Raw genomic sequence first — 47,655 nt, forward strand, 5'->3', positions numbered from 1 at the left:
TATTTAGCTACATTATGGGCAGGCGATACGCCTTTAGAGGATTATAGAATCTCACCTATGAATGGGGATATAGAAGGTCTAGGTCACATTACGATTGTGATTGGTACCAAAGAAACATTGTATCCAGATGCACTCAAACTCTCTCATATGCTCAACGAAAAAGGCATTGCACATGACTTTATACAAGGCTATAATCTGTTTCATGTTTATCCTATTTTTCCGTTACCAGAACGCGAGCGTTTCTTAAAGCAACTTCAAAACATCATAAAAAAATAACCCTATGCTAAATTATTTTCGCTAGGGTTTGTTTGGAATATAACAGCGAATTCATTTATCAATATGTTTGATAATTTGAATTCGCTGTTTTGTTATCTATATGTTCATTTTGATGCTTACTCTTGTCATTTGTATCTACATTTTTATAATTTGTTGTTGTATATGAATGAGATTTTGATGAAGCTTCTTCATTTTTTAGAGAAGTATTGACGGCTTCATCGCTATTACGAGTTTTATTGTTGATCTTCGTATGATCTGTATCTAATACAGAATTAGTCATGTCTTTCCCTTGTAAACTCCCAATTAGAATGAATGATAAGTATAAAGTTGTCACAATTAAGATAATCGCCAAATAAATACCGATAGCGAATTTAACTGACTTTTCCATTCTTCTCCTCCTAAGGTCTGAGTAACTACACTCTTAATGTAACATTTAATTTTTAAGATAGTGTAAATTCCTAGTAAAAAATATATGACTTAATTAGACGTTGGCACAAATACGTCTAACTATGGATATTACTAATAATGTAAGCTTATCTGTTAAATCAGGAATCGCATCTTTACATTCCTTTACAAATTTTTAATCTTTGGTTAAAAGAATTAAAACTGAATCAACAACCAAATGATAGGCTACTACTAGTAAGTAGTAGATTAAGCATTTTTGACTAAGAATTTTAAGCTAATATTTAAAACATATTGACTTTTAATTAATGGTTTTTATAGACTTTATAGTGATGGAAACGTTTGAATAATTTGTATTTATCTAAATTTTATATAAATGTAATTATACATGTATTGTTCCATTCACAATTCAATATACATAGAAAAGAGAGGGATTATAGCGTGATTCTCATAATAGTATGTGTCGTGTTGATTCTATGGCTAGGCATTAAGGAGAAAAATCGCCATGCGAATCGACTTAAGAAAATCCCTATACGAATCAACATTAATGGTATTCGAGGTAAATCAACCATAACTCGAATGGCATATAGTGTGCTTAGAGAAGACCACTATAGAGTCATAGGGAAGACAACAGGAACTGACGCAAGAATGATGTACTGGTTTACCCAAAAAGAGTACCCAGTGATTAGAAAACCTCAAGGCGCCAACATTGGTGAGCAACGTGATATCATCCGTAAAGTTGTTAAACAAAAAGCGAATGCACTTGTTAACGAATGTATGGCTGTTAATCCAGATTATCAAATTACTTTCCAAAAGGACTTAGTTAAAGCGAATATTGGCGTTATTGTCAATGTTATGGAAGACCACATGGATGTGCTAGGTCCAACATTACAAGATGTTGCCCAATCATTTACAGCAACGATTCCATATAAAGGTAAATTAGTTGTAATGAAAGATGAATTTACAGAATTTTTCGCTAAAGAAGCTAAAAAGCGTAAAACTGAATTAATCGTGGTGGACAAAGAGCAAATACCAGAGTCTTACTTAAGAAAGTTTGATTATTTAGTCTTTCCAGATAATGTAGCCATTGTGTTAGGCATTGCTCAAGCAGTAGGCATTGATAGTGAGACAGCCTTAGAAGGTATGTTAAATGCGCCAGCAGATCCAGGAGCAGTGAGGATTAAATACTTCCATGCTAATAATACTAAAAATGTATTTGTTAATGCATTTGCTGCCAACGAACCACAATCCACTAAGGCCATTTTAAATAAAGTGGAATCATACAATTATCCATATACGAAAAAAGTGGTCATTTTAAATTGTCGTTCTGACAGAATCGATAGAACACAACTATTTGTTGATAATTTCTTAGAAGATATTGATTACGATACGTTGATTTGTACCGGAAAAAGTACTCAGATGGTGTCAGATTTAATGCATCGTTTACCAGACAAGAGATATTTGAACTTTGAAGGACAAGATTTTACAGAAATTGAAAAAGCTATTATGAAAGAATCTGACAATGCACTTGTCTTTTGTGTAGGTAATATCCACGGCCCAGGTGGAAGAATAGCGGAATTCATAGAAGGGATAGAATAAAATGATAGGTTCAGAATTATATTTCTCCTTATTTGTAGGTGTCGTTCTCAGTCTTATTTTTGCTGAGAAATTTGGTATTAACCCTGCAGGACTGGTTGTACCAGGTTATTTAGCTTTAATTTTTGATCAACCCATCATGCTTTTATCAGTACTTATAATTAGTTGTTTAACATTCTTCATTGTAAATAACGGTATTAGTAAATGGGTTATTTTATATGGTAGAAGAAAGTTCGCAGCCATGATTCTAACAGGTATGGTATTGAAGTTTATATTTGATTTGATTTATCCATTGACCCCATTTGAAATGGTCGAAGTTTCCGGTATTGGGGTAGTAATTCCTGGTATCATCGCTAACACAATTCAAAAACAAGGTGTTGTAATAACATTATCATCTACAATGTTATTAACATGTATTACATATGTCATCTTGTTCTTATACAGTTTTATTAATTAATCAAGAACAAGGAGCGCGTAATAACAATGAAAAAGAAAAAACGATTAACGCCAAGCGAATGGTTGCTCAAACAATCTAAACGGCATAAGCGTAGAAATACATTGTATACAGCCATCGTCCTACTTATCGCTTTAGTATTAATAGTCTTCGCTATTCGCGCGGTCAAAGTAGTACCAGTTAAGAGTGATGCGAAAGATCCAAGTAGTATCCGAATGACATATTTAGGCAATATTACATTAAATAAACATATTCGACAAAATAATCTCAATAGTGTCTTTGCTGGTTTACAAGATCCGTTAAAAAATAGTGATTTCTCAACAGCATCGCTTTTAGTTAATGACTTTTCAAATGATCCTAAGAAAGAAATTGAAAAGAATTTAGAAAATATCATGTTCTTAAAGAAGCAGAATATTAAAAGTGTCAATTTAATTAACCAAACTACCGACAACATTACTGCTAGAGACTTAATGGAGAAAGTAGAATCACAAGCGGGATACAACTTTTTAACTGGTAATGGTTCAAATCCTATAAACAGTAAAACAATTCAACAAAATATTAAAGGTAAGAAAATTGCGAATGTATCCTTTACAGATGTTGAATCTAATTATGCAGAGCCACTTAAAAATACGACGTCTATTAGTTTAGATCCAGATATTTTTTATCCGTTAATCAAAAAGTTAAAAGAGAACAATGATTATGTCGTTGTTAATGTAGACTGGGGTATCCCTAATGAAAGAAATGTTACTGACCGTCAAAGAGAATATGCACATGCGTTATCAAAAGCAGGTGCTGATGTAATTATCGGTCACAATTCAGTCATTCAAAAAGTTGAAAAATATAACAATACACCCATTTTTTATAGCCTAGGAAATACAACATCAGACGATTTCCTATCCAAAAACCAAAAAGGTATGGTTGTTCAAGATGATTGGAAAGGTAAAAAACATAAGTTCCATCTTACACCAATACAATCTAAAGACGGTAAAATCTCACAAGATGATATGAATAAGATGGACCATAAACGTTTCCATAATAATATTAAAGATCAGTCAATCAATCTTAAAAAAGCTGACGATGGAGGTTATACATTTGAATATTAAAAAGCATTGGCTACCCATTACTGTCATTATTATAGTCGTCATCATTTTCCTACTCGTCATATTTGCAAGAGCGAATGAAGGTTTAGATAGTTATGAACAACAAGAACTGAAAAATGGAGAACAGCAATATCTTTCAAAAGGGGCCAGTTAGGAATGAACATATACAATAAAGCAACCTTGACTGTCATTTTAATTATTACCATTATTATTTCGTTCGTCTTTTACTATTTCACCTCAGATGAAAAGGTAGATAAAGATAAGCTATATGAAAATAAAATAGCTAATCATAAAAAGCCAGGAACTAAAAATTATGGGGTTGCATCCAATAATGCAATTGCTACTAAAATAGGTGAAAAGGTAATAGAAGATGGCGGTAATGCTACAGACGCAGCATTTGCAGTGTCATATGCATTAGCAGTGACAGAGCCACACTCATCTGGATTGGGTGGCGGTGGCGCAACACTAACTTACGATGGTAAAGATGGCCAAGTACCAAACTTATACGAATATAAAACCTATTCTTCTTATAACTTTAAACAAGGTGATAAAATCGGTACCCCTGGTTTTGTAAGAGGGATGCATGATATGCATGAAAAAGAAGGTAAGATGGATGAGAAGAAACTTTTTGATTACGTTATTCCACTTGCCGAAGATGGATTTGAAGTCGATTCAGAGTTAGAGCGTAGCTTGAAAATATATGGTTCTAAAATTGATCGTAATTCTCCATTCTTTAAAGGTAAACAAACATTGCGTGAAGGCGATGTAGTGAAACAAGAAAAACTTGCTAATACATTGAAAAAAATACGCGATAAAGGTCCTGATTATTTCTATAAAGATGTAGGTAAAAGCGTATCTAAACAATTAGATAATAAACTAACTGAAAAGGACTTTACGACATTTAAGACTGAAAAGAAAGAACCTGTAAGTACAGATTATTTAGGTAACAAAGTTTATTCGGCATCAAATCCACTAGGTGGAACATTAACATTACAAGGTCTGAAAATTGACGAAAAAGAAAATCAAGATACTGCTGATCGAAATAGCTATATTAAAGGTATCTTGGAATCACGTGATGTTATGTATAGTAACCGCGATATTGTCAATGGTACAGAACCAAGTAGTGAAGAACATTTATCTGATGAATACTTACTTGGCGAACTCAATAAAGTCAATGTAGGTACTGCAGCTGAAGGTGGTAGTGATTTCAACCCTATTCAAACAGATAACACAAGTACAACACACTTTGTTGTGATTGATAAACAAGGTAAAGTTGCAAGTACAACAAATACGTTATCAAGTTACTTTGGTTCAGGTGACTTTATGAAAGAAGGCTTTTATATGAATAACTCATTAGGCGACTTCTCTAAATCACCATCGAGTCCAAACTATGGTGACAAACATAAAGCACCACGCTCATTTATTTCACCATCTATCATCGTTGGTACAGACTTCTATATGGGTATCGGTACACCAGGTGGTAATAAGATTCCAACGATGTTAAATGAAGTCATAGTCGATTATTTAAGAGGTGACGGTACGTTACAAGAAGCAGTAGATAAACCACGTTTCTATAATGATGGTGGTACGATTTACTATGAAAACGCAATAGACGATAAAGATTTAGAGATCTTCAAGAGTTTGGGATATGGAGTGAAAGAAAAACGTAACGATCCAAACTTTGGTAGTGTGCAAGGCGCTGTGTATGATAAGAAAAACAAAAAAGTAGATGTCGGATCTGACGTTGGTAACAGATAAGGCAATATCATTAAAAGACGTGAGGCAAAGGCCTCACGTCTTTTTAATGTTAACTATTTTCTCCATTACGAACACGGTCAATAATATTTTGGATTTGTTGTTGTATTTCATCATCATTTTCTACAAAATAAGCGACCGGACCTTCTTTGATAGAAACCCATGGTACGAGTACATCAAAGTTTAAGGATTTGATCAATTCAAGACTTTGAATCGATCTTTTTCTATCACTGGAACCTAATATAACAGTACGCCATGTGTCACCTTCAAAACATAGGAAGTCGCCAGTAAATAAATAACGATGCTCACCGTTATCCCATAGAAAAATCGTCGTGCCAGGGGTGTGTCCTGGTGTAGGAATCACTTCTAAATCGTCATATAACATTTGGCGTTCATTAAAATATTCGTGAATTGTTATTGAACTTGTGAGGGCCTTAGCATCATCTTGGTGTATGACATATGGTATATCAAGTTGATTAGGACCACCTAAAGATTCATGATCATGATTCATTAAAACTTTAGCAGCGCCTCCCAATTTTTTTATGTCTGGTTGTACGTCTTTTAAATGACCAGAGTGATAGATGATGATATTTTCACCATCACGTTCTAAAATAAATGATTTGAATTCAAAACGAGGATCAAACGGTAATTGAGTTGTTGGTGTCGCATAAAGTCCTTGGGCAATTTGATGTAATTGAGAATAAGATTGTGATTGATTATCTTTATATTGATTGGTCATCATGTTTCATTCCTTTAAGTATTTAATATTTACAACACTACCCTGTAAATATAGAAATAATCATAAAAAGGATAAAATAGACAGTATGAAAGGTGTATATTAAGATAGTGATGAGTAATGAAATAAGGTAGTAATAAGACCGACATATGTTGATGAATATCATAATGGACAAATGATCATAGATAAAGGAAGTGTGCCATTTGAAAGAAGTCGTATTAGGTATCGATTTAGGAACAAGTTCAATCAAAGTAATAGCTGTTAATCAACAAGGGGACGTTATTGAATCTAAAAATGCATCATTATCATTAATCCAAGAGCAAAGTGGATATAGTGAGCAAGATCCTGAAGCTTGGTTCCAAGCCACTAAAAAAGCAATTATAGCATTAATGTCATCGTCTAAAATGAAAGATTATGACGTCAAAGGTATATCATTTTCAGGACAAATGCATGGTTTAGTCATTGTTGATAAAGATGGACATGTCTTGCGTAATGCAATTCTGTGGAATGACACTAGAAACTCTGAACAATGTCGACAAATCATAGACAAATTTGGTCATAGAGTTAATGAAAATCCAGTTTTAGAAGGATTTACTTTACCTAAAATGCTTTGGGTACAACAACATGAGCCTAACATATGGAAAAATGTAGATTACTTTATGTTACCGAAAGATTATTTGCGTTATCGTCTTACAGGTAACATACACATGGAATATAGTGATGCAGCAAGTACATTATTATTGAGTCCAAAGACAAATCAATGGACTAAAGATTTGGGAGATACATTTGAAATGGGGGATATTTATCCGTCACTTGTCGCTTCACATGCTTTTACAGGAAGCATTTTGCCTTCGATTGCTGAGGAGCTTGGTTTAAATGAAGATGTAGCCACATTTGCAGGTGGTGGTGATAATGCTTGTGGAGCAATAGGAGCCGGTGTGATACATGATAAAGAGACTTTATGTAGTATTGGCACATCAGGTGTGATATTAAATGTCGAACATCAAAGTGTGACAGAATATGATGATAACCTCCATTTCTTTAATCATGCGATACCAGAAACATACTATGCGATGGGTGTAACTTTAGCAGCTGGATATAGCTTAAATTGGTTAAAACATACCTTTTTTGAAGAAGAAAGTTTTGATCAACTAATACAGTTGGCAAGTCAATCTACGATAGGCGCGAACGGCTTACTATTTGCACCATACTTAGCAGGTGAGCGTACACCTCACGGAGATGCATCGATTCGAGGTAGTTTTATAGGGATAAGTGGGCAACATACGAAAGCTGATTTCGTTAGAGCAGTGATTGAAGGTATTACGTATTCATTATATGATTCTATACAACTGATTCGACAAGCAGGCAATGAGATTAATACCGTCATTTCTATTGGGGGCGGTGCGAAAAGTGATTTTTGGTTGCAACTACAAGCAGATGTTTTTAATACATCAGTTAAGAAACTAAAACATGAAGAAGGGCCTAGCATGGGTGCAGCTATCATTGCTGCATACGGTCTAGGTTGGTATCAATCATTTGAAGATTGCGTTAATGATTTTATTAAAGTAGAAAATATATTTAAACCTAATATGGATAAGCATAAACAATACGAATATTATCATAATATTTATAAAGACATTTACACACATACTAAAGATATTACGGCTAAACTTATTAAATAAATGTGAGGTAGATTGGAACAAATAGAAGGCTTCCAATCTACTATTTTTTTATACTAAAGGAGCGTGTTGTCTAATTATTAGAAAAATATGAAATTTTATATTGACAAAATTAATTTAAAATCGTTTAATATACATATAAAAATACTTCGTTTTATTTTAAAACTACATTATTCCTCGAAAATCGTATCAATCAACTTAAATAGACTCCTTTTTATCACTTACAACTTCAGTATTATAATTGCTTTACACCACTCAATTTTTAACTCAGTAACAATTTTCTATCCACATTAAAAAATTATTCTTTCTGCTCAAGCTATTTAATAAACATTCACATCTTTAAATTTAAATCTAAAATTTTTAAATACCATTCCAACAACCACTATCCTTAAACTTCTACAAAAGGATCCTTAATTTGCCAGAGAGGAGCATCCGAATATGACATATGATATAAATAGGGGAAGAGGACCTCCATATGATGACAATCTTGAAATAGTTAAGGGATTACAGTAATTGAATAAACTCAAAAACATTAAAGCAGATAGATGTAAAAACACACTAAAATAATTAACATTCATATTTATGGGTTTCTTACACAAATTTATAGTAAGAAACCCTAAAAAATTGTGAGCGATTTGTTACAAAATGAGTGTATAAGCGTTAGAATAGATAGGTCGTCAAAATGTTTGAGAGAATATAGTTAAAAAGAGTAAGTTTACATTTTAGAGATTTTTCATATAGAATGCAACGAACAAGGGAAATTACTTATAAAATGTATATTTGCATTTTAAATATGAATAATACAATTAATTCGTGAAACATTTCACAATTTAGTCTTATTTAAATCTTTTTAATTATTGAAATCGCTTTCTTAAGGGTGTACGATAACTATGGCCTAAAAATAAAAAAGTGAGGTTTTGGGGAAATGAATATTATCTTAGGAGTGGGTACACTTGTACTAGTACTTATCATCATGACGCTATTCTTAAAATTTGCACCTTACGGTAAACAAGGATTACAAGCTTTATCGGGGGCTGCTTGTGCAACGTTTTTACCTCAAGCGTTTTTAAGTTATGCAATTGGTGGCGTATTCCACATCAAATTTTTACAAGAAATCGGTGATTTAGCAGGTAGTTTAAGTGGTATAGCAGTAGGGATACTTACTTGTTTAAACTTAGGCGTATCTCCAGTGTTTGCAGTTATCGTTGGTTTAGTACTACATGATTTTAAACTATTACCAGCATTTATTGCAGCGTATATTGTAGCTTTTGGAATTAAATTAATAGAGAAAAAAGTTCCAGAAGGACTAGATTTAATTGTTGTTATTTTATTGGCTCCAGCAATTACATTTGGTTTAGCAAGCGTGATTACACCAGGAGTTATGGCGACACTTAAACAAATTGGTAGTGCGGTTACTTCAGTTGGCGACAATAACCCTTATGCACTAGCAATCATCTTAGGACTAGTTATACCAGTAACAGGTATGACACCATTAAGTTCAATGGTATTAACAAGCTTATTAGGTTTAACAGGAGTACCAATGGCAATCGGTGCAATGACATGTATGGGAAGTTCATTCGTCAATTATGTCTTATTTAGTCGATTACACATTGGTGGTAAATCTAAAGCATTTGCAGTAGGTATCGAACCATTAACACAAATTGATTTAATTGCTCAATATCCAGTACAACTATATGGAACGAATGCATTAATTGGAATGGTAAATGCTTGTATCGTAACATTTATGGGCGTAGTGATCGGCGTAAAAGGTATGGCCACACCAATTGCCGGCGCGATTGTCTTATTCGGATTTAATGAACCAATGAAAGCAATTATTACAATTGTCATTGTTGCTATTGTAAGTATCATATTGGCATTCATCATGAGTACAATTATCAAGAAATTTAACTTAATGAACTTAAGTTTAAATGTACCGAGCAGAAAGAACCAAGTTAAGGAGAGTGTTTAATGATGGCTAAAAGCTATGATTATCAAAGTGCATTCGATATTATTGGTCCAGTAATGATGGGACCGTCAAGTTCTCATACAGCTGGAGCAGTAAAAATCGGTAACTCAGCAAGAGCTGTTTTAGGTGATGTGCCTAAAAGTTTAGAAATTCGTTATTATGAATCATTTGCTAAAACACATCAAGGACACGGAACAGACGTCGCTGTAGTTGGTGGTGCAATGGGCTACAGTACATTTGATAACAGAATTAAATCAGCATTAGACATCGCTAAAGACGAAGGCATCGCTGTTGAAATTATTGAAGATGAAGGTGAAAGTATTGGACAACATCCAAACTGTGCCTACATTAAAGCTGATGATGCAAATGGACGTCATATCGAAGTCATTGGTATTTCAATTGGTGGCGGAACAATCAAACTAAAAGGTATCCATGTGAATGGACTGGAAGTAGAAATGAACCATGGTTTACCTATTTTAGAAGTCGATGGTCCAGCCGATAAAGCACAAATCAACCATTTGATTAATGACTTAAACGATATGGAAATTGAATATAAAGATGAATTAACACAATTTAATGATGATAAAAGTTTAGTGGTTCTACCATTAAATAAATCAATCAAAGAATCAGCATTAGACAAAATTAGAGAAAAATACAGTGATTTTAACGTTTCCTATATTAATTAAGGGGGATTCAAGATGTTTGATTCAATTAGAGAAACAATAGATTATGCAGTAGAAAAAGATATGGCATTTGCAGATATCATGATCCAAGAAGAAATGGAACTTAAAGGTCTTACACGTGATGAAGTACGTGCCAACATGAAACAAAACTTAGATGTTATGAGAGATGCTGTTGTTAAAGGTACTACGGGCGAAGGTGTAGAAAGTGTAACTGGCTATACAGGACATGACGCAGCAAAACTTCGTGACTATAATGAAAATAATCATGCGCTATCGGGACATGAAATGATTGAAGCGGTTAAAGGTGCAGTTGCTACAAATGAAGTTAACGCAGCAATGGGTATTATTTGTGCCACTCCAACAGCTGGTTCCTCAGGTACTATCCCAGGCGTATTATTCAAATTAGAAAAAACACATGACATTACAGAAGATCAAATGATTGATTTCTTATTCACAGCAGCATTATTCGGAAGAGTCGTAGCCAATAATGCAAGTGTGGCTGGTGCAACAGGTGGTTGCCAAGCTGAGGTTGGTTCAGCATCAGCAATGGCAGCAGCTGCAGCAGTATCCATCTTCGGTGGATCTCCGGAAGCTTCAGGTCACGCTATGGCTTTAGCAATTAGTAACTTATTAGGTCTAGTATGTGACCCAGTTGCAGGTTTAGTTGAAATTCCATGTGTGATGCGTAATGCAATTGGTTCAGGCAATGCATTAATTTCAGCAGACCTTGCATTAGCGGGTGTAGAAAGTAGAATTCCTGTTGATGAAGTTATCAGTGCTATGGATAAAATCGGTAGAAACTTACCAGCATCCTTACGTGAAACTGGTTTAGGTGGTCTAGCAGGTACACCAACTGGTGAAGAAATTAAACGTAAAATCTTTGGTGAAGCCGAAGATATGGTGAAAAATAAATAATATTGTGTATGATTAAAAGCACTTAAGAGTATAAGCTCTTGAGTGCTTTTTTCATATAATAGAGTTAATGAGCAGGAAATTAATAAATTTATTTTTCTAAAAATTAAAAAAATTCATCGCAAAAGTTCAGCCCTATCACTAAAATAATTTAAAAGGGGCTGATGCAATACTAAGATTAACATTAATTTTTATAGCATTCATCATTAACACAACGATAACGTATTTGTGGACGACAGAGGGAACTTGGGTGAATTTATTATTCAAATCATTATCGCTAAGTATGATCATTGTGTTCATGTTTTACTATATTCGTTTTGTTATTGAAAACAGAGGTAATCAATGAGATTAAGTCATGGAAGTCAATTCCTACTTAATCTCTTTTTATATTGTATAAATCGAGTTGATAAAAAGTAAGATCGAGCCATTGGTCAAATTTATACCCAGCATATTTGATTGTGCCAGAGTGACTGAAGCCAAATTTTTCATGCAATTTAATACTGCCTGTATTAGATGCATCTATACCTGCTATCAATGTACGAAAGTTATTATCTTTAGCTTCTTCAATCAGTTTAATTAATAATTGTGACGCAATACCATGATGCCTATATTTAGGATGGACATAAATTGAATGTTCGATGGTATATAAATAAGCTGGCCAATCTCTAAACTGACCATATGTCGCAAATCCCTGAACGATATCATCTTTTTCAAATACAAAAATAGGGTCACCATTTTGTTGTTTATGATTAAACCATGCTTGTCTTTCTTCAATATTAGTTGGCTGATACGTATATACTGCAGTCGTATTAATAATAGCATCATTATAGATGTCTAGAATAGAAGTTAAATCTGATTGTTGTGCTTGTCTTATCATGTGCTTCACCTCACTCATTATTAGATACTAATTTATAACTAAAAACAAGACATACATAATGATAACCTAATCATTATCTTTAATGGATTTTACATCATTCAATGAATTCAATACTTTCTTCAAAGATTATGTAATATGAATATTTAATGATATACTGATATCAAAATATAGAAATAGCTAAATCTGAAATGATATTCATTGTATTTAACTAAAGGAGTAACATATATGAAGAAATGGACCAATAGATTACTGACTATAGTTGGTGTTGTATTAATATTAGTAGCAATTTACTTATTTGCTAAACCTCATATCGATAATTATCTACATGAAAAGGATAATAACGATAAAATCGAAAATTATGATAAAAAAGAAAGTAAGGATAGTAATCAATCTAAGGATAAAGCACCTGAAATCCCTAAAGATAAATCAAAGATGGCAGGCTATATTAAAGTGCCAGATGCAGAAATTGAAGAACCTGTTTACCCTGGACCTGCAACACCAGAACAATTAAATCGTGGTGTAAGTTTTGCTGAAGGTAACGAATCTTTAACAGATCAAAACATTTCAATAGCAGGCCATACATTTACGGATCGCCCACATTATCAGTTTACGAATTTAAAAGCTGCTAAAAAAGGAAGTAAAGTCTACTTCAAAGTAGGCAATGAGACTCGAAAATATAAAATGACTAGTATTCGTAATGTCGATCCATCTGATGTTAAAGTTTTAAACGAACATAAAGGTGAGAAAAATCAATTAACATTAATTACTTGTGATGATTATAATAAAGATACTGGCGTTTGGGAGAAACGTAAAATATTTGTAGCTAAACAAATTAATTAAGCCAATTAGTATAAACTGGGACATCAACAAATGGTGTCTCAGTTTTTTGTTATTTTTTGTCTGTGAAAGAAATTTCAAAGTTTGAATATAGTTTCAGGTTGTACCGTGATTCTTCATCACTAATGAATAGTTGTCTATAATGAACGTAAAGATTGGATGAGGGGGATTACACGTGATTAAGGCAATTGCAGTCGATATGGATGGGACATTTTTAGACTCAAATAAACAATATGATCATGAAAGATTCGAACGTGTATTTAAAGCGTTGAAGGAACAAGGCATTGAATTTATAGCTGCGAGTGGAAACCAATATGCTAAATTGAAGTCGATATTTGGGAAAAGAGATATGTTCTTTATCTCAGAAAATGGCGCTGTTATTTATAAAGGCGATGCGTTATATCAATATCGCAGTTTTAATCATCAAGATTATCAAGATGTGATTGATTATTTACATAAAGATAGACAGATTAATCAAATGGTAATCTGTGGATTAGAAAGTGCTTATATTTTAGAGGATACACCAGAAGCATTTAAAGAAGATACACGATTCTACTATCATCAATTAAATGAAATTACGCAGTTAGAAGATTTACCTGAAGATGAATTTGTAAAAATCGCGTTAAATATTAATAGGCAAACACATCCGCATTTAGATGATGAACTAAAAGCACGTTTTCCAAATACAATTAAGTTAGTATCGAGTGGACATGATAGTATCGATATCATTATGCCCAATATGACAAAGGGGCAAGCATTGGCCAGACTATTGGATGTATGGGAAATGCAACCCTCAGAACTGATGGCATTTGGCGATGCGAATAATGACAAGGATATGTTAGAGTTGGCTAAATATAGTTATGTGATGAAAAATAGTCAGGATAAAACGTTGTTTGATATAGCTTATGATGTCGCGCCAAGTAATGATGACCAAGGGGTATTAACTACAATTGAAAATGTAGTACTTAATCTTAAATAATCAAAGACGCGTTGTGTTGATCATCGGTTTGGATCACTACAACGCGTCTTTGATATGTGATTTTAGTTTAATCGTGTGTCACAAGTGCCTGTATTAATAACAGATAGTGATGCGTTTAAACCGCCTTCAACAAGGTTTTGTACAGCTTCATCAGAGAAGAATGCAATGTGAGGCGTAACTAAAATATTTTCATTGTCGATGAGTTCTAATAATGTGTCATCTTCAATTTTTTTATTTGTCCAATCAAATGTGAAATAAGGCGCTTCAAATTCATAAGTATCAATAGCTGCACCGTATAATGGGCCGTGATTAACAGCATCGATCAAATCAGGTGTGTTGATCACAGCACCACGAGCGGCATTTACAAGTACTGCGCCTTCTTTGACTTTAGAAAACATTACTTTGTCGAACAAGTGATAACTTTCTTTATTAGCTGGTACATGTAATGAAATAATATCAGCACCATTAATAGCTTCTTCAACAGATGATTGATATTCAATGAAGTCTAATGATTCATTTGGATAAGCATCATATCCCACAACTTTAGCTCCAAAACCAGCATAAATTTTAGCCGTTGCCGCACCGATTCGACCAGTACCAATAATGGCTACAGTCATATTTTTAACTGGACGTGACATAATAGGCGCCGCCCAAGTGAAATTATGATCTTGTACGCGCTTTTCAATTGCAGGGAATTTACGTACTAATTGTAATGCGATAGATACAGTATACTCTGCAATCGTTTCAGGTGAATAGCTAGGCACGTTTGAAATAATGATATCGTGCTTTTTAGCCAATTCTAAATCGTACATATCAAAGCCAGCAGTACGTTGTGCAATTTGCTTAATACCATATGCTTCTAGTTTTGGATAAACTTCTTCTTCAAGTTTACCGAATTGCATTGTAGTAACGCCATCATAATCTTTAAGTTGATCAACCGTTTCTTTACTTAATAACTCAGGTGACGTAGTGACTTCAATATTATTTTTTTTACCCCAGTTTAACGCCATATCCTTTTCGTATTCTCTCGTACCGAAAAACATAATTTTTGTCATCATTGTTTACCCCATTTCTAAAATATAAGAAAAATAAAAATAACTAATAATATAAAATAATAAGTAATACTGTAACTTACAACCACATTATATTGTGAAACTTTTCACAAATCAAGAGAAATATTAATTTTTCTTTTAAATAATATAAATTAAGGATTAAGATTGTTACATTTTCTTAATTTATAAATAATTAAGACACGTCGATTCAGTTCAAATATTTTTTTGGAAAGGTCAAGTAAGCTATAATTTATAGTATAAAGAAATAAATAGGAGGCAATATAAGTGAACGATATGAATCAAACAATCATCGATGCATTTCATTTTAGACACGCAACAAAACAATTTGATGCATCTAAAACGATTTCAAATGAAGATTTTGAAACAATATTAGAAGCAGGTAGATTATCTCCAAGTTCATTAGGTTTAGAACCTTGGAAATTTGTAGTTGTTCAAAGTAAAACGCTTCGAGATAAGTTAAAACCACATAGTTGGGGTGCTCAAAAACAATTAGATTCCGCTAGCCATTTCATGCTTATTTTTGCACGTAAAAATGTGACATCTCAATCACCATACGTACAAAATTTAGTGAAAAATGTTAAAGGATATGAAGAGAGTACAATCCCTGCAGTGTATCAAAAGTATGATGACTTCCAAACAGAATTCCATATCAATGATAACGAACGTACATTATATGACTGGGCTTGTAAACAAACATATATTGCCTTGGGTAATATGATGACAAGTGCAGCTTTATTAGGTATAGATTCATGTCCAATTGAAGGGTTTGATGTAGATACAGTGACTCAAATCTTATCAGATGAAGGTATTTTAGATACTGAAAACTTCGGCATTTCAGTTATGGCAGCCTTTGGTTATCGAGCAGGAGAACCACCTCACGGTAAAGTTCGTCAAACACAAGATGATGTAGTTGAATGGATTAATTAAAAAATAGATAATGGCTTCTTAAACTATGATTTTTATAGTGTAAGAAGTCTTTTTTGATTCAATTTTGAAACAATGAGCATCTTGTTTTATTTTCATAATTGAAGCCGTTACAATGTTAATAAGAAAAAGTAAACGTTTACATTTCCGAAAGTATTTCAAATCAAATTAAAAAAGGAAGGGATACTATGGCAAATATTAACGTAAGAGATTATATCGATGAGCGTTACGGATTATTTATTAACAATGAATTCCAACAAAGTGAAACAGGAGAAACAATAAAAGTTACTAACCCTGCAAATGGTGAAGACTTAGCAGAAGTCGCAAAAGCAAGTAAAAAAGATGTGGATAAAGCAGTTGAAGCGGCTACAAACGCATTTGATAGTTGGAGTAAAATTTCAAAAGAAGAACGTGCAGACTATTTACTAGAAATTAGTCGTAAAATTCATGAGAATGCAGAACGATTCGCGACAATTGAATCATTACAAAATGGTAAACCGTATAGAGAAACATCAACGATTGATGTACCAATGGCAGCAAATCAATTTAAATACTTTGCAAGTGTGTTAACAACTGACGAAGGTTCAGTGAATGAAATAGATCATAATACGATGAGTTTAGTTGTGCATGAACCTGTAGGTGTTGTAGGTGCCGTTGTGGCATGGAACTTCCCAATTTTATTAGCTTCATGGAAGTTAGGTCCAGCACTTGCAGCAGGTAATACTGTTGTGATTCAACCATCATCTTCAACGCCATTAACATTAATTGAATTAGCTAAAATCTTCCAAGACGTATTACCTAAAGGTGTTGTTAATGTATTAACTGGTAAAGGTTCTGAATCAGGAGACGCGATTTTCAATCATGAAGGTGTCGATAAATTGTCATTCACTGGTTCTACAGATGTAGGTTATGGTGTAGCAAAAGCAGGTGCAGAACGCATTGTGCCTACAACATTAGAACTTGGTGGTAAGAGTGCCAATATTATCTTTGACGATGCAAATATTGATCAAGTGATTGAAGGTGTGCAATTAGGTATTTTATTCAACCAAGGTGAGGTATGTAGTGCCGGTTCTAGATTGCTCGTTCAATCATCAGTATATGACAAATTGTTACCTAAATTAAAAGAAGCATTTGAAAACATTAAAGTTGGCGATCCATTTGCAGATGATATTAAAATGGGAAGTCAAACTGGTGGAGAACAAATGGAAAAAATTCAAAGCTATGTGAAATTAGCTGAAGATGATCCAAATGCAACGATTCTTACAGGTGGTCACAGACTTACTGATAATGGTCGAGATAAAGGCTTCTTCTTCGAGCCGACGATTATTGAATTAAATGATAATAGCCACCAGTTAGCTCAAGAAGAAATTTTTGGTCCAGTCGTGGTTGTTGAGAAATTTGAAGACGAACAAGAAGCTATTCAAATTGCCAATGATTCTGAATATGGACTTGCAGGCGGTATCTTCACAACGAATTTAAACCGTGCATTAAATGTAGCTAAAGCGATTCGTACAGGACGTATTTGGATTAATACGTACAATCAAATTCCAGCAGGTGCACCATTCGGTGGATATAAAAAATCTGGTATTGGTCGCGAAGTATACAAAGATGCTATTAAAAACTATCAACAAGTTAAAAATATTTATATTGATACTTCAAACGAAACAAAAGGTCTTTATTAATAGGACATAGTATCAATCATTCGATAACCCTTTCATCTATTTTGATGAAAGGGTTATTCATATTTTAAAAATGATAATAATAACGAATGTTAAATTTTTGATAATGGCACATATTTAATTAATGATAATGTATAATACAATTAATATATTTATATATTAATATGGATTATGGAGTAAAGTGAAAAATGAAAAAAATGATTATATTAGTATTAATGTCTATATCGTTAATACTAATACTGGTTGGTTGTAGTCAATCTAAACAACAAACTCAAAAGAAAGATTATAAACCCGAAGTGTTAAACGTAGAATTTGTTCCATCTCAACATAGCGAGACACTCAATGCAAAAGTGAAACCATTACAAAAATTACTCTCTAAAGAATTAGGCATTCCAGTAAAAGTACATATTTCAACGAACTACAATACCATGGTTGAAGCATTAAAATCGAAAAAAGTTGATGTCGCCTTTATATCACCCGTGTCATATACCATTGCACATGATCAAGGTGCTGCCGATGTACTTTTAAAATCTAAGGGCTATTTGGTAGACAAAAAAGGTAATAAAACGAATAAGCTTGTTGATTACTATCGCTCACAAATTGTAGTTAAGAAAGATAGTTATATGAAGGATTTAAAAGATTTAAAACATAAAAAGGTAGGTCTACAGGATGTTGAATCGACATCGGGCTATATTTACCCGTTGGCAAGCTTAAAAGATAAAGGCGTCTCGCTTAATGACATTCACACGAAACAAATCAAAGGTTACGATCAAGCTTTAATTGCGTTATTAAATAACGATGTGGATGCAGTTGCTACATATCAAGATGCACGTGCAGACTTGAAAAAAGATTATCCTCAAATATATCAAGATACTAAAGTCATTTACCATAGTGACAAGATTCCGAATGATACTATTTCAGCTAGAAGTGACATGAGCCCATCTTGGAAGGATAAAATAAGTAAAGCGTTTATGCATATTAGTGAAACGAATAAAGGTAAAAAAGTAATTAGTGAGATTTATGGACATGAAGGCTATGAAAAAGCACATGATAAAGACTTTGATAAAGTGAGAGAATATAGACAGAAAATAGAAAATAAATAAATTTGAACAAAAGGACATTACATGACCACTGAATTGATTAAACTGTAAGCGTATTAAACAAATGGAGGTCATGGATGATGAAAAAAGGATTAATTGCAACAACACTAGCAGGAACAGTTTTAGCGACAGGTGTGTTAACTGGACAAGCACATGCTGCAGAACAACTTAATGTCAATAATGCAAAGGATATCGCGAATAAAGCTACAATAAATGATCAAGCAAAAAAAGCTAGCTTTTCACCTGGATTATCAAGTGATTTAGGATATAACCAATCATATACAACTCAAAAAAAGGGGGATGATTATATCATTTCATCACCTGATGAGGGTGCTTATACTTATAGGTTAACTAGTGAAGGTAAATTATATTTCATGACTAAATATGATGGTAAAGAATACTTCATTTCACAAACTGATGTCGAAAATGGTTCACAACAATCTGACCAAAATAATACAAACATGAATCATCAGTCAACAACAACACAAACTGTTGCTAATGCTCATCAACAACAAGAGCAATCAAGCCAAGCAACTGCATTACCAGAAACTGGACAACAAACTTCAAATAGCGGTGTTATGTTAAGTAGTATTTTGGGCATCATCGGTAGTGCCGTGTTATTGATTAGCCGCAAATTTAAGCAACAAGCATAAGTATTATTACTTCAATCATTGAAATAAATGGAATGATATAGAGGAATGGTCGCCATACTTTGTTCTTAAAGAATCAAGTAGCACGACTTTCCTCTCATTTTTATATCATTTTTTAGAAAAATAGATTAAACAGACAATATATGTCCATATAATTTCTTATAATTTTACTAGGAGTTGATTGTTTTGGATAAAGCGACCCGTGTACTCAATTTATTTACTCGATTAATAAATGAAAATGTTGTGCTTACGTCCGATTTAACAGACTTAACAGATGTGAGTTCAAAATCCATTCAAAGAGATATAAATACGATCAATTTATTTTTTTATGAAAGTGATTTTTGGAGATTTCAACAAACAAAAGTGATTTATAATCGACGTCTTAATGGATATCAGTTAATTAATGACGCATATAATCAAAAAAGCTTACGACTCATAAGTTTATTGATTAAGATTAAAAGTTTAACACCAACACTACACAAGGAAATTTTTAACTTATTCGAGAGGGAAATTAATAGCCAAAATGTAGAAAATCAGAAAGTGTTGAAGTCAGTGTTAAATCATTTTAATGTAAGAGAAGAATCATTGCCAGGATATCAATTAATGACTTTACAAAGGGCAATTACACAACAACGCAATGTTAGATTTCAAATCGAGGGTCAAAACGACAAAATTGTAATCAAACCATTATCTCTAATGTACATGCATTATGACTATTGGTTAACGTACGAATATAAAAAGGAAGTATCAACAATTTCTGTACGTTCGATAAGCGATATCAATGTATTAGAATCACATTTTAATCATGTTCATACGAAGACACCTATCACATTTGAAATTAATAAACAAATTTGGGAACAATTTAAGCAACAATTTTCAATTCAAAACATGATTGAAGAACGTGAAGATACGTTAATCGTAGAAGTGAATTGTACCGATTTAGATGCATTTTACATATCCTATCAATTAGCTCCCTTAGCAAGAATGTTAGGACCACAACAATTAATCGATCAATTTGTTAATCGTTTAGAAGTAATTAAAAAGCAATATACTAATTAATGGGAGATTACATTTATGAATTTAGAAGAAAAGAATTATATCGAGAATCAAGTGACCAATCGGTCTAAGCAAACGAGTGTAGCGTATATTTTATGGTTTTTCTTAGGTGGATTAGGGGGACATCGTTTTTATCTAGGTAAGACCGGCTCAGCAGTAGGGTTATTAATTTTAACATTAGTGACAGCATGGTTTACATTCGGTATTCCAACCATTATCTGGCTCATTATCGATGCTTGTCTTATTCCGGGGATGATTGAGGAAAATAAGGAAAAGGTTAGACGCCATGCGACAGAAGAAGTATCAATGATGAATCACAATTCAAATCACAACTATAATCCATATCAAGACCAATATGCACAACAAGGTCAATATAATCAAGCTCAACAACAAAATGGACAACAACACTTTAATCAAGGGGTAAATGAAGAGGGAACTAATCAACAATTTAATCAAAATCAATAAAGCGTAACAAAAAAGGTAGGACATGTGTCCTACCTTTTTATTATGCTTGGGGTACTTTAGTTTGATCTGAGTGCAAGTGTACAGTTAATCCTTCAGGTGAAGTTAATGTCTCTTCACTATGATTTGGTTTATAAATATCAAAGCCAGTTAAGCCATAACTATTGTCATTATCTTCGCGTTTTTTACTTGATTGCCAAGTGTTAGTTGCTAAATGATGATGATATTGATTGGTAGACATAAATAAGGCTTGAGGTAATTTAGATATATGTTGGAACCCAATTTGGTTAATATAAAAATCTTTAGCTTCTTCAATATGATGTGTTTTTAAATGAAGATGTCCAATTTTAGCATTATCAGGCATGCCGTCCCAACCATCTTCGGTTCTTTCTAATAATAATTTAGGACCATCAACTTCTAATGTATCCATTTTGACGAAGCCATCATTCCAAGTCCAACCTTCACTTGGGCGGTCGCTATATACTTCAATACCATTACCTTCTGGGTCGTTGAAATAAAAGGCTTGGCTCACAAGGTGATCGCCTGCTCCGATACGCATTCCTTTATTTGCTACGAAGTATAGAAAGTTTGCTAAATCTGTATCTGTTGGTAATAGATAAGCAATATGGAATAAACCAGCTTCTGAAGCGGCAGGTTGTTTGCCATCTTTGAGCACATTCATCGTAAGTGTATGACCGCTGTTGCCAATACCTAGAACCGCTTTATCTTCTGTTTGAGATATAACTTTAAATCCAAGAATATTTGTATAATAAGTCATCATTGTATCTAAGTCTTTAACGTTTAAATTGATATTTGTGATTTGTGTTGCAGTAGTGTCATGAAATGCCATTTTTGAATCCCCGCTTTTCTTTTTAATATATTTATTATAACAAGTATAAAAAGTATATTAGAGTAAAACTTTCAAAAAAAGATGTGGGATAATGTAAATAGCGTCATTATCCCACATCTATTTGAGAATTCTTCAGTATTAGCCTAAATATACATCTTGTACTTGTTCATCTTTTTCAAGAACAGCTTTAGCAAATGGGCAAGATGCAATGATTTTTAAATTATTTTCACGTGCGTAATCTACAACTTTATATACTAATTTTTTACCTAAGCCTTGACCACCAAGTTCGTCGGCAACACCAGTATGATCAATATCAATTTCGTTATTATCTACAGATTTAAAGGTAATAACGGCCTGTGCATTATTTTCATCGTCACCTACATAAAATTTTTGATTGCCTTGTTTAATTTCTTCAGCCATGAAGCATCGCTCCTTTTTGAATATATAGTATATATTTATCACTAAATGGAAAGGATAAACATATTAACATACGTAATACAACATAAAGCACGATTATTGGTCGTTTACATCATTTAATAATATTGCTAATCTGAGTTTAATTAAAAGTCTAAGGTGGAGATGTTATGACACAGTTAAAATATATGCAAATGGATGTTTTTGCGAATGATGATTATAAAGGGAACCCTGTAGCGGTTGTATTTGGAGCGGATTATTTAACGGATCGACAAATGCAAGATATTGCAAGATGGACGAATCTATCTGAAACGACATTTGTGTGCCAGCCAGACAATGAATTGGCAGATTATCGTTTACGTATTTTTACGCCTAATAATGAACTGCCGTTTGCAGGACATCCCACAGTAGGGGCATCGTTTGCGGTATTGCAAAATGGTATGCTCCCGAAACATGAGCATTATTTAATGCAAGAGAGTGGCGTTGGTTTAGTGAAAATAGATATAGATCAAGGTAAAACATTCTTTAGTCTTCCTGAACCAAAAGTTTCTCAAATAGATGTGGAACAATTAGACGGTATTGTTAAAAGTTTAGACATTACAAACCAAGACATCAAAAGAGCTGAAAAGGTGAATATAGGTGCTGAATGGTTAACATTACAATTGAAAGATGCACAAATTGTAAAGGATTTACAGCCTAAATTTGAATTAATGCGTCAGTTTATTTATCCAGGTACGACAGGTGTTACCGTATTTGGTTCGTATGACTCTGAAGACGACGCTCAATTTGAGGTTCGTTCTTTTGCGCCTAATAAAGGGGTGAATGAAGATCCAGTTTGTGGCAGTGGTAATGGTTGTGTCGCAGTGATGGTTGAACGATATGATTTAGTAAAAGATAATGAATATACCAATACTCAAGGTTGTTGTATCGGCAGAAATGGGAAAATTAATATAAAACAAGAGCAGCCTTTAAAAATCGGGGGACACTCGAATATAATCATAGAAGGTTATATTACTGTAAAAGAAAATAAATAATAAAAATGGTGAATTGAAACAGACATGAGGCAATTTGTTTTAATTCACCATTATTTTTATATTTTAAAGTAGCTTTCATGTTCGATTAAATAGTTTTCAATATATTTGAAAAAGGCTTCGTTTGCGGGATTGAGGGTCATATCCTTTAAAGTTGAAAGATAAATAGGTTGATTGAAAATAAACTCTTCATCTTCGATATAAGGTAAGTTGAGGTCTCTACATGATGAAATAGGAAGAAAGGAAAAGTTGTTTCGTTTTGATAATACTGAAGATATAAAGTGATCGTCTACATAGTTTTCATTATCGACGGATATATGTTTATAGGACAAGACTTCTTTAAACATACGATTAAATTCCGTATTTTGAGAAGAAAATAAAAATGATTTATACAAATCAGGATCACGTAAATCAATGTGTTGGCCATCTAAATATTTAGGATATGTAAGTACAATATCTTCAGTAATAATTTGTTTACAATGAATATGAGGATGAGTCAGCGCCATCGTATTTAATGTAAAGTGAATGTGTTGAAACAATAATTTCTGAATCATTTCACTGTTACTAATAATATCAATATTAAAGTTATTATCTGGATACTGATCAATAAATTGGTCAAATATTGTCATCATAAATCGACTACTAGATGTAGCAAAACGAACAGTATGTAGACGCATTGATTCATTTTCATGAATGATATCAGTGACTTGGCTTAATTCATTGAAAATAGTATGCGCAGACTCAAGTAGAAGTTGACCACTATCTGTTAATTGAATGCTACGTCCTTTTTTAATAAATAACTGTGTATTTAATTCATTTTCTAATTTTTTAATGGTCATACTAAGTGCAGGTTGGCTAATGTATAACTTTTGTGCTGCTACGGTATAGTTTAAATACTCGGCAACGTAAGTAAAATATTTTAAATGTATTAACTCCATGTAGGACCTCCTTTAAGATGAATTGAAAATGTTAAGATACGTTTTAAATAAGAGGTCGGGACAAAATCGTTTAGGATTTGAGCAGAACCGAACGATGATAAAGAACTACTTCCTTATTCATAGGTTAGTAGTTCTTACAAACTCAATAGTTGAGTTTTTTCATTTGAATTGTTTTCCAAATTTTGACGAATCATGAGTGTTTGCCCAACTTGCATTATTTGCAGAAATTGGAATGCCAATTTCTCTATGTTGGGTCCCTTCTGCCGATCATCCTGTTTTTGGGACGCCGTTAATCGGTTTCCCAAAGCACAAAAACTTTATGTCTCAACCTCAGTTATTTGATTCATAGATCATTTGTTTGATTTGTTTGTTGTGATAATTAATATAATTACATTATACCTTTATTAAAAATCTTATTACAGATATTAGAACTGTGCAAATTGCAAAGAATTAAGATATGTAATTGAATATGATGTTATATAAAAAGAGCACATATTGATGTGCTCATGAACTATTATTGATATCTAATATAAGACACTGTCGTGTTGTAATATTCCTCAAAACCATGAATACCATCGGCACCACCAAGACCAGATTCTCTCCAACCGGCATGATAGCCATTCACGACTTCTTCTGCTTCACAATTGGCATATACTTCACCAAATTTGAGTCGTTCCGTAGCTGTCATGACTTCTGATAAATCATTAGAAAAGATATATGAAGATAGTCCTGCATTAGTGTCATTAGCATCATCAATGACTTGCTCAAAGTTTTGATAAGTTGTGATAGCTAAAACAGGTCCGAATATTTCTTCTTTAAAGACAGCGTCTGTTTGTTTAACATGATCAAGTACTGTTGGTGCATAGAAGTAACCAGGACGATCTAGTTTATGACCACCTAATACAAGTTTAGCGCCATTTTGCACTGCTTCTTGTACTTTTTCATCAATACTGTTTAATTGGGTTTCATTGATGATCGCACCGAAGTCAGTTTTATCATCTAATGGATCGCCGACTGTAAGAGATTTCATTTTTTCTGTGACTTTATCTACAAATGTATCGTGGATATCTTCATGCACAAAAATTCGTTCAGGGCATGTACATACTTGTCCTGCATTTTTAATACGTGCAGTGACAATATATTCTACAGCTTTATCTATATTAGCGTTTGGCGTAACAATCACTGGTGCATTGCCACCAAGCTCTAAATTGACTTTTTTAACTGTGCTTGCTGCATTTTCGAATACAGCTTTACCAGCACGCATACTACCAGTTAGTGAGATAAGTTGAATATCCTTATGTCGTGCTAATTGAGTCCCTACTGTCTCTCCTGTGCCTGGTACAATTTGAACTAGTCCTGCAGGAATGGTAGATGCCTTGAATAGTTGAGCTAAACGTAATGTGAGTAACGTTGTTTCTTCGCTTGGTTTAATAATAACAGAACAACCTGTTACGATAGCAGGTATGACTTTACGTAGTAATACTAAGATAGGTGCATTCCAAGGCACAATGCCAGCTGTGACACCAATAGGTTTTTTAGTGAGTTGGATTGTTTCGTTTTCTACACTATTTTGTAATACTTCGCCTTTATTACTCATACTTAAACTGGTCATATAATCAATAAATTGAATGGATTTATCGATTTCGCCTTGAGCTTCAGCTAATGTTTTACCCTGTTCTTTAACGTATAATTGAGCTAGCTCATCTTTATTTTGTTCAAATAGAGGAATAAGCAATTTAACATGTTCGGCACGGGTAGGTTGTGGGATTTTTTCCCATTCTAATTGTGCTTGTTTCGATTTTTCGATAGCTTGATTGACTTCATCCTTTGTCGCGAATGTGATGGTATCTATCTTTTCTCCAGTAGCTGGATTAATCACATCCATCGTCTCATTCGAGTTACTTTCAATAAATTCGTTATTAATAAATAATTGATTCGTCATCTCAAACACCTCCACAACTTATATTCCCTAAACTATCGATGATTAAATATAAAAAAGGTCGGCACGGAAATATGCCAACCTGTCATTGCAATAATTAATGTTTTTTTAAGCCTTTATAAAATATAGGAATCAATAGAATAAAACCAAATAATCCCATGATAGGGAAGACTTTACCAATAAGTGAAATGAAACCGACAAAGGTACATATGAAAGTCACGATTGCCATCGAAATAATTAATATAAAGTATTTCTTTGTAAAAGGTGTACTAAATCGAGCAGCAAAAGCATACATAAGGCCAACAACGGTATTGTATATCACTAAAATCATGATGACTGACATGATAAGGCCAATCGAAGGTGAAATATTTTTAGCTAATAATAAAGAAGGGAGTGCGACATCCTTAATTTGGTCAAATTCTGTAACTAAACCTAAATTAATCATTAATAGTAAAAATGTAATGATTAAACCGCCTATTAAACCACCGTATGTTGCAGATTGACGATATTTTAATCTACCACCCATCACGGAGAAGAAACTAAATGCAGCAGCTATTTGTAAGCTAGCATAATTGATGCCATCAAACCACCAACCTGGTGTCATAGATGGATGATGATGTGCATAATGATTGGCTGCTTCAAAGTTAAGGTGTCCTGATGCAAAGTAATAAATTGCAATCATTGTTACGATCGCAACTAGAAATGGTGTGACACCACCTAAGACTGCAATAAGGCGATCAAATTTTAACAATAATGTTAATAGTATTAATATGACTAGTAGCAGTGAACTTAGCCAATAGGGTAGTCCAAAGCTTTCGTGTATTGTGGATGCACCACCTGCTGTCATAATGATCGCTAAAGAAAATAAAAAGACGGTTAATATTAAGTCAAATACTTTAGCAATTGTTGGATGTAGGTAGTAATGGACGGATTCAGAATGATTACCTGAATGTAATCGATAGCCTGTTTTTAAGACTAAAATACCGCCAACTGTGATAATAGCACCTGTGATAGCAATACCGCCGAGACTATATATGCCATGACTCGTAAAGAATTGAAAGATTTCTTGACCAGTCGCAAATCCTGCACCTACGACGACGCCTACAAATGCAAACGCCACGATGATGGATTCTTTAAAAATTTTCATTGTCGTTCTTATCCCTTCATGTCGAAATTGATTTTATTATAATTTTAAATTTTTTTATCATGAAAATGCGTATCTTTTTATTTTAGACGAATTAGCATAAAAAATAAACACCTCAGTACATCTTATATGGACGATTGTATGAACATGGTGTACTAATCATGTGACAAAGATAATAAAATAAAAGCGAAGCGGTAGCGAAGACAGATGAGAAACTATAGAATTTTAAGTAAGAGTAATGCATTCACATAAATACTTTGATAGTATTATCCAATATTGAATTTTTTAAGTGAAGTAAGCGTAATTATTGAAGAAGGTGTAGTTATGATATTTGATTTACCTTTAATGTTAATGATTGTTGTATTTTTAGCGTTAGGTATTTTTAGTCAATGGTTAGCAAATAAAATTAAGTGGCCATCGATTGTTGTGATGGCCATCGTAGGGTTATTAGTAGGTCCAGTGCTAGGCTTTGCAAATCCGAAAGAAGCAATGGGGGCAGATGTCTTTAGTCCTATCGTATCGCTCGCTGTAGCGATTATTTTATTTGAAGGAAGTAGTAACTTAGACTTTAGAGAACTTAGAGGTATTTCTAAAGCGGTTATTAGAATGATTACAGTAGGAGCAGCAATTGCATGGATTTTAGGTGCAGTGGCCTTACATTACATTTTAGACTTTCCATTATCAGTGTCACTAGTGATGGGTGGTTTGTTTTTAATTACAGGTCCAACTGTGATTCAACCACTATTAAAACAAGCTAAAGTGAAGAAAAATGTGGATTCGATACTACGTTGGGAAAGTATTATTTTAGATCCGATAGGGCCAATGTTAGCATTGACAGCCTTTTATGTGTTCCAAATTATCGATGATGGTATTAGCTTTTTAGTGATTGTGCAATTTTTCTTGAAAATCGTATGCGTTATTATTATTGGATTTGGCGCGTCTTTCCTATTCAATTGGCTAATAAAACACGATTTAATTCCACAAAGTTTAATGCCACCGATTCAACTCGTATTTATATTATTAATTTTTAGTATTTGTGATGAAATCTTAGCTGAATCTGGATTACTTTCTGTCACTATTTTTGGATTGATGATGGCACGTAATAAACGTCATGACTTAATGTTTAAAGAATCAGATCATTTCATTGAGAATGCATCATCTATACTTGTATCGACTGTATTTATATTAATCACATCATCATTAACGAAAGATGTTTTATTAAATGTACTTTCATGGCAACTCGTGGTGTTTAGTATTGTGATGATTTTACTTGTAAGACCGATATCCGTTATTGTCTCTACATTTAGAACTGAAATATCAAAACGGGAGCGAGCAAGTGTAGCCTTAATGGCACCAAGAGGGATTGTAGTATTAACAGTAGCGCAATTCTTCTCAAGTTTATTTATGGATGATGGCGTTAAAATGGCGCAATATATCACACCAGTAACATTTGGATTAGTATTTATTACCGTTGTGATTTATGGATTTAGCTTTACACCATTAAGTAAATTATTAGGTGTTGCTAGTAATGAACCACCTGGTGTGATTATTGTTGGTGAAAGTGAATTTTCATTCCACATAGGTAGCATGCTTAAAGAACACGGTATCCCAGTGATGATGTTTAACTTATTTGAGAATACGTCTGAAAAAGCACATCAAGAGGGATTTGAAGTCTTTAAAGGCAACTTATTATCCAGTAATGATCGAATATATTCAGATTTATTAAGATATAACAAATGTATCTTAATGACGAAGTCCTTTATTTTTAATAGTTTAGCATTTAATGAACTTGTACCAGAGTTTGGTTTGAATAACGTTGATATGATGCCAGTATCATTCAATGATGAACAAGCCCGCAATAATATGAATGGCCCAATTCGTAATCATATATTATTCGATGAGAACCATACACCAAGATGGTTTGACCAATATATAACACAACATAATATTATTGAAGTGCCAGCAGAAAGATACGATGACATTACTCATAAAGATATGTTAATTTATTATATTAGTGAAAGTAAAAAAGTGACATTTAAACGCAGTCAACGCACATTACCAAAAGAAGACCACGGAGTTTATGGTATTTTGAAAAATGTGTATAATGACTAAAAATGTATTTTATAAGTAATATGAAACAATGAGTTGAAACATTTTGTATCATGACAATAATCCCCTCACTAAAACGCGTAGTGAGGGGATTATTTATGTGTAGTCATTTATTGTTTATTTTAAATAACGGTCATGCATTAATATTTTGAGAATATCGATTTGTGATTGTAATTCTTGGCCAACATTCGTATCTTTGATCTTTTTACGTGTGAGTTCTTCATCTACAACACGTTTGACTGATAATTCATCAGTACCATCTGACAGTACTTTTTCTTTTGTATTGAATTCTTGGTGCGCTACCAATTGCATACCAAAGGAATTATATAATAATGTATAGCCTGCTATGCCAGTGGTTGATTGATATGCTTTTGAAAAACCACCGTCAATAACTAACATTTTACCATCCGCCTTGATTGGGTCTTCACCATCAATTTCTTTTACTGGCGTATGTCCATTAATGATACGACCTTCGTCTGGATTTAAGCCAAAGTCACTTAACATTTTACGAATCATATCTACATCTTCACGAAGGTAGTAGTAAGGATTTTTCACTTCTTTGTGAGATGCCTTATCTTCAATGAAGTAACGCTCAAATGTAGTCATAGCGCGTTTACCAAATAATGAAGAATATTTGCCCGTCCATAAATACCATACTAAATCCGTAGATAAATCATCAGTGACGTCTTTGTCATCGAAAGCTTTTCTTACATGATATTCAAAGACATCTAATAGCTCACGTCCACTATGCATTTCCCCGTCAATTTCAAATGATTCCATTTCACCATTTTCATCTACAGGGATACAACCATGTATAAGTAAATTGCCATTGTATGGTAAATATAATTTACCTTCTCGCATTAAGAATGACATGTGACGACGTAATTTCTCAGATTGTTGGAATGATAATAGTAATTTGTCGATGACTTCTTGTTCTTCTTCCAGTAAGACTTCAGGATGTTGGCGATCAATCGTTTGGAAACATGTATCTTTCAATGGATATGTCTTACCGTAAACAGTGATTTCATTGTTGTCGAAATCGATTTTTTCTAGCACTAAACGTTCTTCCATTTCAAATGATGGGCGACGCTTAATGATTGGCATTTCAAGTTTGAATTGAATCATCGCAATGGCTTGATGAATCTTAGTAATTTGATGTTCTTCTCGTTGTGTTAAACTTGCTTCTTTATCTGGACGCTTTTTAGGTTTGAAAGCAGGGTTATCACCACTGTAATATTTCTCAGCTAAAGTAAGTAACGGTCTTAAGTTGATACCATATGCATCTTCAATAATATCTAGATTGTCATAACGCGCACAGATTCTAAGTAAATTAGCAAGGCATACTTTAGAACCTGCATAGGCACCAATCCAAAGCACATCATGATTTCCCCATTGAATATCTACAGAATGGTAATTAATCAATGTATCCATGATTTTATCGGGTTTAGGACCACGATCATAAATATCACCAACAACATGTAAATGGTCCACAACGAGGCGTTGTACTGTGTAAGAGAGACCAATGATTAAATCATCTGATTGTTCTAACTCGATGACTTGATTGACTAATGTTTCATAATACGTCTTTTTATTTTGATATTCATTATTTTTATATAGTAGCTCCTCAATAATATAGACGAATTGTTCTGGTAAAGCTTTGCGAAGTTTAGAACGTGTATATTTTGAAGAACAATATTTGATTAACTCAATTAAACGTTCAATGGTCGTAATATACCAAACGTTAAGTTGCCCTTTGGCATTGAATTGATTTTTAACGAGTTTGAGTTTGTCTTCTGGATAATAGACAAGGGCGGCTAAATCATTAATTTCTTTTTCGCTTAGCGACTCGCCAAATATATCATTGATTTTAGCTCTTACATTACCAGAGCCATTTCTTAAAACATGTTGGAATGATTCATATTCACCGTGTAAATCACTTACAAAGTGTTCAGTACCTTTTGGAAGCTCTAGGATTGACTCTAAATTAATAATTTCAGTTGCTAACTTTTCAGCACTATCAAATCGTTGAGATAGTAAGTCTAAGTATTTCTTCTTAAGTTCATTTTCTGTAATATGTGTCATGTCTTGTCACTCCTATTTATAAATTCCGCTCAAAGCCAGTTATTACAATTATTAATGCGCTTACATTTGATTATCAATAAAAATATAACAATTTTCAATAGCAAAGCTTTAATTGAAAAGATATTTTTAAATTTAGAAATAACGTCATAATATCAAACATTAGAAATAGCAATAGTACCCATTTCTAAAAAATGTGATTAAAGCTATAAGGAATAAGCATTGTTCATTAAAAAGTCAGAAGAACACAAAAAAGCCAACATTGTGCGCGCACAATGTTGGCATGTGATATATTTAATTATTTTACGCGTTTACGTTTGACAAAGTATCTGATGACAAAGTAAATAACGGCGATGATGATAATGACATACATTATTCTAGAATACGTATGGATACCATTCATAAGGGCGCCAAAGCTATCACTTAATAGGCGACCTAGTAAAATTAATGCGAAGTTCCAAATCGTTGTACCAAGAAGTGAAAGTGATGTGAACTTCACAATATTCATACGGTTGATACCTGCAGGAATAGTAATTAATACACGTAATACTGGTATAAAGCGGCAAAGTAATACTGCCCAGGCACCGTATCGTTTAAACCAGTCATTCGCACGTTTTAAATCACTACTTTTTAATTTCATCCATTTACCATGACGATCGACAAAGTGATATAGCTTTTCTTCTGAAATAAGACGACAAATATAATATAGAATTAATAATCCGATAAATGACGCAATCGTCGCAATGATTAATAACGTCCAAATGGATAGATGAGATTTAACTGATAGTAAACCAGCAAAGGTTAAAATAATTTCCGAAGGGACTACAGGTAATACATTCTCTAACAAGATGAGAATAAAGATAGCTGTGTATCCCCACTGACTAATAAAATTCGTTATAATTTGTTCCATTTATGTGAATAGACTCCTTTATGCATTGAAGCATATGACTTAAGTAATATAGTTTGGTAAAACCATTATAATAAAAATAATACGTAAATGCTTGTAAAAGGGGAGTCAATTTGTCATTTTATTGATTTTAAAAGTTGATGATAAAGTTCATGAACATCTGTCTCTTCTGTAATACCATGTACATTCATACGGCCATCTTTGAATAGTGTGAATGCCAAATCCTTGTGTTGGATTAATTTAGCAAATGGTGTGGATTTAATCATATGTCCTGGGAAATCTGATGCATAATCGAAACTGTGGGCAGGCAATCTAAATCTGACTGCATCTCCACACAATGGTTCGATTGTATGATTCAGTTTATCATTTAATACGTCATATTTTTGAAAATGACATACTGGACATTGATCATCCTTTAATTGACGTATATTTAATGATTGATGTTGAATGTTAAATGCATCTAATGTGATTAATTGTTGGGAAAACCCATATCCACTAATATAACGTATAGCTTCAGCCACTTCGTAACTTGCTACAATCGAAACGATAGGTGGCAAGACGCCATTGATAGCACAACTTTCACCAGTTTGAGGTACTTGTTGTAATAAACATTTAAGGCAAGGACCAGTAAAATCAATGCCATAAACGGTGCCTTTGCTACCGACAGCTGCACCATAAATCCAAGGAATATTTAATTTATGGCACACTTCATTAATTAAATAACGTATTTTAAAATGATCCATACCATCTAAAATAATGTCTGGTTGAAAGTCTTTAATGATATCTTCGATATTTGTAGACAACAATTCTTGGTGATAAGCCTTTAATTGTACATGTTGATTAATGTTAAAGACTTTCTGTTTAATTGCCTCAACTTTAGATGTCATATGTTGTGCATCTCGCTCATCATACAAAGTTTGGCGGTGTAAATTGGATAATTCCACAATATCCATATCAACGACTGCTAGTTGATGCGCGCCCATGCGTGCTAATTGGTCTACCATATGACTGCCTAATGCACCAGCACCAAGTATCATGATTTTGGTTTGCTCTAATTGAGCCTGTCCGGCTTCTCCAAAAGGTTGAAAGCGTGTTTGTCTTTCATAGCGTGACATTATAAGAAGCCTAAACCTTCTGTAGGACTTGATGCTTGTGCTGTATATTTAACAGGAATACGACCAGCTTCATATGACAGTCTACCTGCTTGAATTCCTAATTTCATAGCTTCGGCCATTTTAATAGGATCCTTAGCTGCAGATATAGCCGTATTTAATAGAATAGCATCTGCACCCAATTCCATCGCTTGACAGGCATCTTTGGGTGAACCAATACCGGCATCTACAATGACAGGGACGTTAGCATTTTGAATAATATAACTTAGATTAAGTGGATTATTGATCCCTCTACCTGTACCAATAGGTGACGCTAATGGCATTACCGCATGGACACCTAATGCTTCTAACTTTTTAGCTAACACAAGATCATTAGAGATATAAGGACAGACGATATACCCCTTATCTAATAGCACTTTACAAGCTTCATACGTTTCAAAGGGGTCAGGTAATAATGTTTCATCATCACCAATGACCTCGACTTTAATCATGTCGCATACACCAGCGTGGTTTGCAATTTCTGCAATACGAATGGCTTCTTCAGCGGTTTTGGCACCTGCAGTATTTGGAAATGTAATGAAATCTTTTAAGTTCACATTAGCTAGTGGATTTGGAAGGTTTTTATCGTATAAATTCATACGTCTAACTGCAAATGTTAATACGTTTGTTTCGGCTGCTTTAATTGCTTTGGATTGCGTTTCTTCATCCTCGAATTTGCCTGTACCTAATAATAATCGAGATTTTAATTCTAAATGACCTATTTTTAACATATTATCCGCCTCCTACAAATTCTAATAGTTCTAAACGATCATCTTCTCTGACCATTTGATTGTCAAAATCGTCTTGCTTAATTAAAGATTGATTATGTTCAACTACTACACGTTGAGGGTCTAATTCTAAGGATTCTAATATGCGTGTAATCGAATCTTCATGTTCAAAAGTAAATAAATCTCCGTTAATGATACACTTCATTTTGCTCACTCCTTGATAAACTAAATGCTGAATAGCCTGCTGGTTTAATTCCGGATAATAGCCAATTGGCAATATCTTGACCGATAATAGGGGATAACAGTATACCGTTTCGATAATGACCAGTGATGATAAATAAACCGTCATCAATTTGATCCATGATAGGTAATTCATGTTCTGTGTAAGGTCTTATGCCTGACCATTGTTTAAGAATATGACTATGCGATAGCTCAGGTATACGTTGTTGAGCATGTTTGAGTAGCCATGAAATACCAACCTCACTATTACCGACACTATAATTGTTGAATTCACTTGTCGCTCCAATTAAGTAGCGATGTTTTTCCTTTGGAACGATATAGCAGCCATTTGTCATGAACACAGTATGATTTAATTTAAGTGAGGGTTGTTCAACTAATAATACCTCACCTTTAACACCAATCACTTGTCTTGGTATAGCGTAATCTTTTAATAGCTGAGTAGACCAAGCACCACCTGCCACAATTACTTTTTTAGCATGAATATCGCTTTGATGAGTTGTAACTGTGTAATAACCATTATTGTGATGAATGTGTTGTACTTCTGTTTGATAATAGCGATGCACACCTCGTTGAATCACTGATTGTAATAAAGCTTTAGTATAGTGATTAGCGTTGATTTGGCCATCTTTTGGAATATATATAGCTAAGTCAGTTGGTTCAATATGACCATTTGAAAGGTTAAATAACGCATCATCTGAGAGTAGCTCAACGCTAGGATCTTTGGATCTAAGGAAGTCATATTGTTGAGTTAACCGTTCTACGTCTTTGGTTGAAGATGCCATTTTAATTAATCCAGATTGTTGAAATTCAATGTCGATGCCAGTTTCATGGTAGAGGGCATCACTTAATTCTGGGAATAAAGACCTAGAGGCTACTGCTAATTGAAATAATTCACTATCAGTTGTGAACTCATTTTGAGCGCCTAACATGCCACCAGCTTTATAAGAGGCATGCATACCGGGTATATCTCGGTCTACAATAGCAATATCTAAATGTGATTGGCTTAGTTGTCGAGCTATCGACATACCTATAACACCGGAACCAATAATAAGAACATCATGCATGAGAATGCCACTTCCTTTTTAAAGAGTTAATGTCACTAACAGTAGAGGTCATAAAAAATGAAATTGCACATAGACCATCAAATCCTGTAGGTAATTGTGAAATGGTGGACGGGGAAATTCCGCCTATAGCATAAATAGGCATATCAATCTTGAATACGTCATGAATCTCTTGATTTGTTCGTGGTGGTTCACCTGGGTGCGACGATGTAGAGAATATATGACCGAAAAAGACATAATCTAATTGATGCGCATGACATTGCTTAACCATTTCAATATTATGCGTTGACATACCGACGATTAACTCAGGATATTGTTGTTTTAATAAAAATGCGCGTTTGTCATTTTCTTTAAAATGAATACACTGCAAATTTAAAGCTTTGAGTAAGTTAAGATTACTGTGAATCATTATTTTATCTTTGGGAAATCCTACTGCAATGAGTCGTGTAATAAATCGTTGTAACGCCAAAGTAGACATAGGCGTTCTAAAGAGTAAGCCATCAATGGCCGGCTCTATAGTCATAAAATGCTTTAAATCCTGTAATGACAGTTCTTTATAATAAGTTATCGCAATAAATATATACATCACCTCAACAAAAAAAACGCTATTTCCACATAGTAGGGAAATAGCGTTAAATTGCTAATGAGTACTTTAAATTCATAGCTATGCCACTTCCCTACGCCAGTACAAACTGGATCAGGTTCTAGGAATTATAAAGTCACATCTTTACTCTCAGCCTTAAACAAAGGCACTTCCAGTGGATTTATATTTAATTGTATGGATGGAATAGCGCTTTCAATTTACATACAGTTTACTATTTTTTAGTGTCGGTATCAAACATGGCAACCATCTATAATTAGCTTTTAATGAAAAATAAGTACATGTAAATAATCAATTTAGATGAAGATGTAAATGAAATTGAATCGCTTATTTAAATAGTGAAAATTAAATGTAAGTATTGTTAATTTTTATTGAATAAATAATGAATATTTTTTAATTTTATATTGTAACCGTTTCCATTTCGTGCTATTATAATAAAAATTGTAGCGCTACAAGAATTTAATAGATGTGTGATTAGAAGTTAAACAGTCATCATTTGGAATTTCTGAAACTTAACGACAACACATAGAAATAACATATCATTATGGGAAGTAGGAAAAGAAATGGATAAAAAAAGAAGTAACGTTCGTTGGTTTTTTGCGATTGCATTCTTTCTCATTGGCGTTATAGCCTATATGGATAGATCTAATATCTCATATATTGCAGTACCAATGATGGAAGATTTACATTTAACAAAAACACAATTTGGTTTATTAGCGTCATTTTTCTCATTAGGTTATGCGTTAATGCAAGTACCTTCAGGGATGTTAGCAGAGAAATTTGGACCTCGTAAGATGATTACGATTGCTTTAGTATGGTGGAGTGCTTTCACAATTCTCACAGGTATGATTAAGCATCATGGTTTATTATATTTTGTTAGATTTTTATTTGGTGTGGGAGAAGCACCTATGTATCCGTCTAATGCAGTGTTCAATTCTTATTGGTTTGCTAAAAATGAAAAAGGAAGAGCATCAAGTGCGTTATTAGCAGGTTCATATTTTGGTCCTGTATTAGCACCGATTGTCACGATTGCAATTGTTAATGCATTTAATTGGCAAGCTGTCTTTTATATTTTTGGTGCAGTCGGCATTGTGATGGCAGTACTTTGGGCGATTATTGCTAAAGACTTACCTGAACAACACAAAATGGTCAATGAAGCCGAAAAACGATTTATTACTGAACATAGAGACATAGTAGATACTGATAAATCACTACCACCTTGGAAACGTTTCTTAACTCACTTTAGTTTTTATGCGATTGCGATTCAGTACTTTGTAGTACAATTCGTCATTACATTATTCTTAATTTGGTTACCAACATATTTAACAGAACAATACCATGTTGATTTTAAAGATATGTCAATTAGTTCATTACCATGGTTATTAATGTTCTTCTTAATTTTATCTGGTGGCGCGATTTCAGATAAGATTTTAAATACTGGTAAATCTCGTTTCGTCGCGCGTGGCGTCATTGCGATTCTTGGATTTGTAGTCTTTTCAATATCAATCTTTTTTGCAGTACATACTGAAAACTTATATGTCACTATATTCTGGTTATCTCTCGGCTTAGGTGGCGTCGGTATGTCTATGGGTATGAGTTGGGCCGCAGCGACAGACTTAGGTCGTAACTTCTCTGGTACAGTATCAGGTTGGATGAATTTATGGGGGAACATTGGTGCTTTAACAAGTCCATTTTTAGCAGGTGCATTTGTTGAACAACTTGGTTGGAGTATGACGTTCCAATTATTAATTATTCCAGCAATATTAGCGATTATCATGTGGTTCTTCGTTAAACCAGATCAACCATTAGTCATAGATGAACATCAATCAGTTAAATAGTTTGTTGGTTTTAAATCCAAGCAATAAATGAGTAAAAATAAGGTTTCAATACCTTGTGTCAAACTCATTTATTGCTTTTTATATTTTAATAAGTGCATAATTATAGTATAGGAAGGTGTGATTCGAATGATGATAATTAATGCAAAAATAAAAATATCAGAAGAAAAACGTGATGAATATTTAAAACTTATGGAACATTTAGTTTCCGAATCAAGAAAAGAGGAAGGCGTATTATTCTATAGCCATTATGAAGATGTGCAAGATAGAAATATATTTATCGTAGTTGAGAACTATGTAGATGAAGCGGCTATTAAGTCACATAATGAGTCTGAGCACTTACAAATGTTTAAAAATGAGATTGGTAACTTTGTAGTTGAAGCTCCAGTAATTGAAGTGGCTCAGCAAGTTAAATAAATATTTATATCGGTATAAAGGGAATTATTCATCAAAGTAAGAGAGAAATGTTATAATAGTTTTTGTGTTTTGATGAATTGCAAGCAATACATCCGATAAATTAACGCCATAGAGAGCGGAATAAAGCTGATTTCAAAATTGAAATGAGAACCTTTCCGTTCTCTTATTTATGTTCAAATAATAAAAATAGAAAGGAGAGCATGTTTTGAAGAGTTTCTTAAAGACAGTATTTTATTTTAATCGATCTAAGATTGATACGTTTAAAGGGATCAGACAAGGTTTACTAATGATTATACCTGCGTTATTAGGTTATTATTTTGGATTTTTCTCATTTGGTTTACTTATTGCTACTGGTACTTTAGCGCATATTTATGTTTTTAAAGGATCGCCACAATCTATGATTAGAACGGTGGTACTTTGTTCGTTAGCTTTCGCAGTTTGTATGATATTAGGGACATTGACAGCTGCCCAACCACTCATTTTTGGTATTTTACTACTAGTTGTAACGGTGGTGCCATTTTATATATTCACAGCATTAAAAATTGCTGGCCCATCATCAACATTCTTCATCGTGACATTTTGTTTACCAATGAACTTACCCATTGCACCTGATCAAGCATTAGTGAGAGGACTTGGTATTCTTATTGGTGGTGCATTTGCAACATTAGTCGTAATCCTAACCGTATATATGAAAAAAGAAAGAACTGAAGACAGTGCCATTAATTCGGACTTTAAAGTAATTCAAGATTTAATGAAAAATTACAATGAGCCAGAAGAATTTAAGAAAGTGGCTACATCTGCAGTATCTGCCTTTAAAGCATCTGACAAATTACTCATCACATCATCTTCTAGTAATGGTAAGTTAAGTACAAGATTTCAAAAGTTACTATTACTACATACGTCAGCACAAGGTATTTACTCAGAATTACTCGAATTAAATGAAAAGGGCACACGCCCATTACCAAATGAACTGATTGAAATGTTAGATTTTATCATTGATAAGATACGTCATCCATCTAGTAACCATCAAACCTGGAAAAAAGAAGTAGATGTAAGTCCAGAATTTGAAAACTTAATCAGTCATATATTAAAAATTGACGAAATTGCTCACGCAGATTCTGAACATTTAGAACATGAGGCAAACATCCGTAAACCTCTATATAGCAAACGTATTATACAAAATTTAACGTTAGATTCACTTGTGTTTAGAAACACATTACGATATACAGTAATCATTGCAGTGGCTATCTTTGTAGCTTTATTCTTTGGATTTGATAAAGCATATTGGATTCCGCTTTCTGCACATACTTTATTATTAGGAACATCAACGATTCACACATTAGAACGAGGTATGGCCAGAAGTTTAGGTACGTTACTGGGTGTAGTAGTACTGTCAGGTATTTTAGCCTTCACGGTACCAGCACCACTAGCAGTGATATTAATGGGCTTCGGTGCGATGATGACAGAAGCATTTGTCGGTGTTAACTATACCTTTGCAGTTATATTTATTACGATACAAGTTATCTTATTGAATGGTTTGGCATCGCAAAACTTATCCATATCCATTGCCTTCCCGCGTATTGTTGACGTGGCTATGGGGGTTGCCATTGCATTACTTGGTTTATTTATACTAGGACAACGTACGGCATCCGCATTATTACCGAACACCATTGCAGATGTTGTGAGACAAGAAGCGAAATTTTTCCATTATTTATTCTCCAGCAATGAATATAAAAATGAGGAACAAGAAAAACATTTAAATCTAATCTTATCAGTAAGATTAAACAATATGACACAAATGTATAACGCAGCAAACGGTGAATTGTTTAGTAATAAATCAGTCATTCAATATTACTACCCAAGTATATTCGCCTTAGAAGAAATTAGTTTTATGTTAAGTAGAGCCTTGAATGATAAAAATCGAACAAGAATTGACGATCAACAAATGGGCGAATACTTAGCTATCTTTGAAAATATTGCTAAGCATTTTGAATTACACTCTCATTTAGAAGTGAAAGATTTAACCGATTTACCACAATATAATTATATTAAGTCAGGCTTAATGAAGATTCAAAATAATAGTCAAAAAGAACGTAAAGATGCAAGTGAAACACTAGCATTTGCTTAAGTTTGCGAATGATTAGTCAGTCTGAGGGTTGTCTAACGTCAGAGTCCGGGGATGGTGATTGAATAGTTGAAAAGAGTGGTAAAGATAACTATCACACGCATTAACTAGGAGATGAAATACAATGCCATGGACTATGGAAGATTATCCTCAAAGCCTAAAGAATTTAGACAAATTAGAACGTAAAAAAGCGATTGATATTGCTAATGCTATGCTAAAAGATGGCTATAAGGAATCAGATGTGATTCCAATAGCTACGCAACAAGCTGAAAAATGGTATAAACAAGCATCTGAAGATGAACTAGAAGAACTTAAAAATAAACATATCACACAACATCAACAAGACAAATCAGCCCAACCGGAATTAAATGAAAAGCCAGTTCATGTATATTTCGAAGATGGTGAGTGGAAAGTAAAAACAGAAGATGCAAAACAAGCATCTGAAACATTTAAGTATAAAAAAGATGCAATAAAACGTGCGCAACACATTGCAGATAACAAAGATACTAAAGTAGTGGAACACCAAAAAGATGAATAATTGACTAATCAGGCTATCTCCATATCAGGGATAGCCTGATTTATTGTTTACGACTAAAGTAGGGAATGCAATTATTTCTTATTATCATTGAACTTCGATATAATGAAAGTGATAAAAGAGATGGAGGAAATCATATGTATGTAGAGAGAAAACCATCATTATACCTTGAAGACTTGAGATACGAATTTAAAAATAGTTTGAGTGCTATTCAAAATGGTGATGAAGCATTTGATATTTTAGTAGGATTTGTTGAACTCGATCACATTTATTCATCTGCACTTAAAGAAATAAGTACCAAGTTAAGCATTTTAGACGATAATTTCAATCATAGATATAAACATAATCCCATACACCATATGGAACGACGTGTTAAAGAGATGGGGAGTTTAGTTAAGAAACTTAAACGAAAAGGCTTAGACATTAGTGCACAAAGTGCTAGAGATCACATTATGGATATCGCTGGTATTAGGGTGATATGTAATTATATGGACGACATTTATGTTATTGAAGAGATGTTATTAAAACAGGAAGATGTCAAATTAATTAAGCGCAAAGACTATATTGAACATCCTAAAGAAAATGGTTATCGCAGCTTACATATTGTGGTGTCGATTCCAGTATTTTTAGCAGATTCTGTAGAAATTATTCCAGTAGAAATTCAAATTAGAACGATTGGTATGGACATGTGGGCGAGTCTAGAACATAAAATACGTTATAAAAATAATGCCAATACTGAAAAATATAAAGGACTATTAGAACAATGTGCAACAGAGATTACCGATGTAGAAAGTAAAATGCAACAGATTCATACTGAAATATCTAAGGATGATTAACATCACCATTAAAGAAAGATGAATAAAGTAGTAGGTCGCCAATTTACAAAAGAATGACGACTTACTACTTATTTTTATGCAAAAAGGATTTTAATTAAAGTAATATGATAAAATATTTAATATATATAATATGATTTTTAGAATTAGAGGGTTAAGATGAATAAGCAAAATTTTAAAACACAACTATACCAATTAAATAATTATGAAAATGAGCAAAGTGAAGTGATATATGCAGGTAATCCTAATTCCAAAGAGGTTATTGTCTTTATTCATGGCGCATTACTTACATATAAAATTATGACTATGTTTGAACCATACATGAGAGAATACAAACTGATATTTATCAACTGCCCTAGTAGAGGTAAGAGTTCTGAAATTGAAAGAGATAACCACACATTAGATGATTATTCAGAGCGCGTTTATGATGTATTAAGTCAAATAGTGACGGAACAACATTTGTCAGAAATAAAAGTAGTTGGTTACTCTATGGGTGGTATGATTGCTACACGTTTATTGAAATTTAATACGCTACCTATTTCGCATTTGATTTATCTAAACAGTGCTGCAAAAATCACACCAGATGGTAGTATGTTAGCACGATTATTTACCTCAGATAGTAAGCGAGACATTTTAAAAGATGAAATCGATGCAGTGAAGAATTTGCCACAATACATACTCGATAAAACGATATTTGCACAAAAAGAAAATGCGATTGAACTATTCCAATTCGTCGCACCTATTAAGACCATTATCACAGATATTTTATATACGATTAATGCTGATTACCTACCAGATATTGAAGACATAGAAACATTTCCAAAGATACTATTCATGTCCGGTAAAGAGGATCAGATTATTCCATATACAGATTCACAAGCGACATTAGAACAATTCAAAATTTATGGTGGCACAACAAAAGAAATCGTATATGAAGGAATTGGCCATCTTGATTTTCCAAGTGTATTAGAAACAAAGTCAGACCAAGAATTAGGTGTTGTAGATCATATCAAACAATGGATTCAAGAATAATTACGTATGCTATTTGCAAAATGTATTCCCAATTGTCATGAAATCCATTATTGTATTGAAACACCAGCTCAATCTTCATAATTTAGTCCGCCTGTTAAAGCTTCGATTACTTAAATAATCGAGGCTTTTTATGGTTTGAATAAAAGTAAGCGTTTGCAAAAATGTACGTCATGTATTAATATACTTGTATACAAGTATAGAACGACAAATGAAAGTGCGGTGTGAGCTATGACATATGGCTATCCAGAACAATGGAAGCGACATTTAACTACAGGTGAGGCGATAGCTGCAGAAATAAGATTAGGGATTATTAAAGGTGATATTCAAGCAGAAACGCTATTGACTGAAAATCAAATAGCTAAACAATTTAATGTTAGTCGGTCGCCTGTTAGAGATGCATTCAAGTTATTACAAACAGATCAACTCATTCATTTAGAACGAATGGGGGCACAAGTCTTACCTTTTGGTGAACAAGAAAAAAGAGAACTATATGACTTACGTTTAATGTTAGAGTCGTTTGCCTTTTCTAGATTAAGATCTCAAGATACACAACCGATAGCTAAAGAAATGAAAAAGCAACTCGAAATGATGAAAGTAGCAGTACAATTTGAAGATGCTGAATCATTTACGAAACATGACTTTGAATTTCATGAAGCTATGATTTTAGCTTCAAATCACCAATATCTCAGAACATTTTGGAATCATTTGAAACCAGTAATGGAGTCACTCATTCTCCTATCGATGAGACGCAGAATGTCGGAAGATCCTAATGATTTTGAACGTATACATCGAAATCACAATGTCTTTGTAGATGCAGTTGAAAATAAAAATGCCGAGACGTTGAGACAAGCCTTTCATTTAAACTTTGATGATGTAGGTAAAGATATAGAAGGATTTTGGTTACGCTAATATTTTAGAAAGGAAGAGATAAGATATGAAATATATGATTGGTGTCGATATTGGTACCACAAGCACCAAATCAGTACTTTATGATGAAAATGGACAATTCATTATGAAACATAACATCGGTTATGAATTACATACACCAAATGTTGATGTGTCTGAAGAGAATCCAGATGAATTATTTGATGCAGTATTGATGACTGTCAAATATGTAATCAGAGAAGCAAATATTGCTAAGGAAGATATTAAATTAATCTCATTTAGTGCCCAAATGCATAGTTTAGTTGCGATGGATGAACAACATCAACGCTTAACAGAGAATATAACTTGGGCAGATAATCGAGCAAGTAAATATGCCGACCAAATTAATCAACAACATGATGGTTTTAATATTTATAGAAGAACAGGAACACCTATCCATCCTATGTCACCATTATCGAAAATATTTTGGATGAAGCATGAACAACCAGATATATTCAATCGTACTGCCATGTTTGCAGATATTAAAACATATATTTTATATCAACTATATGAGACATATGTGATCGATCAATCCATGGCTTCAGCTACTGGTATGTTCAATCTCGAACAACTCGATTGGGATGACGACGTATTAAATTTATTAGGTATCACACGTCAGCAGCTACCAGAATTAGTGCCCACAACACATATTTTAAAAGGGATGAAGAAACGCTACGCTACATTAATGGGTGTCGATGAAAATACCCCAGTAGTTATTGGTGCGAGTGATGGTGTGTTATCTAATCTAGGCGTGAATAGTTATCGTAAAGGTGAAGTCGCCGTTACTATTGGTACATCTGGTGCTATTAGAACCGTCATAGATAAACCAAGAACGGATGATAAAGGTCGTATCTTCTGTTATGTCCTTACAGATGAACACTACGTAATTGGTGGACCAGTTAATAATGGTGGCGTTATCTTAAGATGGCTTCGTGATGAGATATTAGCAAGTGAAGTCGAAACAGCCAAACGTTTAGGTGTTGATCCTTATGACGTATTAACTCAAATCGCCAGTCGTGTTAAACCAGGCGCAGATGGCTTAATCTTCCATCCTTATCTTGCTGGAGAACGTGCACCATTATGGAATGCCGATGCACGTGGGTCATTCTTCGGCTTAACACTATCTCATAAGAAAGAACATATGATACGTGCTGCCTTAGAAGGCGTTTTATACAATCTATACACAGTTTATCTAGCTTTGATAGAAGTGATGAATGAAACACCAAGTACAATCAAAGCAACAGGTGGATTTGCTAAAAGTGAAATTTGGCGCCAAATGATGGCAGATATCTTTGACACACATTTAAGTGTGCCAGAAAGCTATGAAAGTTCATGTCTAGGTGCATGTGTATTAGGTATGAAAGCACTCGGTGAAATTGATGACTTCTCAGTAATTGAACAAATGGTAGGTACGACAAATGAACATCAACCTGATTCAGAAATCGTCGATATTTATCAACAACTTGTAAGTATCTTTATCAATATTAGTCGTTCTTTAACCGACACGTATAGTGAGATTGCCGCATTTCAACGACAGCATATGGTTTGATTTATAACAGTGCGAGACACAGATAGCATTGCATAGTTAAGTTACAACGTCACTTTGCCACTTTCGAATTCGAGCAACTTTGTAAATAAGAACAGACACATTATAGGAAGAAGGGGAATGCCATGTTTACAGAAATTTGGCCGTTAATTAGCGTTGTTTTAGGAATTGTAATCTTATTATGTTTAATTATCTTTTTAAAACTGAATACCTTTATCTCTCTAATCATTACATCAATAGTTACTGCTTTATTACTAGGTATGCCACTAGATAAAATTATGGAAACGATAGAAAAGGGTATGGGTGGTACGCTAGGACATATTGCACTTATCTTTGGGCTAGGAGCGATATTAGGGAAGCTACTTTCTGATGGGGGTGGCGCAACACGCATTGCCGATACATTAATCGCCAAATTTGGCCAAAAACATGTACAGTGGGCGATGCTCGTTGCTGCATTTATCGTCGGTATCGCTTTATTCTTTGAAGTGGGATTAGTGTTATTAATTCCATTAGTATTCACAGTAGCCAAACGTGCGAATGTATCTACACTTAAACTTGGATTACCAATGGTTACAGCATTATCAGTGACACATGGTTTCTTACCGCCACATCCTGGACCAGTGGTTATAGCTAAAGAATTAAAAGCGAATATTGGTCATGTACTCCTTTACGGTATTATTATTTCAATTCCTGTTACTTTAATCGCAGGACCATTATTTAATAAAATCGCACAAAAAATCATTCCATCTGCATATGGTAGAGAGGGAGATATTTCAGCATTAGGTGCTCAAAAGGAATTTACTGAAGAAGAAATGCCAGGGTTTGGGATTAGTATTTTAACAGCGATATTACCAGTCATCTTAATGCTCGTTTCAACATTAGTACAACTTATCACAGGACATGATTCACCTAAAAATGCATTTGAATCAATTATTTATTTAATTGGTAATGCCGGTACAGCTATGTTGATCGCAGTTATCTTTGCCATATTTACAATGGGCATATTAAGACATAGAAAAATGGACCATGTCATGGAATCAGTTACTCAAGCTATTTATCCCATAGGCATGATGTTATTAATCATTGGTGGTGGCGGTACATTCAAGCAAGTCCTTATCGATGGTGGTGTCGGTGATACGATCGCCAAAATGTTCGAAGGTACACACATGTCACCAATTCTACTTGCATGGATTGTTGCTGCAGTACTCAGAATTGCACTAGGTTCTGCAACTGTAGCCGCCATATCTACGACAGGTATTGTGATGCCATTACTGCAAGCTTCAGATGCCAATGTCGCACTTGTTGTGTTGGCAATCGGTGCAGGAAGTGTGATTTTATCTCATGTGAACGATGCAGGATTCTGGATGTTCAAAGAATATTTCGGACTAACAGTTAAAGAAACATTTTTAACATGGTCATTACTAGAAACAATCATTTCAGTATCAGGCATCATCTTTATCTTATTTATTAGTTTATTTGTATAACATTGAGGATGTAACTACCGGCTGGAAACAGTCGGTAGTTTTCTTTACACATTATTGTGTACATACCACTAGCAGTAACTATTACATATATTGTTATGTTGTTTATCAAGCACATTCGAGCGAAAAAATAAACCCGTCTTACTGTGAATAAGACGAGTTTAAAAGCTGTTTGTGTAAAACATATGAATTGAGTTAACGCTCAAAATATGTTGCTTAGTTTTTCCACCTAGTGACTAGTCGAATGGTTGCTAGTTGTATTTTTATACTTCAATAATACTATGCCATTGATTTGATTGCAATAAACAGAGAATGAAATAAAGGATATGATAAGTTTTGGTCAATTAAAATCAAATGTTAAAATAGTGTGATATTCATAATATAGGTATAACTAGGCACAATGTTTATTTAATGATAAGATAAGGTAAATATGATTAAGCTTCATACTTTAATTTAAAGGAGTAGTAGAGACTTTGAAACAAATAAAAAAAGCAATTATTCCAGCAGCTGGTTTGGGGACAAGATTTTTACCAGCAACG

The 47,655-nt window shown here is 33.6% G+C and carries 47 protein-coding genes and 1 riboswitch (1 of these 48 cut by a window edge); of the genes, 31 read left to right on the forward strand and 16 right to left on the reverse strand.

Annotated elements, in window-relative coordinates; all coding sequences use genetic code 11:
• Positions 1 to 276, forward strand: the end of a protein-coding gene (locus AC2D8K_RS09430) for an alpha/beta hydrolase fold domain-containing protein (RefSeq protein ID WP_002450122.1). It extends 696 nt beyond the left edge of the window; the window shows 276 of its 972 coding nt (coding positions 697-972); the start codon falls outside the window, past its left edge; the stop codon is at positions 274 to 276.
• Between the two features lie 58 nt (positions 277 to 334).
• Here the strand turns inward: AC2D8K_RS09430 and AC2D8K_RS09435 are convergent, their stop codons facing one another.
• Positions 335 to 664 carry a hypothetical protein gene (locus tag AC2D8K_RS09435; protein ID WP_002450121.1) on the reverse strand — a complete coding sequence of 110 codons (330 nt, stop codon included), beginning with the start codon at positions 662 to 664 and terminating at the stop codon, positions 335 to 337.
• Between the two features lie 455 nt (positions 665 to 1,119).
• Here AC2D8K_RS09435 and pgsB point away from each other — a divergent pair, with 455 nt between their 5' ends.
• From pgsB to AC2D8K_RS09460, 5 genes are read left to right on the forward strand one after another with little or no spacing between them, the layout of a single operon-like run.
• The gene (gene pgsB, locus AC2D8K_RS09440; RefSeq protein ID WP_002466961.1) at positions 1,120 to 2,277 is read left to right on the forward strand and encodes a poly-gamma-glutamate synthase PgsB; all 1,158 of its coding nucleotides are present in this window, start codon (positions 1,120 to 1,122) and stop codon (positions 2,275 to 2,277) included.
• Position 2,278: 1 nt separating this feature from the next.
• Entirely contained in the window at positions 2,279 to 2,731 is a 453-nt protein-coding gene (gene pgsC / locus AC2D8K_RS09445; protein WP_002450119.1) for a poly-gamma-glutamate biosynthesis protein PgsC, read from the forward strand.
• A gap of 26 nt (positions 2,732 to 2,757) precedes the next feature.
• Positions 2,758 to 3,831, forward strand: coding sequence for a CapA family protein (locus tag AC2D8K_RS09450; RefSeq protein WP_037551667.1), 1,074 nt, complete (start codon positions 2,758 to 2,760; stop codon positions 3,829 to 3,831).
• A complete protein-coding gene (locus AC2D8K_RS09455) occupies positions 3,821 to 3,982 on the forward strand; it encodes a hypothetical protein (RefSeq protein WP_002450116.1) in 162 nt (53 codons plus the stop codon). Before AC2D8K_RS09450 ends, AC2D8K_RS09455 begins: the two co-directional genes overlap by 11 nt.
• A gap of 2 nt (positions 3,983 to 3,984) precedes the next feature.
• Positions 3,985 to 5,586: a gamma-glutamyltransferase gene (locus AC2D8K_RS09460; protein ID WP_002450115.1), complete on the forward strand. Its 1,602-nt coding sequence runs from the start codon at positions 3,985 to 3,987 to the stop codon at positions 5,584 to 5,586.
• A gap of 49 nt (positions 5,587 to 5,635) precedes the next feature.
• On the opposite strand, the gene AC2D8K_RS09465 is transcribed toward AC2D8K_RS09460, so the two are convergent.
• Positions 5,636 to 6,322, reverse strand: coding sequence for an MBL fold metallo-hydrolase (locus tag AC2D8K_RS09465; protein WP_037551665.1), 687 nt, complete (start codon positions 6,320 to 6,322; stop codon positions 5,636 to 5,638).
• 200 nt (positions 6,323 to 6,522) lie between these two features.
• On the opposite strand from AC2D8K_RS09465, the gene xylB reads away from it, so the two are divergent.
• From xylB to AC2D8K_RS09490, 5 genes are all read left to right on the forward strand, one after another.
• Positions 6,523 to 8,001, forward strand: coding sequence for a xylulokinase (gene xylB, locus AC2D8K_RS09470; RefSeq protein ID WP_002450113.1), 1,479 nt, complete (start codon positions 6,523 to 6,525; stop codon positions 7,999 to 8,001).
• 922 nt (positions 8,002 to 8,923) lie between these two features.
• Positions 8,924 to 9,967, forward strand: a complete 1,044-nt coding sequence (locus AC2D8K_RS09475; RefSeq protein ID WP_002450112.1) for a PTS sugar transporter subunit IIC — start codon at positions 8,924 to 8,926, stop codon at positions 9,965 to 9,967.
• Positions 9,968 to 9,969: 2 nt separating this feature from the next.
• Positions 9,970 to 10,650: an L-serine ammonia-lyase, iron-sulfur-dependent subunit beta gene (sdaAB, locus tag AC2D8K_RS09480; RefSeq protein WP_037551671.1), complete on the forward strand. Its 681-nt coding sequence runs from the start codon at positions 9,970 to 9,972 to the stop codon at positions 10,648 to 10,650.
• A 12-nt stretch (positions 10,651 to 10,662) separates the two neighbouring features.
• A complete protein-coding gene (gene sdaAA / locus AC2D8K_RS09485) occupies positions 10,663 to 11,562 on the forward strand; it encodes an L-serine ammonia-lyase, iron-sulfur-dependent, subunit alpha (RefSeq protein WP_002450110.1) in 900 nt (299 codons plus the stop codon).
• A gap of 166 nt (positions 11,563 to 11,728) precedes the next feature.
• The gene (locus AC2D8K_RS09490; RefSeq protein ID WP_002466971.1) at positions 11,729 to 11,905 is read left to right on the forward strand and encodes a hypothetical protein; all 177 of its coding nucleotides are present in this window, start codon (positions 11,729 to 11,731) and stop codon (positions 11,903 to 11,905) included.
• Between the two features lie 27 nt (positions 11,906 to 11,932).
• Here the strand turns inward: AC2D8K_RS09490 and AC2D8K_RS09495 are convergent, their stop codons facing one another.
• Positions 11,933 to 12,436: a GNAT family N-acetyltransferase gene (locus tag AC2D8K_RS09495; RefSeq protein WP_002450109.1), complete on the reverse strand. Its 504-nt coding sequence runs from the start codon at positions 12,434 to 12,436 to the stop codon at positions 11,933 to 11,935.
• Positions 12,437 to 12,661: 225 nt separating this feature from the next.
• On the opposite strand from AC2D8K_RS09495, the gene srtA reads away from it, so the two are divergent.
• Both srtA and AC2D8K_RS09505 read left to right on the forward strand, forming a co-directional pair.
• A complete protein-coding gene (srtA, locus tag AC2D8K_RS09500; RefSeq protein ID WP_002450108.1) occupies positions 12,662 to 13,276 on the forward strand; it encodes a class A sortase SrtA in 615 nt (204 codons plus the stop codon).
• 172 nt (positions 13,277 to 13,448) lie between these two features.
• Positions 13,449 to 14,252, forward strand: coding sequence for a Cof-type HAD-IIB family hydrolase (locus AC2D8K_RS09505; RefSeq protein WP_002450107.1), 804 nt, complete (start codon positions 13,449 to 13,451; stop codon positions 14,250 to 14,252).
• A 62-nt stretch (positions 14,253 to 14,314) separates the two neighbouring features.
• Here the strand turns inward: AC2D8K_RS09505 and AC2D8K_RS09510 are convergent, their stop codons facing one another.
• Positions 14,315 to 15,307: a D-lactate dehydrogenase gene (locus AC2D8K_RS09510; RefSeq protein ID WP_037551663.1), complete on the reverse strand. Its 993-nt coding sequence runs from the start codon at positions 15,305 to 15,307 to the stop codon at positions 14,315 to 14,317.
• Positions 15,308 to 15,589: 282 nt separating this feature from the next.
• On the opposite strand from AC2D8K_RS09510, the gene AC2D8K_RS09515 reads away from it, so the two are divergent.
• The 6 genes from AC2D8K_RS09515 to AC2D8K_RS09540 all read left to right on the forward strand — a co-directional run bounded on the left by AC2D8K_RS09515 (position 15,590) and on the right by AC2D8K_RS09540 (position 21,199).
• On the forward strand, positions 15,590 to 16,252 hold the full coding sequence (locus AC2D8K_RS09515) for an NAD(P)H-dependent oxidoreductase (RefSeq protein WP_002450105.1): 663 nt from the start codon (positions 15,590 to 15,592) through the stop codon (positions 16,250 to 16,252).
• Positions 16,253 to 16,437: 185 nt separating this feature from the next.
• Positions 16,438 to 17,931 (forward strand): aldehyde dehydrogenase family protein, encoded by a 1,494-nt coding sequence (locus AC2D8K_RS09520; protein ID WP_075777994.1) that lies wholly within the window; start codon positions 16,438 to 16,440, stop codon positions 17,929 to 17,931.
• A gap of 185 nt (positions 17,932 to 18,116) precedes the next feature.
• Positions 18,117 to 19,031, forward strand: a complete 915-nt coding sequence (locus AC2D8K_RS09525) for a phosphate/phosphite/phosphonate ABC transporter substrate-binding protein (protein WP_206140803.1) — start codon at positions 18,117 to 18,119, stop codon at positions 19,029 to 19,031.
• Positions 19,032 to 19,105: 74 nt separating this feature from the next.
• On the forward strand, positions 19,106 to 19,681 hold the full coding sequence (locus AC2D8K_RS09530; RefSeq protein ID WP_002450102.1) for an LPXTG cell wall anchor domain-containing protein: 576 nt from the start codon (positions 19,106 to 19,108) through the stop codon (positions 19,679 to 19,681).
• A gap of 183 nt (positions 19,682 to 19,864) precedes the next feature.
• On the forward strand, positions 19,865 to 20,737 hold the full coding sequence (locus AC2D8K_RS09535; protein ID WP_002450101.1) for a helix-turn-helix transcriptional regulator: 873 nt from the start codon (positions 19,865 to 19,867) through the stop codon (positions 20,735 to 20,737).
• Between the two features lie 15 nt (positions 20,738 to 20,752).
• On the forward strand, positions 20,753 to 21,199 hold the full coding sequence (locus tag AC2D8K_RS09540; protein ID WP_002450100.1) for a TM2 domain-containing protein: 447 nt from the start codon (positions 20,753 to 20,755) through the stop codon (positions 21,197 to 21,199).
• A gap of 40 nt (positions 21,200 to 21,239) precedes the next feature.
• Here AC2D8K_RS09540 and AC2D8K_RS09545 read toward each other — a convergent pair whose 3' ends face one another.
• Together AC2D8K_RS09545 and AC2D8K_RS09550 are read right to left on the reverse strand one after the other, a co-directional pair.
• A complete protein-coding gene (locus AC2D8K_RS09545; protein ID WP_484698553.1) occupies positions 21,240 to 22,046 on the reverse strand; it encodes a VOC family protein in 807 nt (268 codons plus the stop codon).
• 138 nt (positions 22,047 to 22,184) lie between these two features.
• Complete coding sequence (locus AC2D8K_RS09550; protein ID WP_259342328.1) at positions 22,185 to 22,490, reverse strand: GNAT family N-acetyltransferase; 306 nt, start codon at positions 22,488 to 22,490, stop codon at positions 22,185 to 22,187.
• A 140-nt stretch (positions 22,491 to 22,630) separates the two neighbouring features.
• On the opposite strand from AC2D8K_RS09550, the gene AC2D8K_RS09555 reads away from it, so the two are divergent.
• Positions 22,631 to 23,494 (forward strand): PhzF family phenazine biosynthesis protein, encoded by an 864-nt coding sequence (locus AC2D8K_RS09555; RefSeq protein WP_002450097.1) that lies wholly within the window; start codon positions 22,631 to 22,633, stop codon positions 23,492 to 23,494.
• 56 nt (positions 23,495 to 23,550) lie between these two features.
• Here the strand turns inward: AC2D8K_RS09555 and AC2D8K_RS09560 are convergent, their stop codons facing one another.
• A complete protein-coding gene (locus tag AC2D8K_RS09560) occupies positions 23,551 to 24,429 on the reverse strand; it encodes a LysR family transcriptional regulator (RefSeq protein WP_002450096.1) in 879 nt (292 codons plus the stop codon).
• A 196-nt stretch (positions 24,430 to 24,625) separates the two neighbouring features.
• On the opposite strand from AC2D8K_RS09560, the gene AC2D8K_RS09565 reads away from it, so the two are divergent.
• Entirely contained in the window at positions 24,626 to 24,778 is a 153-nt protein-coding gene (locus AC2D8K_RS09565; protein ID WP_484698555.1) for a hypothetical protein, read from the forward strand.
• Between the two features lie 165 nt (positions 24,779 to 24,943).
• Here the strand turns inward: AC2D8K_RS09565 and aldA are convergent, their stop codons facing one another.
• Together aldA and AC2D8K_RS09575 are read right to left on the reverse strand one after the other, a co-directional pair.
• Positions 24,944 to 26,371: an aldehyde dehydrogenase gene (aldA, locus tag AC2D8K_RS09570; protein ID WP_049424453.1), complete on the reverse strand. Its 1,428-nt coding sequence runs from the start codon at positions 26,369 to 26,371 to the stop codon at positions 24,944 to 24,946.
• 94 nt (positions 26,372 to 26,465) lie between these two features.
• Positions 26,466 to 27,515 (reverse strand): YkvI family membrane protein, encoded by a 1,050-nt coding sequence (locus AC2D8K_RS09575; RefSeq protein WP_002450438.1) that lies wholly within the window; start codon positions 27,513 to 27,515, stop codon positions 26,466 to 26,468.
• Positions 27,516 to 27,836: 321 nt separating this feature from the next.
• Between AC2D8K_RS09575 and AC2D8K_RS09580 the strand changes: the two genes are divergently transcribed.
• The gene (locus tag AC2D8K_RS09580; RefSeq protein ID WP_002450437.1) at positions 27,837 to 29,624 is read left to right on the forward strand and encodes a cation:proton antiporter; all 1,788 of its coding nucleotides are present in this window, start codon (positions 27,837 to 27,839) and stop codon (positions 29,622 to 29,624) included.
• 114 nt (positions 29,625 to 29,738) lie between these two features.
• Here AC2D8K_RS09580 and AC2D8K_RS09585 read toward each other — a convergent pair whose 3' ends face one another.
• From AC2D8K_RS09585 to AC2D8K_RS09615, 7 genes are all read right to left on the reverse strand, one after another.
• Positions 29,739 to 31,703 (reverse strand): fructose-1,6-bisphosphatase, encoded by a 1,965-nt coding sequence (locus AC2D8K_RS09585; RefSeq protein WP_002450436.1) that lies wholly within the window; start codon positions 31,701 to 31,703, stop codon positions 29,739 to 29,741.
• 295 nt (positions 31,704 to 31,998) lie between these two features.
• Entirely contained in the window at positions 31,999 to 32,610 is a 612-nt protein-coding gene (uptA, locus tag AC2D8K_RS09590) for an undecaprenyl phosphate transporter UptA (RefSeq protein ID WP_002450435.1), read from the reverse strand.
• A 113-nt stretch (positions 32,611 to 32,723) separates the two neighbouring features.
• A complete protein-coding gene (locus AC2D8K_RS09595) occupies positions 32,724 to 33,722 on the reverse strand; it encodes a HesA/MoeB/ThiF family protein (protein WP_002450434.1) in 999 nt (332 codons plus the stop codon).
• Positions 33,722 to 34,489, reverse strand: a complete 768-nt coding sequence (locus AC2D8K_RS09600; protein ID WP_002450433.1) for a thiazole synthase — start codon at positions 34,487 to 34,489, stop codon at positions 33,722 to 33,724. Before AC2D8K_RS09600 ends, AC2D8K_RS09595 begins: the two co-directional genes overlap by 1 nt.
• Before the next feature lies 1 nt (position 34,490).
• Positions 34,491 to 34,691 carry a sulfur carrier protein ThiS gene (thiS, locus tag AC2D8K_RS09605; protein WP_002450432.1) on the reverse strand — a complete coding sequence of 67 codons (201 nt, stop codon included), beginning with the start codon at positions 34,689 to 34,691 and terminating at the stop codon, positions 34,491 to 34,493.
• On the reverse strand, positions 34,675 to 35,790 hold the full coding sequence (gene thiO, locus AC2D8K_RS09610; RefSeq protein WP_002450431.1) for a glycine oxidase ThiO: 1,116 nt from the start codon (positions 35,788 to 35,790) through the stop codon (positions 34,675 to 34,677). Before thiO ends, thiS begins: the two co-directional genes overlap by 17 nt.
• Positions 35,783 to 36,373 carry a thiamine phosphate synthase gene (locus tag AC2D8K_RS09615; protein WP_484698558.1) on the reverse strand — a complete coding sequence of 197 codons (591 nt, stop codon included), beginning with the start codon at positions 36,371 to 36,373 and terminating at the stop codon, positions 35,783 to 35,785. The genes thiO and AC2D8K_RS09615 overlap by 8 nt, the downstream gene beginning before the upstream one ends.
• Positions 36,374 to 36,444: 71 nt before the next feature.
• A riboswitch (TPP riboswitch) is annotated at positions 36,445 to 36,554 on the reverse strand.
• Between the two features lie 397 nt (positions 36,555 to 36,951).
• On the opposite strand from AC2D8K_RS09615, the gene AC2D8K_RS09620 reads away from it, so the two are divergent.
• From AC2D8K_RS09620 to AC2D8K_RS09660, 9 genes are all read left to right on the forward strand, one after another.
• Entirely contained in the window at positions 36,952 to 38,226 is a 1,275-nt protein-coding gene (locus tag AC2D8K_RS09620; protein WP_002450429.1) for a pyruvate MFS transporter, read from the forward strand.
• 126 nt (positions 38,227 to 38,352) lie between these two features.
• Positions 38,353 to 38,640, forward strand: coding sequence for a putative quinol monooxygenase (locus AC2D8K_RS09625; RefSeq protein WP_002450428.1), 288 nt, complete (start codon positions 38,353 to 38,355; stop codon positions 38,638 to 38,640).
• Between the two features lie 205 nt (positions 38,641 to 38,845).
• Positions 38,846 to 40,768 (forward strand): FUSC family protein, encoded by a 1,923-nt coding sequence (locus AC2D8K_RS09630; protein WP_002450427.1) that lies wholly within the window; start codon positions 38,846 to 38,848, stop codon positions 40,766 to 40,768.
• A 121-nt stretch (positions 40,769 to 40,889) separates the two neighbouring features.
• Complete coding sequence (locus AC2D8K_RS09635; protein ID WP_002450426.1) at positions 40,890 to 41,303, forward strand: DUF2188 domain-containing protein; 414 nt, start codon at positions 40,890 to 40,892, stop codon at positions 41,301 to 41,303.
• 134 nt (positions 41,304 to 41,437) lie between these two features.
• The gene (locus tag AC2D8K_RS09640) at positions 41,438 to 42,136 is read left to right on the forward strand and encodes a GTP pyrophosphokinase (protein ID WP_002450425.1); all 699 of its coding nucleotides are present in this window, start codon (positions 41,438 to 41,440) and stop codon (positions 42,134 to 42,136) included.
• Between the two features lie 156 nt (positions 42,137 to 42,292).
• Positions 42,293 to 43,165 (forward strand): alpha/beta fold hydrolase, encoded by an 873-nt coding sequence (locus AC2D8K_RS09645; RefSeq protein WP_002450424.1) that lies wholly within the window; start codon positions 42,293 to 42,295, stop codon positions 43,163 to 43,165.
• Positions 43,166 to 43,393: 228 nt separating this feature from the next.
• Positions 43,394 to 44,074: a GntR family transcriptional regulator gene (locus AC2D8K_RS09650; protein WP_002450423.1), complete on the forward strand. Its 681-nt coding sequence runs from the start codon at positions 43,394 to 43,396 to the stop codon at positions 44,072 to 44,074.
• A 25-nt stretch (positions 44,075 to 44,099) separates the two neighbouring features.
• Complete coding sequence (gene gntK / locus AC2D8K_RS09655) at positions 44,100 to 45,638, forward strand: gluconokinase (protein WP_124228170.1); 1,539 nt, start codon at positions 44,100 to 44,102, stop codon at positions 45,636 to 45,638.
• A 122-nt stretch (positions 45,639 to 45,760) separates the two neighbouring features.
• Positions 45,761 to 47,119 (forward strand): gluconate:H+ symporter, encoded by a 1,359-nt coding sequence (locus tag AC2D8K_RS09660; protein WP_049424485.1) that lies wholly within the window; start codon positions 45,761 to 45,763, stop codon positions 47,117 to 47,119.
• Positions 47,120 to 47,655: the final 536 nt, after the last annotated feature.

The organism is Staphylococcus sp. 510 (assembly GCF_057219715.1).

Bases quoted from the DNA above. Each gene is read 5' to 3' on its own strand.
- AC2D8K_RS09635 (WP_002450426.1), top strand. From the start codon at position 40,890: ATGCCATGGACTATGGAAGATTATCCTCAAAGCCTAAAGAATTTAGAC.
- sdaAB (WP_037551671.1), top strand. From the start codon at position 9,970: ATGGCTAAAAGCTATGATTATCAAAGTGCATTCGATATTATTGGTCCA.
- AC2D8K_RS09615 (WP_484698558.1), bottom strand. From the start codon at position 36,373: ATGTATATATTTATTGCGATAACTTATTATAAAGAACTGTCATTACAG.
- AC2D8K_RS09435 (WP_002450121.1), bottom strand. From the start codon at position 664: ATGGAAAAGTCAGTTAAATTCGCTATCGGTATTTATTTGGCGATTATC.
- thiO (WP_002450431.1), bottom strand. From the start codon at position 35,790: ATGCATGATGTTCTTATTATTGGTTCCGGTGTTATAGGTATGTCGATA.
- gntK (WP_124228170.1), top strand. From the start codon at position 44,100: ATGAAATATATGATTGGTGTCGATATTGGTACCACAAGCACCAAATCA.
- AC2D8K_RS09585 (WP_002450436.1), bottom strand. From the start codon at position 31,703: ATGACACATATTACAGAAAATGAACTTAAGAAGAAATACTTAGACTTA.
- AC2D8K_RS09450 (WP_037551667.1), top strand. From the start codon at position 2,758: ATGAAAAAGAAAAAACGATTAACGCCAAGCGAATGGTTGCTCAAACAA.
- AC2D8K_RS09600 (WP_002450433.1), bottom strand. From the start codon at position 34,489: ATGTTAAAAATAGGTCATTTAGAATTAAAATCTCGATTATTATTAGGT.
- AC2D8K_RS09575 (WP_002450438.1), bottom strand. From the start codon at position 27,515: ATGAAAATTTTTAAAGAATCCATCATCGTGGCGTTTGCATTTGTAGGC.
- AC2D8K_RS09460 (WP_002450115.1), top strand. From the start codon at position 3,985: ATGAACATATACAATAAAGCAACCTTGACTGTCATTTTAATTATTACC.
- AC2D8K_RS09625 (WP_002450428.1), top strand. From the start codon at position 38,353: ATGATGATAATTAATGCAAAAATAAAAATATCAGAAGAAAAACGTGAT.
- AC2D8K_RS09475 (WP_002450112.1), top strand. From the start codon at position 8,924: ATGAATATTATCTTAGGAGTGGGTACACTTGTACTAGTACTTATCATC.
- AC2D8K_RS09530 (WP_002450102.1), top strand. From the start codon at position 19,106: ATGATGAAAAAAGGATTAATTGCAACAACACTAGCAGGAACAGTTTTA.
- AC2D8K_RS09495 (WP_002450109.1), bottom strand. From the start codon at position 12,436: ATGATAAGACAAGCACAACAATCAGATTTAACTTCTATTCTAGACATC.
- AC2D8K_RS09595 (WP_002450434.1), bottom strand. From the start codon at position 33,722: ATGTCACGCTATGAAAGACAAACACGCTTTCAACCTTTTGGAGAAGCC.
- AC2D8K_RS09520 (WP_075777994.1), top strand. From the start codon at position 16,438: ATGGCAAATATTAACGTAAGAGATTATATCGATGAGCGTTACGGATTA.
- AC2D8K_RS09645 (WP_002450424.1), top strand. From the start codon at position 42,293: ATGAATAAGCAAAATTTTAAAACACAACTATACCAATTAAATAATTAT.
- AC2D8K_RS09540 (WP_002450100.1), top strand. From the start codon at position 20,753: ATGAATTTAGAAGAAAAGAATTATATCGAGAATCAAGTGACCAATCGG.
- uptA (WP_002450435.1), bottom strand. From the start codon at position 32,610: ATGGAACAAATTATAACGAATTTTATTAGTCAGTGGGGATACACAGCT.
- srtA (WP_002450108.1), top strand. From the start codon at position 12,662: ATGAAGAAATGGACCAATAGATTACTGACTATAGTTGGTGTTGTATTA.
- aldA (WP_049424453.1), bottom strand. From the start codon at position 26,371: ATGACGAATCAATTATTTATTAATAACGAATTTATTGAAAGTAACTCG.
- AC2D8K_RS09620 (WP_002450429.1), top strand. From the start codon at position 36,952: ATGGATAAAAAAAGAAGTAACGTTCGTTGGTTTTTTGCGATTGCATTC.
- AC2D8K_RS09465 (WP_037551665.1), bottom strand. From the start codon at position 6,322: ATGACCAATCAATATAAAGATAATCAATCACAATCTTATTCTCAATTA.
- AC2D8K_RS09640 (WP_002450425.1), top strand. From the start codon at position 41,438: ATGTATGTAGAGAGAAAACCATCATTATACCTTGAAGACTTGAGATAC.
- AC2D8K_RS09580 (WP_002450437.1), top strand. From the start codon at position 27,837: ATGATATTTGATTTACCTTTAATGTTAATGATTGTTGTATTTTTAGCG.
- AC2D8K_RS09525 (WP_206140803.1), top strand. From the start codon at position 18,117: ATGAAAAAAATGATTATATTAGTATTAATGTCTATATCGTTAATACTA.
- AC2D8K_RS09545 (WP_484698553.1), bottom strand. From the start codon at position 22,046: ATGGCATTTCATGACACTACTGCAACACAAATCACAAATATCAATTTA.
- AC2D8K_RS09510 (WP_037551663.1), bottom strand. From the start codon at position 15,307: ATGACAAAAATTATGTTTTTCGGTACGAGAGAATACGAAAAGGATATG.
- pgsC (WP_002450119.1), top strand. From the start codon at position 2,279: ATGATAGGTTCAGAATTATATTTCTCCTTATTTGTAGGTGTCGTTCTC.
- sdaAA (WP_002450110.1), top strand. From the start codon at position 10,663: ATGTTTGATTCAATTAGAGAAACAATAGATTATGCAGTAGAAAAAGAT.
- thiS (WP_002450432.1), bottom strand. From the start codon at position 34,691: ATGAAGTGTATCATTAACGGAGATTTATTTACTTTTGAACATGAAGAT.
- AC2D8K_RS09555 (WP_002450097.1), top strand. From the start codon at position 22,631: ATGACACAGTTAAAATATATGCAAATGGATGTTTTTGCGAATGATGAT.
- AC2D8K_RS09650 (WP_002450423.1), top strand. From the start codon at position 43,394: ATGACATATGGCTATCCAGAACAATGGAAGCGACATTTAACTACAGGT.
- AC2D8K_RS09660 (WP_049424485.1), top strand. From the start codon at position 45,761: ATGTTTACAGAAATTTGGCCGTTAATTAGCGTTGTTTTAGGAATTGTA.
- AC2D8K_RS09560 (WP_002450096.1), bottom strand. From the start codon at position 24,429: ATGGAGTTAATACATTTAAAATATTTTACTTACGTTGCCGAGTATTTA.